The organism is Blautia sp. HCP28S3_G10 (genome assembly GCF_052065235.1).
In the GTDB taxonomy this organism is placed as follows: Bacteria; Bacillota; Clostridia; order Lachnospirales; family Lachnospiraceae; genus Blautia_A.
In genome coordinates this window covers 57672-115342 of record NZ_JBQHUL010000001.1, presented here as the reverse complement: position 1 = coordinate 115342, position 57671 = coordinate 57672, and the positions used below count along the sequence as shown (strand labels likewise).

At 40.2% G+C, this 57671-nt stretch carries 63 protein-coding genes and 1 pseudogene (2 of these 64 cut by a window edge); 32 read left to right on the top strand and 32 right to left on the bottom strand.

The features are described 5' to 3' along the window. From ACTNB8_RS00565 to ACTNB8_RS00540, 6 genes are all read left to right on the top strand, one after another. Positions 1–1003: the 3' portion of a peptidoglycan D,D-transpeptidase FtsI family protein gene (locus ACTNB8_RS00565; protein ID WP_441051349.1), read on the top strand. The gene continues 491 nt to the left of window position 1, outside the view; 1003 of the gene's 1494 nt are visible here — the last part of the coding sequence; its start codon lies beyond the left edge, outside the window; it ends in the stop codon at positions 1001–1003. A 103-nt stretch (positions 1004–1106) separates the two neighbouring features. Continuing rightward, positions 1107–1562 carry an NUDIX hydrolase gene (locus ACTNB8_RS00560; protein WP_441051346.1) on the top strand — a complete coding sequence of 152 codons (456 nt, stop codon included), beginning with the start codon at positions 1107–1109 and terminating at the stop codon, positions 1560–1562. Positions 1563–1681: 119 nt separating this feature from the next. Beyond that, entirely contained in the window at positions 1682–1993 is a 312-nt protein-coding gene (locus tag ACTNB8_RS00555; protein WP_441051344.1) for a hypothetical protein, read from the top strand. Positions 1994–1997: 4 nt separating this feature from the next. Beyond that, positions 1998–2966 (top strand): DUF2953 domain-containing protein, encoded by a 969-nt coding sequence (locus ACTNB8_RS00550; protein WP_441051341.1) that lies wholly within the window; start codon positions 1998–2000, stop codon positions 2964–2966. Positions 2967–2968: 2 nt separating this feature from the next. Then, positions 2969–3340 carry a GerW family sporulation protein gene (locus ACTNB8_RS00545; RefSeq protein WP_296155791.1) on the top strand — a complete coding sequence of 124 codons (372 nt, stop codon included), beginning with the start codon at positions 2969–2971 and terminating at the stop codon, positions 3338–3340. Between the two features lie 60 nt (positions 3341–3400). Beyond that, a complete protein-coding gene (locus ACTNB8_RS00540; RefSeq protein ID WP_296155792.1) occupies positions 3401–3538 on the top strand; it encodes a hypothetical protein in 138 nt (45 codons plus the stop codon). Between the two features lie 82 nt (positions 3539–3620). On the opposite strand, the gene rpmB is transcribed toward ACTNB8_RS00540, so the two are convergent. Beyond that, positions 3621–3809, bottom strand: coding sequence for a 50S ribosomal protein L28 (gene rpmB / locus ACTNB8_RS00535; protein WP_178416783.1), 189 nt, complete (start codon positions 3807–3809; stop codon positions 3621–3623). A 155-nt stretch (positions 3810–3964) separates the two neighbouring features. Here rpmB and ACTNB8_RS00530 point away from each other — a divergent pair, with 155 nt between their 5' ends. From ACTNB8_RS00530 to ACTNB8_RS00510, 5 genes are all read left to right on the top strand, one after another. Continuing rightward, a complete protein-coding gene (locus ACTNB8_RS00530; protein WP_296157372.1) occupies positions 3965–4324 on the top strand; it encodes an Asp23/Gls24 family envelope stress response protein in 360 nt (119 codons plus the stop codon). Between the two features lie 22 nt (positions 4325–4346). Further along, positions 4347–6011: a DAK2 domain-containing protein gene (locus ACTNB8_RS00525; RefSeq protein WP_441051585.1), complete on the top strand. Its 1665-nt coding sequence runs from the start codon at positions 4347–4349 to the stop codon at positions 6009–6011. Positions 6012–6016: 5 nt separating this feature from the next. Beyond that, entirely contained in the window at positions 6017–8068 is a 2052-nt protein-coding gene (gene recG, locus ACTNB8_RS00520) for an ATP-dependent DNA helicase RecG (protein WP_441051337.1), read from the top strand. 140 nt (positions 8069–8208) lie between these two features. Further along, positions 8209–8682, top strand: coding sequence for a DUF6465 family protein (locus ACTNB8_RS00515; protein WP_441051334.1), 474 nt, complete (start codon positions 8209–8211; stop codon positions 8680–8682). Between the two features lie 213 nt (positions 8683–8895). Beyond that, positions 8896–10293, top strand: a complete 1398-nt coding sequence (locus ACTNB8_RS00510; protein ID WP_441051332.1) for an alanine/glycine:cation symporter family protein — start codon at positions 8896–8898, stop codon at positions 10291–10293. 87 nt (positions 10294–10380) lie between these two features. Here ACTNB8_RS00510 and ACTNB8_RS00505 read toward each other — a convergent pair whose 3' ends face one another. Continuing rightward, complete coding sequence (locus ACTNB8_RS00505) at positions 10381–10611, bottom strand: alpha/beta-type small acid-soluble spore protein (protein WP_296157366.1); 231 nt, start codon at positions 10609–10611, stop codon at positions 10381–10383. 238 nt (positions 10612–10849) lie between these two features. Here ACTNB8_RS00505 and ACTNB8_RS00500 point away from each other — a divergent pair, with 238 nt between their 5' ends. Genes ACTNB8_RS00500 through ACTNB8_RS00485 form a run of 4 tightly spaced genes read left to right on the top strand, consistent with a single transcriptional unit; the run spans position 10850 to position 12938 of the window. After that, positions 10850–11245 carry a methylglyoxal synthase gene (locus ACTNB8_RS00500; RefSeq protein WP_296157364.1) on the top strand — a complete coding sequence of 132 codons (396 nt, stop codon included), beginning with the start codon at positions 10850–10852 and terminating at the stop codon, positions 11243–11245. After that, positions 11242–11796: a 16S rRNA (guanine(966)-N(2))-methyltransferase RsmD gene (gene rsmD / locus ACTNB8_RS00495; RefSeq protein ID WP_441051330.1), complete on the top strand. Its 555-nt coding sequence runs from the start codon at positions 11242–11244 to the stop codon at positions 11794–11796. Before ACTNB8_RS00500 ends, rsmD begins: the two co-directional genes overlap by 4 nt. 8 nt (positions 11797–11804) lie before the next feature. After that, entirely contained in the window at positions 11805–12299 is a 495-nt protein-coding gene (coaD, locus tag ACTNB8_RS00490) for a pantetheine-phosphate adenylyltransferase (protein WP_296157361.1), read from the top strand. A gap of 12 nt (positions 12300–12311) precedes the next feature. Beyond that, entirely contained in the window at positions 12312–12938 is a 627-nt protein-coding gene (locus tag ACTNB8_RS00485) for an ATPase (RefSeq protein WP_441051327.1), read from the top strand. On the opposite strand, the gene ACTNB8_RS00480 is transcribed toward ACTNB8_RS00485, so the two are convergent. Then, positions 12915–13844: a hypothetical protein gene (locus ACTNB8_RS00480; protein ID WP_441051325.1), complete on the bottom strand. Its 930-nt coding sequence runs from the start codon at positions 13842–13844 to the stop codon at positions 12915–12917. The genes ACTNB8_RS00485 and ACTNB8_RS00480 overlap by 24 nt on opposite strands. A gap of 91 nt (positions 13845–13935) precedes the next feature. On the opposite strand from ACTNB8_RS00480, the gene ACTNB8_RS00475 reads away from it, so the two are divergent. The 15 genes and pseudogenes from ACTNB8_RS00475 to mgtE all read left to right on the top strand — a co-directional run bounded on the left by ACTNB8_RS00475 (position 13936) and on the right by mgtE (position 29862). Then, positions 13936–15387, top strand: a complete 1452-nt coding sequence (locus tag ACTNB8_RS00475) for an aminoacyl-histidine dipeptidase (protein ID WP_441051323.1) — start codon at positions 13936–13938, stop codon at positions 15385–15387. Between the two features lie 94 nt (positions 15388–15481). After that, positions 15482–16303, top strand: a complete 822-nt coding sequence (locus ACTNB8_RS00470; protein WP_441051322.1) for a M23 family metallopeptidase — start codon at positions 15482–15484, stop codon at positions 16301–16303. Positions 16304–16387: 84 nt separating this feature from the next. Next, positions 16388–17194, top strand: a complete 807-nt coding sequence (locus ACTNB8_RS00465) for a GTP pyrophosphokinase (protein WP_441051321.1) — start codon at positions 16388–16390, stop codon at positions 17192–17194. 12 nt (positions 17195–17206) lie between these two features. Continuing rightward, complete coding sequence (locus ACTNB8_RS00460) at positions 17207–19093, top strand: YgiQ family radical SAM protein (RefSeq protein WP_441051318.1); 1887 nt, start codon at positions 17207–17209, stop codon at positions 19091–19093. Between the two features lie 11 nt (positions 19094–19104). Continuing rightward, entirely contained in the window at positions 19105–19722 is a 618-nt protein-coding gene (locus tag ACTNB8_RS00455) for a hypothetical protein (protein WP_441051315.1), read from the top strand. Positions 19723–19729: 7 nt separating this feature from the next. Beyond that, on the top strand, positions 19730–20722 hold the full coding sequence (locus ACTNB8_RS00450) for an RluA family pseudouridine synthase (protein ID WP_441051312.1): 993 nt from the start codon (positions 19730–19732) through the stop codon (positions 20720–20722). Further along, complete coding sequence (gene lepB, locus ACTNB8_RS00445) at positions 20706–21263, top strand: signal peptidase I (RefSeq protein ID WP_441051310.1); 558 nt, start codon at positions 20706–20708, stop codon at positions 21261–21263. The genes ACTNB8_RS00450 and lepB overlap by 17 nt, the downstream gene beginning before the upstream one ends. 11 nt (positions 21264–21274) lie before the next feature. Continuing rightward, entirely contained in the window at positions 21275–21808 is a 534-nt protein-coding gene (locus ACTNB8_RS00440; RefSeq protein WP_441051307.1) for a Holliday junction resolvase RecU, read from the top strand. Positions 21809–21897: 89 nt separating this feature from the next. Next, positions 21898–23016: an ATP phosphoribosyltransferase regulatory subunit gene (gene hisZ / locus ACTNB8_RS00435; RefSeq protein ID WP_441051305.1), complete on the top strand. Its 1119-nt coding sequence runs from the start codon at positions 21898–21900 to the stop codon at positions 23014–23016. A gap of 1 nt (position 23017) precedes the next feature. After that, positions 23018–23656, top strand: coding sequence for an ATP phosphoribosyltransferase (hisG, locus tag ACTNB8_RS00430; RefSeq protein WP_296157349.1), 639 nt, complete (start codon positions 23018–23020; stop codon positions 23654–23656). 78 nt (positions 23657–23734) lie between these two features. Beyond that, positions 23735–25036 (top strand): histidinol dehydrogenase, encoded by a 1302-nt coding sequence (gene hisD, locus ACTNB8_RS00425; protein WP_441051303.1) that lies wholly within the window; start codon positions 23735–23737, stop codon positions 25034–25036. Between the two features lie 8 nt (positions 25037–25044). Continuing rightward, a complete protein-coding gene (hisB, locus tag ACTNB8_RS00420; RefSeq protein ID WP_441051301.1) occupies positions 25045–25635 on the top strand; it encodes an imidazoleglycerol-phosphate dehydratase HisB in 591 nt (196 codons plus the stop codon). A 6-nt stretch (positions 25636–25641) separates the two neighbouring features. Next, a pseudogene (gene hisI / locus ACTNB8_RS00415) lies at positions 25642–26001 on the top strand (phosphoribosyl-AMP cyclohydrolase); the annotation flags it as partial. A gap of 98 nt (positions 26002–26099) precedes the next feature. Continuing rightward, positions 26100–27983, top strand: coding sequence for an outer membrane protein assembly factor BamB family protein (locus tag ACTNB8_RS00410; protein WP_441051299.1), 1884 nt, complete (start codon positions 26100–26102; stop codon positions 27981–27983). A 484-nt stretch (positions 27984–28467) separates the two neighbouring features. Next, positions 28468–29862: a magnesium transporter gene (gene mgtE / locus ACTNB8_RS00405; protein ID WP_441051297.1), complete on the top strand. Its 1395-nt coding sequence runs from the start codon at positions 28468–28470 to the stop codon at positions 29860–29862. An 80-nt stretch (positions 29863–29942) separates the two neighbouring features. Here mgtE and ACTNB8_RS00400 read toward each other — a convergent pair whose 3' ends face one another. The 11 genes from ACTNB8_RS00400 to ACTNB8_RS00350 all read right to left on the bottom strand — a co-directional run bounded on the left by ACTNB8_RS00400 (position 29943) and on the right by ACTNB8_RS00350 (position 39920). Then, positions 29943–31001 carry a tyrosine-type recombinase/integrase gene (locus ACTNB8_RS00400; RefSeq protein ID WP_441051295.1) on the bottom strand — a complete coding sequence of 353 codons (1059 nt, stop codon included), beginning with the start codon at positions 30999–31001 and terminating at the stop codon, positions 29943–29945. 121 nt (positions 31002–31122) lie between these two features. Continuing rightward, positions 31123–32523, bottom strand: a complete 1401-nt coding sequence (locus ACTNB8_RS00395; protein ID WP_441051293.1) for a peptidoglycan DD-metalloendopeptidase family protein — start codon at positions 32521–32523, stop codon at positions 31123–31125. Positions 32524–32551: 28 nt separating this feature from the next. Then, the gene (gene dtd, locus ACTNB8_RS00390; protein WP_441051290.1) at positions 32552–33007 is read right to left on the bottom strand and encodes a D-aminoacyl-tRNA deacylase; all 456 of its coding nucleotides are present in this window, start codon (positions 33005–33007) and stop codon (positions 32552–32554) included. A gap of 93 nt (positions 33008–33100) precedes the next feature. After that, on the bottom strand, positions 33101–33736 hold the full coding sequence (locus ACTNB8_RS00385) for an AAA family ATPase (RefSeq protein ID WP_441051289.1): 636 nt from the start codon (positions 33734–33736) through the stop codon (positions 33101–33103). A gap of 67 nt (positions 33737–33803) precedes the next feature. Beyond that, positions 33804–34718: an RluA family pseudouridine synthase gene (locus ACTNB8_RS00380; protein ID WP_441051287.1), complete on the bottom strand. Its 915-nt coding sequence runs from the start codon at positions 34716–34718 to the stop codon at positions 33804–33806. Between the two features lie 3 nt (positions 34719–34721). Then, a complete protein-coding gene (lspA, locus tag ACTNB8_RS00375) occupies positions 34722–35261 on the bottom strand; it encodes a signal peptidase II (protein ID WP_441051285.1) in 540 nt (179 codons plus the stop codon). Beyond that, the gene (gene aroB / locus ACTNB8_RS00370) at positions 35258–36349 is read right to left on the bottom strand and encodes a 3-dehydroquinate synthase (RefSeq protein WP_441051283.1); all 1092 of its coding nucleotides are present in this window, start codon (positions 36347–36349) and stop codon (positions 35258–35260) included. The genes lspA and aroB overlap by 4 nt, the downstream gene beginning before the upstream one ends. A 14-nt stretch (positions 36350–36363) precedes the next feature. Then, entirely contained in the window at positions 36364–37116 is a 753-nt protein-coding gene (locus tag ACTNB8_RS00365; RefSeq protein WP_441051280.1) for an RNA-binding protein, read from the bottom strand. Positions 37117–37119: 3 nt separating this feature from the next. Continuing rightward, entirely contained in the window at positions 37120–37746 is a 627-nt protein-coding gene (locus tag ACTNB8_RS00360; RefSeq protein ID WP_441051278.1) for a cell division protein SepF, read from the bottom strand. Between the two features lie 29 nt (positions 37747–37775). Beyond that, complete coding sequence (locus ACTNB8_RS00355; RefSeq protein ID WP_441051276.1) at positions 37776–38468, bottom strand: YggS family pyridoxal phosphate-dependent enzyme; 693 nt, start codon at positions 38466–38468, stop codon at positions 37776–37778. Between the two features lie 15 nt (positions 38469–38483). After that, positions 38484–39920 (bottom strand): HlyD family efflux transporter periplasmic adaptor subunit, encoded by a 1437-nt coding sequence (locus ACTNB8_RS00350; protein WP_441051275.1) that lies wholly within the window; start codon positions 39918–39920, stop codon positions 38484–38486. Between the two features lie 205 nt (positions 39921–40125). On the opposite strand from ACTNB8_RS00350, the gene lexA reads away from it, so the two are divergent. Next, positions 40126–40746 (top strand): transcriptional repressor LexA, encoded by a 621-nt coding sequence (lexA, locus tag ACTNB8_RS00345; protein ID WP_441051272.1) that lies wholly within the window; start codon positions 40126–40128, stop codon positions 40744–40746. A 106-nt stretch (positions 40747–40852) separates the two neighbouring features. Here lexA and rsfS read toward each other — a convergent pair whose 3' ends face one another. The 12 genes from rsfS to fliB form a co-directional block, all read right to left on the bottom strand. Next, positions 40853–41209 carry a ribosome silencing factor gene (gene rsfS / locus ACTNB8_RS00340; RefSeq protein ID WP_441051269.1) on the bottom strand — a complete coding sequence of 119 codons (357 nt, stop codon included), beginning with the start codon at positions 41207–41209 and terminating at the stop codon, positions 40853–40855. 4 nt (positions 41210–41213) lie between these two features. After that, complete coding sequence (yqeK, locus tag ACTNB8_RS00335; protein ID WP_441051266.1) at positions 41214–41819, bottom strand: bis(5'-nucleosyl)-tetraphosphatase (symmetrical) YqeK; 606 nt, start codon at positions 41817–41819, stop codon at positions 41214–41216. Next, positions 41812–42459: a nicotinate-nucleotide adenylyltransferase gene (gene nadD / locus ACTNB8_RS00330; RefSeq protein ID WP_441051264.1), complete on the bottom strand. Its 648-nt coding sequence runs from the start codon at positions 42457–42459 to the stop codon at positions 41812–41814. The genes yqeK and nadD overlap by 8 nt, the downstream gene beginning before the upstream one ends. 19 nt (positions 42460–42478) lie before the next feature. After that, positions 42479–42769 (bottom strand): ribosome assembly RNA-binding protein YhbY, encoded by a 291-nt coding sequence (yhbY, locus tag ACTNB8_RS00325; protein ID WP_441051261.1) that lies wholly within the window; start codon positions 42767–42769, stop codon positions 42479–42481. A gap of 13 nt (positions 42770–42782) precedes the next feature. Next, complete coding sequence (gene obgE / locus ACTNB8_RS00320; RefSeq protein ID WP_441051258.1) at positions 42783–44072, bottom strand: GTPase ObgE; 1290 nt, start codon at positions 44070–44072, stop codon at positions 42783–42785. A 73-nt stretch (positions 44073–44145) separates the two neighbouring features. Beyond that, positions 44146–44433 carry a 50S ribosomal protein L27 gene (gene rpmA / locus ACTNB8_RS00315; protein ID WP_022067452.1) on the bottom strand — a complete coding sequence of 96 codons (288 nt, stop codon included), beginning with the start codon at positions 44431–44433 and terminating at the stop codon, positions 44146–44148. Between the two features lie 4 nt (positions 44434–44437). Further along, positions 44438–44758 (bottom strand): ribosomal-processing cysteine protease Prp, encoded by a 321-nt coding sequence (locus ACTNB8_RS00310; protein ID WP_441051255.1) that lies wholly within the window; start codon positions 44756–44758, stop codon positions 44438–44440. 12 nt (positions 44759–44770) lie between these two features. After that, the gene (rplU, locus tag ACTNB8_RS00305) at positions 44771–45076 is read right to left on the bottom strand and encodes a 50S ribosomal protein L21 (RefSeq protein WP_441051253.1); all 306 of its coding nucleotides are present in this window, start codon (positions 45074–45076) and stop codon (positions 44771–44773) included. 175 nt (positions 45077–45251) lie between these two features. Next, positions 45252–46472, bottom strand: a complete 1221-nt coding sequence (locus tag ACTNB8_RS00300; protein WP_441051250.1) for a ribonuclease E/G — start codon at positions 46470–46472, stop codon at positions 45252–45254. Next, positions 46456–47166 carry a TIGR03936 family radical SAM-associated protein gene (locus ACTNB8_RS00295; protein WP_441051248.1) on the bottom strand — a complete coding sequence of 237 codons (711 nt, stop codon included), beginning with the start codon at positions 47164–47166 and terminating at the stop codon, positions 46456–46458. Before ACTNB8_RS00295 ends, ACTNB8_RS00300 begins: the two co-directional genes overlap by 17 nt. Beyond that, a complete protein-coding gene (locus ACTNB8_RS00290; protein WP_441051245.1) occupies positions 47150–49021 on the bottom strand; it encodes a TIGR03960 family B12-binding radical SAM protein in 1872 nt (623 codons plus the stop codon). Before ACTNB8_RS00290 ends, ACTNB8_RS00295 begins: the two co-directional genes overlap by 17 nt. A gap of 163 nt (positions 49022–49184) precedes the next feature. Further along, entirely contained in the window at positions 49185–50369 is a 1185-nt protein-coding gene (gene fliB, locus ACTNB8_RS00285; protein ID WP_441051242.1) for a flagellin lysine-N-methylase, read from the bottom strand. 312 nt (positions 50370–50681) lie between these two features. On the opposite strand from fliB, the gene ACTNB8_RS00280 reads away from it, so the two are divergent. Continuing rightward, positions 50682–51101, top strand: a complete 420-nt coding sequence (locus ACTNB8_RS00280; protein ID WP_441051239.1) for a twitching motility protein PilT — start codon at positions 50682–50684, stop codon at positions 51099–51101. Between the two features lie 106 nt (positions 51102–51207). Here ACTNB8_RS00280 and ACTNB8_RS00275 read toward each other — a convergent pair whose 3' ends face one another. The 6 genes from ACTNB8_RS00275 to ACTNB8_RS00250 all read right to left on the bottom strand — a co-directional run. Further along, a complete protein-coding gene (locus ACTNB8_RS00275; RefSeq protein WP_441051237.1) occupies positions 51208–52149 on the bottom strand; it encodes an SGNH/GDSL hydrolase family protein in 942 nt (313 codons plus the stop codon). 59 nt (positions 52150–52208) lie between these two features. Beyond that, complete coding sequence (locus ACTNB8_RS00270; protein ID WP_441051234.1) at positions 52209–53273, bottom strand: D-alanyl-D-alanine carboxypeptidase family protein; 1065 nt, start codon at positions 53271–53273, stop codon at positions 52209–52211. Next, the gene (locus ACTNB8_RS00265) at positions 53270–54430 is read right to left on the bottom strand and encodes an FtsW/RodA/SpoVE family cell cycle protein (RefSeq protein ID WP_441051231.1); all 1161 of its coding nucleotides are present in this window, start codon (positions 54428–54430) and stop codon (positions 53270–53272) included. Before ACTNB8_RS00265 ends, ACTNB8_RS00270 begins: the two co-directional genes overlap by 4 nt. Beyond that, positions 54423–54677 (bottom strand): cell division topological specificity factor MinE, encoded by a 255-nt coding sequence (gene minE, locus ACTNB8_RS00260; protein WP_296157300.1) that lies wholly within the window; start codon positions 54675–54677, stop codon positions 54423–54425. The genes ACTNB8_RS00265 and minE overlap by 8 nt, the downstream gene beginning before the upstream one ends. A gap of 30 nt (positions 54678–54707) precedes the next feature. Continuing rightward, a complete protein-coding gene (minD, locus tag ACTNB8_RS00255) occupies positions 54708–55496 on the bottom strand; it encodes a septum site-determining protein MinD (protein ID WP_441051228.1) in 789 nt (262 codons plus the stop codon). 92 nt (positions 55497–55588) lie between these two features. Next, on the bottom strand, positions 55589–57671 hold the 3' portion of the coding sequence (locus ACTNB8_RS00250) for a penicillin-binding transpeptidase domain-containing protein (protein WP_441051225.1). Its footprint extends 824 nt past the window's final position; only the last 2083 of its 2907 coding nucleotides appear in the window; its start codon lies beyond the right edge, outside the window — the gene reads right to left on this strand; its stop codon occupies positions 55589–55591.

The following is a 57671-nucleotide window of genomic DNA, read 5'->3' as shown; positions in this document are numbered from 1 at the left end:
TGTTATATCCACTTTGCGTGAGGATCTTCAGACAACTGCGTACCAGTCTCTTGGAGACAGGAAAGGCGCTGTTGTGGCGCTGGAACCATCTACCGGAAAAATTCTTGCAATGGTCAGCAAACCTGATTTTGATCCAAACAGTATTTCTTCTGAATGGGAAACACTTGTAAATGATGAAACAAACAGCAGTCTGCTGAACAGGGCAACCATGGGACAGTACCCTCCGGGTTCCACGTTCAAAATTGTTACCGCACTTGATTATTTCCGCACAAAGGGAAGTTTTAACGGCTTCTCATATAACTGTCAGGGAACGGTTACTCTTGATGGACATACTATTCACTGCTACAACAGCACTGTTCACGGACAGGAAGATTTTTACACTGCTTTTGCCAACTCCTGTAACTGTGCTTTCGCAGAGATAGGTACAGAACTGGGCGGCGAGTCTCTTCTGAGAACCAGTGAAGATCTCCTTTTTAATAAGAAACTTCCTCTGTCATCCTATCGTAAAAGCTCTTTTACTCTGAACGGCAAATCGGGAATACCGCTGACAATGCAGACTGCCATCGGACAGGGAAACACTCTTGTTTCTCCTATGCACATGGCTCTTATTACCAGCGCAATTGCTAATGGTGGTGTGCTTATGAAACCGTATCTTATCGACAAAGTTCAAAATGCCAGTGGTGATCTTATCAGCACAACTGATCCGGATGCCTATACCAGACTGATGACAGACAATGAAGCTTCTCTGCTTGCGAAGCTGATGCAGGGCGTTGTAGAAAAAGGTACTGCAAGTGCCCTGAATGGAAGAGGCTATACCGTTGCCGGCAAAACAGGTTCTGCTGAATATGATGAAAACGGATCCAGCCATTCCTGGTTTATCGGTTATTCCAACATAGATGATCCAGACCTTGTTGTAGCAGTTATTGTGGAAGGTGGTGGCACAGGAAGTGAAGCAGCAGTGCCTATTGCGGCCGATCTTTTTGATGCGTATCACTTTGACTGACAGTATTCCTGATAACTTATAGTTGTCAGGGCACAAAAAAAGAGGTATACTATATGCAGTTCAGGATATGAAACTCACACGCATTACAGGAGGAAATTGCAATATGATAGAAGCAACGAGCTGTGGCGGTGTGGTAATTTATCGTGGTAAGATACTGGCACTGTATAAGTCTTATAAGAACCGTTATGAAGGCTGGGTACTGCCAAAAGGAACTGTAGAAGAAGGCGAAACACATATACAGACTGCACTCAGGGAGGTGCAGGAAGAAGCAGGTGTAAAAGCCACCGTTGTAAAATATATTGGCAAAAGTCATTATAATTTTTCAGTTCCTGAAGACGTTGTTACAAAAGAAGTACACTGGTATCTGATGACGGCAGATAATTATCATAGCAGACCTCAGAGAGAAGAATTTTTTATCGATTCAGGTTACTATAAATTCCATGAAGTTTATCATCTTCTTCGTTTTTCCAACGAAAAGCAGATTGTTGAACGTGCTTATCAGGAATATCTGAATCTGAGAAGTCAGGGACTCTGGGGAAAACAGCGACGAAGTGAATAACTTACGTCCAGAATAAGACATCAATAGGGACTGTGTTTTTACGCAGTCCTGTTTAGATTAAAAATATCTGGGGAAACTGTAACTGTAAGCTTTCCCGGCCAAAGGAGCAGCAAACTGCCATGTTGAAATGGAACAGGAATCTATTAATTGGAGAGAATATCAAAAATATCCAAAAAATTCAGAAAAAGCTAGATTCCGGCAGACCATTACCAGGAATCTATCTGGTGACCCTGTCAGATAATCCCTCCGTCCTGCTGGAAATTCTCCCTGCCCTGACATTAATGCAGGAAGCTGCAGCGGATATATGTCCTGAAATCATAGGCATAACCAAGGGCAAAGACGTTGCCTTTGATATGGTTTCAGATATTATCCATGAAGTATATCACGAGACCGGTGAGTTCCGGATCAAAGAATATTGGAAAAACAGGTGAATCTATGCTACATGTTCTGTGGTTACTTGCAAAAATCATACTAATCATTGTCGGATGTATACTCGGACTTATTTTATTGATTCTTCTGCTGATTCTTTTTTGTCCGGTTCGCTACAGGGGAACACTTTCAAAAGAAACAAACTTCTTCAGAGAACTGACTGCCGGAGGAAAGGTCAGCTGGCTTTTCGGGCTGATTGCATTGAAATGTAGATTCTGGAATGGACAGTTCACAAAGGAAATCTATATTTTAGGAATTCCACTCCTGAGACTCCTGAAGTTTTTGCGCAGTCGGAATTCTCAGCCTTTATTGGATTCTTCTCCAGCCAGCAGCAAATCTTTCTCTGATTTGACGGAAACAGAAGATGAAATCCCGATACATCACATAAAACAACCGGAAATATTTTCCTCTGAATCAGATTCTGATACAGAAAATGATGAATCTGAAGAATTTTATCAGGAAATAAAAGAAACCGGTGAAAATTTTTTCTTCAGACTCGGGAATAGATTACGTGCGTTTTGGGAGAAAATAAAAAAAATATATTATAAAATCAGAGGAATTCCTCTGACTGTACAGAAATTTTCATCAACAATCCAAAGTACCTGCACCAAAATAGACTGGTGGAAAAAATTTCTTGGACATCCCAGAACAAAAGCAGCTCTTTCACAGGCCAGAGCTTCTGCTTTCCGTCTGTTGAAACATGTTTTTCCAACCAGGGCAACTGGTCATATAACATTCGGCAGCAGTGATCCGTCAATTACAGGTACTGTACTTGCTGTTCTGGGAATGACTATCCCACTGCATCAAAATTGTATTCAGGTTACACCTGTATTTGAAAACCAAAATTTTATACAGGGTAATATTAATCTGAAAGGCAGAGTTTATGGAATTGTTTTTCTGCAAACTGCAATCAGATTATATTTTAACAAAAATATCAAATATGTGATCCACAGATGGAAACACAGGGAGGGCTGAATATGTCAGGCGAAAATAATTTTAAAGATACTGTTAATTCACTTTTTAAGGGTATGGATGCCTTTATCTCTGCCAAAACAGTAGTCGGAGATGCCATTCATGTAGGAGATACCATTATTCTTCCTCTTGTTGATGTATCTTTCGGTGTAGGTGCTGGTGCTTTTGAAGGTGATAAAAAAAGCAATGGTGGTGGCGGTATGACCGGGAAACTTACTCCAAGTGCCGTACTGGTAATCCAGAATGGTACAACCAAGCTTGTTAATGTCAAAAATCAGGATGGACTTACCAAAGTTCTTGATATGGTTCCTGATTTTGTTGATCGTTTTGCTTCAGGATTCGGGAAATCAGATTCTGATGAAACAACAGAAGATTAAGGAGTATACAGAAAGTTTTTCCGCATAGAATAGTATAAGCCCAACAGATGAGGTTCGGAGATGGGAAGATTTTTTGGATTTATGTTATTCTGCATCGGAATCGGAATGGTGATCGGTATGCTGATAAAAGAAAGCGCTGTTATCATAATTTCCGCCGGGCTTTGCCTGTTGTGCGGATATCATATGTTTTGCAGATAAGCAGGTTCCATACAGGTTCCTGCTTTTTCTGTTCTTTTACAAAAAAAAGGCCCCCGCAATTCTGCGGGGGTAGCCAGGAAATTTATGCTCTTTCCACTTTTCCGGATCTCAGACAAGAAGTACATACATACATCTTCTTTGCACCGCCGGTAGCGGTTTTAACTTTTACGGACTTCACATTTGATTTCCACATTTTATTGGATCTTCTATGGGAATGACTTACATTATTTCCGAAATAAGCACCTTTTTCACAAACTGCGCATTTAGCCATGATAGCACCTCCTTGACGCTTTTTTTCAACAGGTTTTATTTTAACAGATGAATTTCCCTTTTGCAAGCAAAAAAAGGAAAAATATAAAAATAATATTCCTTTTTCTACAAAAAGAGGTTATAATACTTTCATAATATTAAATTGGAGGTACCTATATGAATGGACGTATAGATTCCGGATTGGGACAGATCGTCATTGATACGGATGTTATTGCAACCTACGCAGGCAGTGTTGCAGTTGAATGTTTTGGTATTGTTGGTATGGCTGCAGTCAGCATGAAAGACGGTCTTGTAAAGCTTCTTCGCAAGGACAGCCTGAAGCACGGCATCAGTGTCAAGATCACCGAAGATAATAAAATCTGCCTGAATTTCCATGTCATTGTCGCATATGGTGTTAACATCAGTACAATTGCTGATAATCTGGTCAGTAGTGTCAAATATAAAGTAGAAGAATTCACAGGCATGGAAATAGAAAAAATCAACATCTATGTGGAAGGCGTTCGCGCAATAGATTAAGTATTTAGAGGAGGAACTTGTGGTGATTATTAAAACCATAGATGCCAAAGTACTTTCCAGAATGTTCCTGGCAGGAGCCAAGAATCTGGAAGCCAAAAAAGAATGGATCAATGAATTAAACGTATTCCCTGTACCAGATGGGGATACCGGTACAAATATGACAATGACGATCATGTCTGCAGCAGGAGAAGTAAGCGCACTGGATAACCCTGATATGGAGACACTTGCAAAGGCAATTTCGTCTGGTTCACTTCGTGGAGCCCGCGGAAACTCCGGTGTTATCCTTTCCCAGCTTCTGAGAGGATTCACAAGAAGTGTACACAAATCCAAGGAACTTGATGCTCTCGCAATTGCAGCTGCTATGGATAAAGCGGTAGAAACTGCATATAAAGCAGTTATGAAACCAAAAGAGGGAACAATTCTTACCGTGGCTCGTGAAGCAGCATTGAAAGCAGCTGAAATAGCACCTGCTGCCGAAGACCTTCAACCATATTTCGAAGAAATTTTTGCTCATGCGGAAGCAACACTTGCACGTACACCAGAAATGCTTCCTGTTCTTAAAGAAGCAGGTGTTGTAGATTCCGGTGGGCAGGGACTTCTCGAAGTACTCCGTGGTGCGATGGATGGTTTCCTTGGCAAAGAAGTAGATTACAATGATTTCCAGAAAACCGGAAGTACTCCTGTAACCAAAATTTCTCCTCAGGCAGAGGCTGATATCAAGTTTGGTTACTGTACAGAATTTATTATCCTTCTTGATAAAGAAATGCCGATTGAAGAGGAACATTCTTTCAAAGAATTTCTTACATCCATCGGTGATTCAATTGTACTTGTTGCTGACGATGAAATTGTTAAAGTACATGTGCACACCAATCATCCCGGTCAGGCAATTGAACGTGCCCTGACATATGGAGCTCTTTCCCGTATGAAAATTGACAATATGCGTGAAGAGCATCAGGAAAAACTCATAAAAGATGCCGAAAACCTCGCCCGCCAGCAGGCAGAAGAAGAAAAGGAACTGACTCCGCCTAAAGAAACTGGTTTTATTGCCGTATCTGCCGGCGAGGGACTTTCTGATATCTTTAAAGAACTTGGAACCGATTACCTTATTGAAGGCGGTCAGACAATGAATCCAAGTACAGAAGATATGTTAAACGCTATCGAAAAAGTTAATGCGAAAAATATATTTATTTTCCCGAACAACAAAAATATCGTTCTCGCTGCCAATCAGGCACGTGATCTGACAGAAGATAAAAATATTATTGTTGTTCCCACAAAAACAGTTCCGCAGGGAATCACAGCAATGATCAGCTTTGTCCCTGAAAAAACGCCCGAAGAAAATGAACAGGAAATGCTGGAAGCAATCTCAAAAGTCAGAACCGGACAGATTACTTACGCAGTACGTGACACAAGAATTGACGATAAAGAAATTCATGAAGGTGACATCATGGGAATCGGTGACAACGGCATCCTTGCAGTCGGTTCAAGTAAAGAAGATGTGGCAAAACGCACTGTAGATGCAATGATGTCAGATGAAGCAGAAGTAATCAGTATCTATTATGGCGCAGATACTTCTGAAGAAGATGCCGAAACTCTTGCTTCAACTCTTGAAGAAGCTTATCCTGACTGCGAAGTAGAAATCAACAAGGGCGACCAGCCTATTTACTACTATATACTTTCTGTAGAGTAACTGCCATGGGAGAAAGTTTAAGAACCTTAAAAGGTGTAGGAGAAAAAACAGAAAAACTTTTTCAGAAAATCGGAATTTTTGACACTGAGGATCTTATCCGTTATTATCCCAGAAATTATGATACTTATGAAACGCCGGCCAATATCGCAGACCTTAATGAGGGGACAGTCAAATCTGTCTCCGCTGCGGTATGTACCGGCGTTTATGTAAGTTCAGGACGAGGAAAACAGATCATTACAACAACTGTTGCTGATTCCAGCGGAAAGCTTTCTGTTATCTGGTTTAATATGCCATATCTTCGCACCCAGCTCAAGAAAGGCAGTTCCTTCGTTTTTCGTGGAAAGATTACCCGAAAACAAAATCGTCTTCAGATGGAACAGCCGGAAATTTTTACACCTGCGGCCTATGAAGAAATTCTTCACAGTCTGCAGCCTGTTTATAGCCTGACAGCCGGACTTTCAAATAAAACTATTACCAAAATGGTACAGCAGCTTCTCGGAAAATTTACTATGCATTCCGAATATCTTCCACAGGAAATAAGAGAGCATTATGAGCTTGCAGACATTAATTACTGTCTCAGAACAATACATTTTCCCAGAAATATGGAGGAACTGCTTGTTTCCCGAAAAAGACTTGTTTTTGATGAGTTTCTTTTTTTCATTCTTTCAGTCCAGATGCTGAAAGAACAGACAGAAAAAGCCCACAACACTTTTCCAATGCACGAAACATGGACAACAGAACAGATTATAGAAAATCTCCCATATAGGCTGACAGGCGCACAGTTGAATACCTGGCATGAAATAGAGTGTGATCTGTCCGGCCAGACCCTTATGTCGCGCCTTGTACAGGGCGATGTAGGAAGCGGCAAAACGATTATTGCATTTCTTGCAATGGTACTTGCGGCGGAAAATGGCTGTCAGGCAGCTCTGATGGCTCCTACCGAGGTTCTTGCCCGTCAGCATTATGAAGGATTTATGGAACTGAAGGCCAACAATGACCTGTCTTTTGAAACTGTACTTCTTACCGGAAGCACAACTGCACGGGAAAAACGGGAAATTTATGCAAAAATTGCTTCAGGAGAAGCTGTTATCATCATTGGAACTCATGCGCTTATTCAAGATAAAGTCATCTATCATAAACTTGGCCTCGTTATCACTGATGAACAACACCGTTTCGGTGTCAAACAGAGAGAGGCTCTTTCTACAAGAGGTAATCCTCCTAATATCCTTGTTATGAGTGCTACACCCATTCCCAGAACTCTTGCTATAATTCTCTACGGCGATCTGGATATTTCTGTCATTGACGAACTGCCGGCAAGACGGCTCCCAATTAAAAACTGTGTTGTAAATACAGGATACAGACCCAAAGCTTATTCTTTTATAGAAAAACAGATCCGTGAAGGGAGACAGGCATATATCATCTGTCCAATGGTAGAAGAGAGTGATGGGCTTGATGCTGAAAATGTACTCGACTATACGCAGCAGATTCAGAAAATCTTTCCTTCTGATATCAATATACAGTATCTGCACGGCAAAATGAAAGCAAAAGAAAAGAACAGTATTATGGAAGCTTTTGCATCGGGCGAAATTCAGATTCTTGTTTCTACAACAGTAGTAGAAGTAGGCGTAAATGTTCCAAATGCCACTGTAATGATGGTTGAAAATGCAGAGAGATTCGGCCTGGCTCAGTTGCATCAGCTTCGAGGACGTGTCGGACGTGGAGAGTATCAGTCTTATTGTATCTTTATTCAGGGTAATAATGAAGAAACCACTTCCAAACGTCTCGAGATTCTGAATAAATCGAATGACGGTTTTTATATCGCAGGTGAAGATCTGAAACTGCGAGGACCTGGTGATCTCTTTGGCATACGTCAGAGCGGAACCATGGAATTCCGTATCGGAGATATTTATAATGACTCCGCCATTCTTAAATCTGCCAGCGAAGCCGCAGCAGAAATTCTTGCCCTGGATCCGGATCTTTCACTTGAGCAGCATCAGAAACTCAAGGAGCAGTTAACATCTCTCCAGAAAGATTCTCTTGACAATCTTGGCCTGTAAATTACCTTTTCAGCAGCATGTAAAAGGCAGCTGAACAGTAGTTCTGACTGTTCTTATCTTAAATAAAATCTTGCAAATTTCAGGGAAACGTAGTATCCTAAAACGGTAATTTAATCAATACACCTTGTAAGGAGGCTATTATGGCTACAAAAACAACTACAAAAAAAGCAGAAACCAAGACAACTACTGCAAATACAGCTATCGAAAAAGAGGCTCCTGCAAAACTTGCTGCAAAACCTACCAAAACAGAACCTGCCAAAACAACAGTAACTGATACAGCTGCTGAAAAACCTGTTAAAAAGGCTCCTGTTAAAAAAATCACAGAAGCAAAGACAGAAAAAAAAGCTCCTGCAAAGAAAACTGCTGCAAAAAAACCTGCTGCAAGAAAAACTACTGCAAAGAAAACAGTTACTGTTAACACCGAAGTATATGTTCAGTGGCTCGGAAAAGAAGTAGATTCCAAAACCATCGTAGACAGCATCAAAAAAATCTGGACAGAAGAAATGGGCAAAAAGGAATCTGAACTGGTAGATTTAAAAGTATACATCAAACCGGAAGACAATGGCGCACATTATGTTATCAATGGCGATATCACCGGTTTCATTGGCTTATAATCCTATACAGGTGCAGTAAACATACCCCGGACAACAACTGTTGTCCGGGGTTTTTCTTATGCATACATATATAAAGCATCTTTTCTTTTGAATCTGCACTATACATTTTTCTTAAAACGTGGTAAAATACCACCAGTTTTATTTTACTTTAAAACGATAAAATTGAAAACTCGTTACTTCTCGCAGTAACAAGAATACCAGAAGGGGGAACCTATGTTATCAACCATTGAGGCTGTAAATTCAGCTGTAAACAATTTTATTTGGGGTGTTCCGGCAATGATTTGCATTATCGGTGTCGGTCTTTACCTCAGCATTCGTACCAATTTTCTCCAGATTCGAAAATTTCCCTATGCAATAAGAACTACTTTAGGACGTATGCTCCGCAAGAGAGAAGCTTCCGATGGGAGCATGACACCTTTTCAGGCAGTCTGTACAGCTCTTGCCGCAACAGTCGGTACCGGAAATATTGCCGGTGTAGCCGGTGCAATTGCCATAGGAGGCCCAGGTGCTGTATTCTGGATGTGGATTTCAGCTATCCTTGGAATGTGTACAAAATTTTCAGAGGTAACACTTGCCGTACACTTTCGTGAAACAAACGATCTCGGTGAATTCGTTGGAGGTCCCATGTACTACATAAAAAACGGTCTAAAAAAGCACTGGCACTGGCTCGCATATCTTTTTGCAGCTTTTGGTGTACTGACTGTATTTGGAACCGGAAATGCCACTCAGGTCAACACAATCACCACTGCCATTGACTCTGCTCTGTTAAACTACAATGTTATATCTCTGGGCAGTGTCTCTAACGTAAATCTTGCACTTGGTATTTTTCTTGCGATTCTTGTAGGTCTTGTTCTCCTTGGCGGAATCAAACGTATCGGACATGTTGCAGAAAAACTTGTTCCTTTTATGGCTCTTTTCTATATCATTCTTTCACTTGGTGTGGTTTTATTAAACATCAATCATGTTCCGGCTGTTTTTGCTTCTATTATCAAAGGTGCTTTTACACCGGCATCTGTCACAGGCGGAGCAGTAGGAAGTTTCTTTATGAGTATGAAAAAGGGCGTATCCAGAGGTATTTTTTCCAACGAAGCCGGACTTGGTACAGGTTCCATTGCACATGCATGTGCAGATACACATAAGCCTGTTAAACAGGGATTGTTTGGTATTTTCGAAGTTTTTACAGATACCATCGTAATTTGTACACTCACTGCGCTTGTAATTCTCTGCAGCGGAGTTCCGGTTTCCTATGGTGAAGCAGCAGGAGCTGAACTTACAATTCTCGGCTTTACTTCCACATATGGAAACTGGGTATCCATTTTCACTGCAGTTGCAATGTGCTGTTTTGCATTTTCAACTATTATTGGCTGGGGACTTTACGGTGCACGATGCATTGAATTTTTATTTACCTCAAAAATAATCAAACCTTTTATGGTTGCATATTCCCTGGTAGCTATTCTCGGTGCCACCGTTGACCTTGGCCTTCTTTGGAATATTGCTGAAACATTTAACGGACTCATGGCAATTCCCAACCTGATTGCAGTATTCCTGCTTTCCGGAGTTGTTGTGAAGCTTTTAAAAGAGTATTTTGAAGGAGAGGCCAAAAACGCCTGAAACCGTGTCACTCTGCAGCCGAATATCGGTCACAGAACAACACGGTTCCGGATATTTCAGTTTCCTGACTGATCAGTTATATGGTTTTTAATACTGACCGTTCTGAGAACCGCCGGACATCTGGCGTTCCTGAGCTTCGATCATTCTTTTTACCATATAGCCTCCGACAGATCCGTTCTGTTTGGAAGTCAGGTTTCCGTTGTAACCATCAGAAAGAGGTACACCAAGTTCATTTGCCACTTCAAATTTAAAGCGGTTAAGTGCTCCTTTTGCTTCAGGTACAACTGCTTTGTTAGAAGAAGTATTTTTGTTAGACATATTGATTTCCTCCTTGGTTTTGGATTTTGATGTTACAATGCTAGTATATGTTTCTTCAAAAAAAATACACTGGTATTTCCTGTATAAAATACCAGATTTTCAAAATATTAATATTCTATGAACTTTGTATGTTTTTCAAGATTTAATTGCACTTTTTTTAGTAATTTGTTATAATTATAGAGAATTGGAGTGTATAAAAAAAACCAGTAATGTATTGGTGAAAATGGAGAGATGAACGATGAATTTAGGAATCATTGCACACAACAGTAAAAAAGTACTTATCGAAGATTTCTGTATCGCCTATAAGAATATTCTCGCCAAACACGAGGTTTATGCGACAGGAACCACCGGAAGAAGAATTGAAGAAGTTACCAACCTTCATGTACACAAATTTCTCGCCGGTAGTATTGGTGGCGATAAACAGTTTATGGAAATGGTTGAACGTCAGGATCTTGATATGGTAATTTTGTTTTACAATCCGGTCATGATTGATCCCAAAGAACCGGACATCGCATCTATTGTTATGAGATGCGATCAGTATAATATACCGGTGGCCACAAACATTGCCACAGCCGAACTCCTTATCCTCGGTCTGGCACGTGGTGACCTTGATTGGAGATTAAATCTGAAATGAGAGTAATTGCAGGAAAAGCCAGGCGTCTTCCATTAAAGACTGTACCTGGAACAGATACAAGACCGACAACTGACCGAATTAAAGAAACGCTGTTCAACATTCTGCAGCCCGAAATAGCAGACTGCCGTTTTCTGGATCTTTTCAGCGGAAGCGGGGGAATCGGCATAGAAGCACTGAGCAGAGGGGCCGATTCTGCAGTTTTTGTTGAAAAAAATCCCAAAGCATGTAAATGTATCAGAGAAAATCTTTCATTTACAAAACTTGCTGAACATGGTAAACTTCTGAACATGGATATTTTACAGGCGCTCCGTACTCTGGAAGGGGAAGAGGCGTTTGACTGTATTTTTATGGATCCGCCATACAATCATGACCTTGAAAAACAGGTACTGGAATATCTCAGCAAAAGTTCACTTGCAGATGAATCTACGCTGATCATCATAGAAGCTGACCTTTCCACTGAGTTTTCCTATCTCGAAGATCTGGGGTTTGAACTGGCCAGATCCAAAGAATACAAAACAAATAAGCATGTTTTTGTGCATAAAAGAAAGTGAGAATACACATGGTAACAGCAGTATATCCTGGCAGCTTCGATCCGGCCACATACGGACATCTGGACGTAATCAGACGTGCCAGTGTTTCTTTTGACCGTGTAATCGTGGGTGTTTTGCATAATTCTGCAAAAAGTCCGTTGTTTTCTGTAACGGAACGTGTTAATATATTAGAAAAGGCTACAGAAGATATACCAAATGTGATCATAAAACCATTTAATGGTCTTTCTGTAAATTTTGCCAGAGAAAACCAGGCCCAGGTCATAGTACGTGGGCTTCGTGCGGTTACAGATTTTGAATACGAGCTTCAGATGGCTCAGACAAACCGTGTTCTGGCTCCTGATGTGGATACTATATTTCTGACTACAAGCCTGGAATATGCCTATGTAAGTTCCACAATTATGAAAGAAGTGGCACGTTTCGGCGGTGATCTGACAAAGTTCGCTCCACCGGAGATTATCGACGCTTTACGCAGAAAACTGCAGGACGAAAAAGAGAAAATATAAGGAGAATGTACTATGAGCAGCAGAATTGAACAGATTATTGATGAAATTGATGAATTTATAGAGAGCTGTAAATTTCAGCCTTTATCTGCAACTAAAATTATTGTAAATAAAGAAGAAATCGAAGAACTTCTGAGAGAACTTCGTCTTAAAACGCCTGATGAGATCAAACGTTATCAGAAAATCATCAGCAATAAAGACGCTATCCTCGAGGATGCTCAGTCCAAAGCAGATGCTCTGATCGCAGATGCTCAGGCAAAAGCACAGGAACTTGTTACACAGCATGAGATCATGCAGAAGGCATATGCTCAGGCAAACGAAACTATCAATGCAGCCAACAAGCAGGCACAGGAAATCCTTGATTCCGCAACACAGGATGCCAACAGCATTCGTCTCAGTGCTATCACATATACAGACGATATGATGGCAAATATTGGGTCTGTACTTAATCAGACACTTGAAGATGCCGGCGGTAAATACAAAGGATTTATTGAATCACTCCAGAACTGCCTTGATGTAGTAAACCACAACCGTCAGGAACTTGCACCTCAGACAGCTCAGGCAGCAGCAATCACTGGTTCCTATCATGAAGACGAAAAGGACTCTGATGATGATCTTTTAGATGATCTTGGCGAAAATTAAAATCAGTATAACTGAAACAGTTGCACTGAAGATTTTGGCTGAATAGTACAGGTGGAGTGACAGTTTCCTGCTGACAATACTTCGTGTTTGTGCAGCAACACACAATCCTCCCATGACAGTTACTGGAACAATACAGAGATATTTAATTTCTGTTGGAAATGGTATAATGCTCAATGCCCGTATTCCGGTAGTCATTTCCATGAATCCGAGCAGTATACAGCAGGAAAGTTCCCCTTTATTCCAATATTCCTTAACTGCAGCGGCTAAAATCGAAAACAAAAGTATATATCCTCCTAAACGGGTGATTGTTTCAAAGCCATTCATAATGGAGACATCCAGAAGGGCTCCTGGAGAGCTTGATATGGAAGTCTCTATTTTTGTCTGTTTAGAATCAGTAACATCTTTACTGATATACAGATATCGAAAAAAGATCATTGTAATAAACGCTGACAGATATATAATTAAAAATGTTTTTCCAACAGAAACCTGTTTTTTCATACATATATTTACCACATATGTATTTATAAATGCCGGGCTGGGTTGATTTACAAATGTAAGAAGATATTCAGCTTCCGATCGGCTAATCTTCCCGACTTCATACAGATCAGAAGTAACTTTCGCTCCCATCGGATAACCACAGAGCCATCCTGTAAGCAGAGCATACGAACCGGACGGAGAAATTCCCCAGACATTTTTCCAGAAATATTTCATCGGATTCAGCATCTTTTCAATCATTCCTGTACCAGTCAGAATATTCGTCAGAATTACAAATGGCAAAAACGTAGGAATCAATGTATTTAACCACAGATTTAATCCTTCTCTTGCAGCTTCCAGAGCCTGCAAAGGACAAAATAGTAAATAGAGCAGTAATACCAGTATACCTGCAAAAAGTAATAATTTTTTCATTTACATATATGTTTTTTTCTTAATATATGGTACATATCTGACAGATATGTCAGCAAAATATAAGTAAGAGTTCATAATGGAGGAAATCGATATGAGAGCATTAGAAAACTGTGAACCCAAAAGAGTATTTTATTACTTTGAGGAAATCTGTAAAATTCCTCACGGATCAGGCAACACAAAGCAGATCAGTGATTACCTTGTAAGTTTTGCCAAAGACCATGACTTTGACTATGTTCAGGATGCAGCCAATAATATTGTCATTTATAAACCTGCCACAGCAGGATATGAAAATGCACCCACTGTAATCCTTCAGGGACATATGGATATGGTCTGTGAAAAACGTCCGGATGTAAACCATGATTTTACAAAAGATCCTTTAAATATTTCTGTAAAAGACGGATATATTACAGCTAATGGAACCACACTTGGCGGCGATGACGGAATTGCAGTTGCCTATGGTCTCGCTCTTCTTGACAGCACAGATATTCCTCATCCGGCACTGGAATTACTTATTACAGTAGACGAAGAAATCGGCCTTCTCGGTGCTGTAGACTTTGATTGCAGTGTTCTGAAGGGAAAACGCATGATCAATATGGATTCTGAAGCAGAAGGAAGTCTTTGGATCAGCTGCGCAGGCGGTCTTTCAGCTGTAAGTCATATTCCTGTACAGAGGGTAGAAGCACAGGGCGAAAAACTTGAAATCAAAATCTGCGGTCTTAACGGTGGACATTCTGGATCTGAAATTGACAAAAAACGCGCAAATGCCAATATTTTAATGGGACGATTTCTCTATTCTCTGAAGGCTCATGCTGATTATGAAATTATTTCCATGACAGGCGGTCAGAAAAACAATGCAATTACCCGCGAGGCAGTATGTGAAATTCTGACAGGAGAAGAGGATTTTGAAGAAATCAATGCATGTGCACACAAAATTCAGGCAAATCTTCGTGCGGAATATGCCGAAAGTGATGACGAAATCACAGTTCAGATTAAGGAATGCGGTCTTTCTTCAGCACAGGTTCTTCACCCTTCCAGCAGAGAAAGAGTTATCTTTTATCTGATGCAGGTTCCTTTTGGCATTCAGAAAATGAGTGGAAGCATTGATGGTCTTGTAGAAACCTCCACTAATATCGGAATTGTCAAACTTGATGAAAAAGAATTTTACGCTAATTCAGGAGTACGTAGTTCTGTAGAATCTGCAAGAGATGCCTTATCTTGCAAAATCCAGTATCTGACAGAATTCCTTGGTGGAGAATATGAAACTGAGGGAGCATATCCTGCCTGGGAATACCGCAAGGAATCACCTCTCCGTGACAAAATGGTTTCTGTATATGAATCCATGTATGGCGAAAAGCCTAATGTTGTTGCTATTCATGCAGGACTTGAATGTGGTCTGTTTTACAAAAAAATCGAAGGACTGGATTGTATTTCACTCGGACCTGATATAAAAGACATCCATACCTCAGAAGAAGTTCTTGATATTGCATCAACTGAACGTGTATGGAATTATCTCGTAAAAGTTCTTGCTGCATTAAAAGACTGATTTTTCCTAAAGCTCCGGTGTATGCCGGAGCTTTTTCAGTCATTAGTATCTGTGGTTCCTGCATAAAATGAATAAAAATCCCTGGTAACAGCCTATGCCCAGACGCATTTTCTTTGTATCTCTGTTTCTTTTTTTCATAATTTATTTTACAGCTTTTATATCACAGTTAAGCATAGAACGTAGTTATACGTCTGTTCTTACTTTTCATACCTGTTCTACAGAGGCATTCCGCAGACAGGAACTCCGTCCATATCTCTATACATCTCTTATTGAAGAAACAGACTCAAAAGACGACTGGATCAACCGGCTTACTTCACTGATGCTGGACTCCGATTTCCGCCCTGATAGTTCTTTCCATATTATCCAGAGAAACAGCTTCTGTCAAAAATTCAAACCACGTGAATATCAGTTTCTGAAAAACTGTTATCAGGCAATCTGGAAGGATCTGATCTTTTTTCCTGTATCTTCAGACAAAATATTTTTTTCAAATGACTGGCTAAAAGAATCCGGGTGTAATGGAAATTCCTCACATCAGGGGACGGACCTCTGGGGATATTTACATTATCCGGGATATTTTCCTGTCATCAGCTGTTCTGATGGAACAGTAATTCAGTCTGGCTGGACAGCCGATGACGGATATCAGCTTCTTATACAGAGTCCTTCCGGTGGTTTTTTTTATTATTCCATGCTTTCTTCTTTTGAAAGAAACTGGAGCCGTGGAAATTCTGTCTCCGCAGGGGATATTCTCGGATATATGGGAAATTCAAGACATATTTTTTCTCACGCATTTAAAAATGAACTTTCCTGCCTGCATTTTGGAATATTTATAAATGATATTCAAAAACAGAAAGTCAGTGTGAACCCTTACTGGATTCTCAGAGTGATCCATAAAAAAATAAGAAACTATACATATTGATAACATATCTCATTCGAAATATGCTATAATGTAATGAAAGTTCGTTTAGGACTTCACAGCAACAAGTTTTCAAGGAGCGATTTTATGGAAATACAATTATGGAGAAGTATTTTATGTCCATATGAACTTGCAGTCCGTGAACTGGTAGTCAAGTTTGAACATATTATAGAAGAACACAGACAGAATGATCTTTATCCCCCTATTGAACAGGTAAGCGGAAGAGTCAAAAGTGTATCCAGCATTCTGGAAAAAATGCAGCGTAAACATATCCCCATGGAGCGCATGGAAGAAGAAATAGAAGATATTGCCGGTGTTCGCATTATCTGTCAGTTTGAGGAAGATATTGATACAGTTGCCGCCCTGATACAGAAGCGCAGCGACATGGTGATCAAAAGCGAAAAGAATTATCTCAAGCATATCAAGCAAAGTGGGTACCGCAGTTATCATCTTATCATTTATTATACAGTTAATACCATCAACGGTCCCAAAAGACTTCAGGCTGAAATCCAGATTCGTACAATGGCAATGAATTTCTGGGCTACCATCGAACATTCTCTCCAATATAAATATAAGGGAGAAATGCCGCCTCACGTTGCGGACCGCTTAAGCAAGGCGGCAGATGCCATTATTGCACTGGATCAGGAAATGTCTTCTGTCCGTGATGAGATCATGGATGCACAGAATTCCTCTCAGACTCAGTCCAATCTGGTCAAAGACATTCTGCTTAGCATCGAAAACTTATATAAAATATCCAACAAACGGGAAGTCAGCAAAATACAGGACGAATTCCTGCGGGTTTTCCGTACAAAAGACCTTCAGCAGCTTGCACGTTTTCACAGACAGCTTGATATTATCGCTGAAGGATACCGCGCCCAGAGCGTATCATTTTAGGAGTATAGATACATGCAGGATTTTTTACCGGTAACAAAAAAAGAAATGATTGAAAGAGGATGGGATGAGGTAGATTTTGTTTATCTTACCGGAGATGCCTATGTAGACCATCCTTCTTTTGGTGCGGCCATTATCAGCCGCCTTCTGGAAAGCAGAGGCTACCGTGTTGGCATCATTCCACAGCCTGACTGGCGAAAGAAAGAGAGCATTCAGATATTTGGCGAACCCCGCCTTGGTTTTCTTGTAACAGCCGGAAATATGGACTCTATGGTCAACCATTACACGGTCTCCAAAAAGCACCGCCAGAAAGATGCCTATTCACCTGGAGGACAGATGGATCTTCGTCCTGATATGCCAACTGTCGTATACAGCAATCTGATACGTCAGACATACAAAAAAACGCCAATCATACTCGGTGGAATCGAAGCAAGTCTCCGCCGCCTTTCTCATTATGACTACTGGGAGAACCGGATCAGACACAGTGTACTTCTTGATTCAGGCGCAGACCTTATCTCTTATGGAATGGGTGAACATTCTATTATTCAGATTGCAGAAGCTCTCCAGAGTGGAATCCCTGTAAATGAGATCACATATGTCCCCGGAACCGTATATAAAGCCGGAGATCTTTCACGGGCTTATGATCCCATAGAACTTCCTTCCTATGACGAAGTATCCAAAAGCAAAACTTCTTATGCAGCAAGTTTTGCCATACAATATAGAAATACAGATCCTTTTACAGCCAAACCTCTTGCCGAAAATTATGGTTCCAGAGGCTATATCATCCAAAATCCACCGGCATTTCCTCTGACACAGCAGGAAATGGACGATGTTTATGATCTGCCTTATACCGGAACTTATCATCCTATGTACGAAAAGCAGGGGGGGATCCCTGCACTGGAGGAGATCCGCTTCAGCCTTACAAGCAACCGTGGGTGCTTTGGAGGCTGTAATTTCTGTGCCCTGACCTTTCATCAGGGAAGAATTCTTCAGACACGAAGTCATGCATCTATTCTGAAAGAAGCAGAATCTATAACAAGGGATCCTGACTTTAAAGGATATATTCACGATGTGGGCGGTCCAACGGCAGATTTCAGACAGCCTTCCTGTCAGAAACAGCTCACAAAGGGTGTCTGTCAGAACAGACAGTGCCTTTTTCCTGAACCTTGCCCAAATCTGACGGTAGATCATTCAGATTATGTATCATTACTCCGTAAACTTCGTAACGTACCGGGTGTCAAAAAAGTATTTGTCCGGTCAGGAGTACGTTTTGATTATGTTATGGCTGATAAAAATCCTGTTTTCCTACAGGAACTTGTAGAACATCATGTAAGCGGACAGCTTCGTGTTGCACCTGAACATGTTTCAGATCATGTACTTCACTATATGGGAAAACCCTCCCACCAGATTTATCAGAGATTTTTAAGCGCTTACGAAAAAGCCAATGCCCAAACCGGCAAAAAACAGTACGCAGTACCTTATTTTATGTCTTCTCATCCGGGTTGTACCATGAAAGAGGCAGTAAAACTGGCTGAATATGTTCGGGATCTGGGATTTACTCCTGAACAGGTTCAGGATTTTTATCCCACACCGTCAACGCTTTCAACATGCATGTACTATACTGGAATCCATCCACTTACAGGTGAAAAAGTTTATGTTCCAAAGGATCCTCATGAAAAGGCGATTCAGCGGGCTCTTATGCAGTACAAAAACCCGGCAAACCGCAGACTTGTAATGGAAGGTCTTAAAATCGCCGGCCGTATGGATCTTGTCGGATTCGGTCCCAAATGTCTGATCCGCCCGGAAAAAGCAAGAGGAGAGAAGCAGTCATCTGCATCTTCCTCCAGTCGCAAAAACCGTCATAAAACTATTCGCAATACCCATAAAAAGAAACAAAAATAAGGAGTTTATTAATGAGCAAAACAAAACAGATTGTCCCTAAAGGCGATTTCGGTTACCTGCAGGCTGAAAAGAAACGCCGGATCATAATTACTGTCCTTCTGTTTGCAGCACCACTGATTATTTTTTTTACTGCCCTGATATATTTTAAAACACGGCTGACCGTATGGACTGTCATTGCAGTAGTCGGATGTCTTCCGGCATGCAAATCCCTGGTCAGTCTTATCATGATCTTTCGGTGCAAACCTGTAGAACCGGAAATTTACCGACAGATAAATGCACATTCCGGCAATCTGACCATGGCATATGAAATGTTTATGACATTCTATGAAAAAAGTGCCTCAATAGACGCTTTTGCCATTTGTGGAAATGTCGTAGTAGGATTCAGCAGTGATCCGAAAATCGACACTGCTTTCATGGAACAGGAATGTCAAAAAATACTTCGTGGAAATGGCTTCAAGGCTACGGTCAAGATTTTTACCCGCCTGAATGCATTTCTTGAACGTCTGGATTCCATGAACGAACACAGAGAATCTCTGGAAGAGGGCATTAAATTCCGTCCTGATGAAAAATATCCGGAACTTTCCAGAAACGAACTGATCAAACACACAATCCTTGCCCTCTGTCTGTAGGTGACATATGAAAGAATTTCTTATAAATGAAAATGAAGCAGGCCAGCGTTTTGACAAATATCTCACCAAGCTTATGAAAGAAGCACCCAAAAGTTTTTTTTACAAAATGCTGCGCAAAAAAAATATCACACTGAACGGTAAAAAAGCCACCGGCAATGAAAAGCTTCAGACAGGCGATACTGTACGGCTGTTTCTGAGCGATGAAACTTTTTATAAATTCAGCCCACATGAAACTTTTTCCTATCCGGTCATTCCTCTGGATATTATCTATGAAGATGATGATATCCTGCTGATCAATAAACCGGCCGGAATGTTATCGCAGCCTGATGACAGCCATGAACCGTCTCTGGTTGAGTATACTATTGGCCATCTGTTAAATATCGGTGCGCTGGAAGAAAAAGATCTTCATACTTTCCGGCCTTCTGTCTGCAACCGTCTGGATAAAAACACCAGCGGAATCATTGCAGCAGGCAGATCTCTCGCCGGCCTTCAGGAGTTGTCCGTACTTTTTCATGACAGAATTTTGCACAAAGATTACCTGTGTATCGTTAAAGGTGTTATTTCTGAGAAAAAACATATTCATGGATATCTGCATAAAGATCATGCAAATAACAAAGTTACTGTTTACAAAACAGAGCAGCCGGGAACCCAGCCCGTGGACACCCTGTATACCCCTCTGGGAAACAACGGAAGAGTAACACTTCTGAAGGTAAGACTCATCACAGGACGAACACATCAGATACGTGCACACCTGGCTTCCGTCGGGCATCCGCTCATGGGAGATACCAAATATGGAAACAACAATTTTAACCGGGACTGTCAGAGCCGTTACCACCTGAAACATCAACTCCTGCATGCATGGCAGCTGACCTTTCCCGAAATGAACGGAAAACTTGCCCGACTGTCCAACAGAAGATTTCAGGCGGCTTTGCCGACACAGTTTCAGCATATATTAAAAGAAGAACAATTAGAGGAGAGTTATCATGAAAATTTGGAATGAAATCTGGGATTATGTAAAAATGATCATTATTGTGGTGATCGTAGTTCTTATTGTAAATAATGTTATTCTTATCAATGCCAAAATCCCATCTGAATCTATGGAACAGACTATCATGACAGGCGACCGTATCTTTGGATTCCGTATGGCATATGGAATTAATTTCGACTTTTTTGGAAAACATATTTCCAAAAAAATGAAAGATCCGGAACGTTATGATATCATCATTTTCAAATTTCCCGATGATGAAAGCCAGCTTTTTATCAAACGACTGATTGGTCTTCCAGGAGAAACTGTAGAAATCAAAGACGGAAAAGTTTATATTGACGGAGAATACCGTCCTGAAGCCAATGACTACTGCCCGGAAACACCTACCGGAAATTACGGACCATATACAGTTCCGGAAAACAGTTATTTCATGATGGGAGACAATCGTGAATATTCCAGAGACTCCAGATTCTGGAACAATACTTTTGTATCATTTGATGAAATTGTAGGTAAGGCGGTTATCCGTTATTATCCTTCTATTACATTACTGAAATAGGGATATATTTTATGGCAACATGGAATAGCCGTGGACTCCGTGGTTCTACCCTGGAAGAACTTGTCAACCGCACCAATGAACAATACGCAGAAAAAGGACTTGCTCTTATCCAGAAAATTCCTACACCAATCACTCCTGTAAAGATGGATAAAAACAGCCGTCACATCACACTTGCATATTTTGAGCAGAAAAGTACCATCGACTATATCGGTGCCGTGCAGGGTTTACCTGTGTGTTTTGATGCAAAAGAATGTTCAATTGATACATTTCCCCTCAGTAATATCCATCCTCATCAGGTTGATTTCATGAATGCCTTTGAAAAACAGGGTGGAATTTCCTTTTTTCTGATCTTTTACAGTAGCAGAAATCTATTTTATTATCTGCGTCTCAGAGATCTCATGAAATTCTGGAATCGCATGAATGAGGGCGGTCGTAAAAGTTTTCGCAGGGAAGAACTTGATGAGGGGTTTTATCTGAAAAAGCAAAGTGGTTTTCTGGTTCCTTATCTGGAGGGAATCCAAAAAGATTTGAATTTGCGGGATTGACAAAAAATAGATATTCTACTATAATTTTGTGTGTTTCATATAGTAACATGGTAGCATGTTAAAGTGCTTCCTGTGAGGAGGAAATTATTATGCAGCGAATTTTTCATACACCAGAAGGTGTAAGGGATATTTATAATGAAGAATGCAGCCAGAAACATCATCTGGAGCAGGAAATCCACCAGGTGTTTGACAGTTACGGATATTCAGAAATTGAAACACCTACTTTTGAGTTTTTTGAAGTTTTCAGCAGGGAGGTAGGCACTGTACCTTCCCGTAATCTCTATAAATTTTTTGACCGTGAGGGAAACACCCTTGTTTTACGCCCTGACTTTACCCCTTCCGTTTCCAGAGCGTGTGCTACATATTTTAATCCTGATCAGGAAGTCGTAACTCTTTCCTATACAGGACAGGCATTTATTAACAGTTCCAGCTATCAGGGACGTCTGAAAGAGACAACACAGATGGGTGTGGAACGTATCGGTGACAATTCTCCAGAAGCTGATGCTGAACTTCTGGCCATGACTGTTGAATGTCTTTTGCGTTCCGGCCTTAAAGAATTTCAGGTCAGTGTAGGACAGGTTGATTATTACAAGTCTCTTCTTACAGAAGCAGACCTTGATGAAGATGCAGAAGAAAGACTCCGTTCCCTGATTTCCCAGAAAAATTATTTCGGTGTGGAAGACCTTACTGATGAACAGAATATGAAACCGGAACTTGCAAAAGCCTTTCAGTCTCTTCCACATTTATTCGGTTCTTATGACGTACTTGAAAAAGCCCGCAATCTTACCTCCAACATTAAGGCAATTGAAGCAGTAGAACGACTTGAAGAAATCTACGAAATTCTCAAAATCTACGGTTATGAGAAATATATCAGTTTTGATTTCGGTATGGTAAGTAAAATCCAGTATTATACAGGTATCATTTTCCAGGCATATACTTATGGTACAGGTGAACCACTTGTCAAAGGCGGTCGTTACAACGATCTTCTGAAACATTTTGGCAAACCTGCTGCCTCCATTGGTTTTGTTATCATGGTAGACAGTCTTCTTACTGTTCTCTGCAGACAGAAAATACACGTAGAGTCAACTCCGGCGCCAGTTGTTATCACATACAACAATTCCACCAGGAAAAATGCCATCATTGAAGCACAGAAACTCCGCCGTCAGGGAACTTCTGTTGCACTACGCCGTGAAAAGGAGGATTGCTGATATGCGATATCTTACAATAGCACTGACAAAAGGAAGACTTGCACAGAAGACTCTTGATATGTTTGAACAGATTGGAATTACCTGTGAGGAAATGAGAGACAAAAATTCACGTAAACTTATTTTTGTAAATGAAGACCTCAAACTGAAATTTTTCCTTGCAAAAGGTCCTGATGTTCCAACTTACGTAGAATATGGTGCTGCTGATATTGGTGTTACGGGAAAAGATACCATTCTCGAAGAGGGACGCAAATTATATGAAGTTATGGATCTTGGATTTGGCAAATGCCGTATGTGTGTCTGTGGTCCCGAAAGCGCCAGAGAACTTCTCCACAACAATCAGCTGATCCGCGTAGCTACCAAATACCCTAACATTGCAAAAGACTATTTCTATAACATCAAACATCAGACTGTGGAAATCATCAAACTGAATGGTTCCATTGAACTCGCCCCTATCGTAGGACTGTCAGAAGTAATCGTTGATATTGTAGAAACCGGAAGTACACTTCGTGAAAACGGCCTGAAAGTTCTCGAAGAAGTATGCCCGCTTTCTGCCCGTATGGTAGTAAACCAGGTGAGTATGAAAATGGAAGATGAACGTATCCGAAAACTTATTCAGGATCTCAGAAATGTGGTTCGCTGACAGTTGCTTCGAACAGAACGAAGCTTAACTGATACTATAACAACAATGTCCTTAAACCGGACAGAAGGGATGATAAAAATGCGTATTATTTCTCTTACAAAAGAAAGTACAAAAGATATTCTGGACAATCTGCTGAAAAGGAGTCCCAATAACTACGGAAAATTTGAATCCGCAGTAGCAGACATCCTTGAACATGTAAAAAACGAGGGAGACAAAGCTCTTTTTTCTTACACAAAAGAATTTGACAAAACGGAGATTTCTGCTGAAACTATCCGTGTCACAGATGAAGAAATTCAGGAAGCCTATCAGCTGGTTGAACCGGCTCTTATCGATGTTATTCGTAAGGCACTTGTCAACATCAGAAGTTATCACGAAAAGCAGTGTCAGAACAGCTGGTTTACTTCTGAAACAAATGGAACTATGCTTGGACAGAAAATTACCGCTCTGGAACGGGTAGGTGTATATGTTCCTGGTGGAAAAGCTGTTTATCCTTCTTCCGTTCTTATGAATATTGTACCTGCCAAAGTAGCCGGAGTTGATCAGATTGTTATGACAACACCGCCTGGAAAAGATGGAAAAGTTAATCCTTCTACTCTTGTAGCCGCAAAAGAAGCCGGTGCTGACGAAATATATAAAGTCGGTGGCGCACAGGCAATAGGGGCGCTTGCATACGGTACAGAAAGTATTCCCAAAGTTGACAAAATTGTAGGACCAGGTAATATTTTCGTTGCACTTGCCAAAAAGGCAGTTTATGGTTATGTAAGCATTGACTCTATCGCAGGTCCAAGTGAAATTCTTGTTCTTGCTGATGAAACAGCCAACCCGAGATATGTGGCTGCTGACCTTCTTTCACAGGCAGAACATGATGAACTCGCATCTGCAATCCTTATCACAACCAGCAGGAAATTTGCCGAAAAAGTAAGTGAAGAAGTAGATGGCTTTGTTCAGATTCTTTCCCGAAAGGAAATCATTCAGAAATCCCTTGATAATTTCGGTTATATTCTTATTGCAGAAGATATGGATGAAGCAATTGAAGCAGCAAATGCCATAGCATCTGAGCATATGGAAATCGTAACTGCCAATCCATTTGAAGTTATGATGAAAGTCCGCAACGCCGGAGCTATCTTTATTGGCGAAAACAGTTCCGAACCTCTGGGCGATTATTTTGCGGGTCCTAACCATGTTCTTCCTACAAACGGCACTGCTAAATTCTTCTCAGCTCTGTCTGTAGATGATTTTGTAAAGAAATCCAGTATTGTATATTATTCCAAAGATGCTCTCCGCAAAATCCACAAAGATATCGAACAGTTTGCAACTTCCGAACAGTTAACTGCCCATGCCAATTCAATAGCTGTACGATTTGAAGACGAAGAGAAGTAGGAGGAAACATGTCAAGAAAAGCTTCTATTGAACGAAATACCAAAGAAACAGAAATCAAACTGAATCTGAATCTGGATGGCACCGGATATTCTGATATTGAAACAGGTGTCGGATTCTTTAATCATATGCTGGATGGCTTTACAAGACACGGTCTTTTTGATCTTTCTGTTCGTGTTCATGGCGATCTGGAAGTAGATGACCACCATACGATCGAAGATACCGGAATCGTTCTTGGCACTGCCATAAAAGAAACTGTCGGAGACAAAAAAGGTATCCGGCGTTACGGAAGCTGTATTCTTCCCATGGATGAAGCACTTGTTCTCTGTGCGGTAGACCTTTCCGGCCGTCCTTATTTTTCCTGGGATGCTGAATTTACTTCCGAAAAAATCGGAGATATGTCCACAGAAATGATAAAAGAATTTTTCTACGCAATTTCCTATACCAGTGGAATGAACCTTCATATCAAAGTACTGACAGGCGGAAACAGCCACCACGTTGCAGAGGCCATGTTTAAAAGTTTTGCAAAAGCACTTGACCAGGCCGTATCTTTTGACCCACGTATTACAGACGTTCTTTCAACCAAAGGCAGCCTGGCATAGGAGGACATTATGAACAATACTTATGAAAGTAAGATTAAGTGGGATGATTTCAAACTTAACAGTGATGGACTGATTCCTGTTGTTGTCCAGGACTACCAGAATAATCAGGTACTTATGGTTGCATATATGAATGAAGAGTCTTTTACCCTCACGGTACAGACAGGAAAAATGACCTACTGGAGTCGAAGCCGCCGTGAACTCTGGATAAAAGGACTCACTTCAGGGCATTTTCAATATGTAAAATCTCTGTATCTGGACTGCGACAATGACACAATTCTTGCAAAAGTTGAGCAGATCGGTGCTGCCTGCCATACTGGAAGCCGCAGTTGTTTTTTTAAACCATTACTTGAAAAGTCAGACAATGAGCGTTAAAATATATATAAGAAACGACTACACCTCCCGGGGAAAGTTTAATTTCCCCGGGACTTTGTGTATTCATAACATTTTGATCAGAAGGAGCATGTATGAATTCTAAAAAGCATTCCCACGTAAGAAAAAGCAGATACACTGCACCGGCTGCCGCACGATCTTCCAGCCACCAAAAATCAGCCAGACCACAGCATATTTCAGATTCACTGATTCAGCATAATACCAGAGCCTCTGTCAAACCCACCCATAGCTCTGACAGCAGGAAACGAAACATTCCTTTTAAATTATTCGTTGGTATCTTTTTCTGCCTTGTAATCCTGTCTATAGTTATTTTTGCTGTAAAATCCGGTATTTCCCGTTTTCATTCCTCTTCCGGAGATATCACGGTTTCTGCAAAAATTACTGACACACCAGACGAGATGCTTGAAATGGAAAAACTTAAGGATATCAATTTCCAGCCTCACTGTACAGATTCCACAAAACCTGAAAATCTTATCAGTTATACAGACATCGAAGTAAATGATACTGTTCTGGATAATGTATCCGATTACAAAGCTGACTCTGATATTGAATTCGCATATGGAGACAGCTATACCGATGTCAAAGGCATAGTAACTTTCCGCGGAAATAACTTTCGTGATACCGCTGCCTATGGCTATTCAACAATGAAAGATTTTAAGCTGAATCCCAAATGGTCTCATGATACAGGTTCTTTAAGTTCCGGTGATACTGCCTGGACAGGAAGCGGATGGACCGGCCAGCCACTGATGATGAAATGGCCAAAAGACATCAAACAGCATATGAACATGTACGACAATGCCAAAGCTGATGATGACCTGGTAGAAGTAATTTATGCCTGTATGGACGGTTATGTATATTTTCTTGATCTGAAGACGGGTGAACCGACAAGAGATCCTCTGTATCTTGGCTTTACTTTTAAAGGGGCTGGTGCGCTTGATCCAAGAGGCTACCCCATCATGTATGTAGGTGCAGGATATAACAGTAATGAAGGAACTGCACGGGTATTTGTAATTAATCTCCTTGACTGCAGTATTATGTACACTTTTGGCGATAATGATGAGTTTTCTCTTCGCGGTTCTTTAAGCTTCTTTGACGGATCTGCTCTGGTTGATGCAGAAACAGATACACTTATTTACCCCGGTGAAAACGGTATCCTATATCTGATCCATCTAAATACACAGTATGATCAGGCAGCTGGAACACTTTCCATTTCTCCTGACAAAACCGTTAAATGGCATTATTACGGAACCCGATCCAGTACAGAATCTTTCTGGGTAGGAATGGAAGACAGTGCTGCAATCTACAAAGGCTATTTGTTTATTGCTGATAATGGTGGAAATTTTATGTGCCTGAATCTTAACACACTGGAACTGGTATGGGTTCAGGATGTCCTGGATGATTCTAATTCAACGCCTGTTCTTTCTGTTGAAAACAATCACCTCTACGTATATATAAGTACTTCATTCCGCCTGGGTTGGAGAAGCTACGACACAGCTACCATTCCTATATGGAAAATAGATGCGGAAACGGGTGAGATCCTGTGGCATACAGATTATGAGTGCACAACAGATGACGGTGTATCCGGCGGTGTGCAGTCCACCATTGCCAGCGGCCGAAACAGTCTGGCTGACTATATTTATGTCACAGTATCAAAAACCAGTGATAATGCCTCTGGTGTCCTTGTCTGCCTTAACAAAAATACAGGTGAAAAGGTATGGGAACATAATTCTTCATATGCATGGTCTTCCCCTGTATGTGTTTATACAAAAGACGGAACAGGTAAGATTCTCTACTGCACAAGTGCGGGAGATATGCATCTCCTCGACGGAAAAACAGGCACTGTTCATGATACCATTTCTATCAGTGACGGTGTAATTGAAGCTTCACCTGCTGTATATGGAAGCTATGCTATAGTTGGAACACGTGACTGTAAAATCTGGGGAATTAAACTGCAGTAAAAACGTAAAAATACAAAAATATTTTCGAGAAATAAATGGTTCTATTCACAAAAATCCTGGTTTATAAGTTTATGCCAGGGTTTTTGTTGTTTTTGTTGTTTTTGTTGTTTTTGTTGACATTAATGGCCGTAACGTTTATAATGTGACCGTCGAAAGAATTTATTAAATAAGTAAAGGCAGGTGAACAGAATGGATAATTGTGATTCTCACGGGCGAAGTAGATGCACAGGATGGAAGAGCGAAACAGTCTGTGAAGTAAATTATCGCATTCTGTTTTTTAAATAATGATATATTTATATCTTTTCAATTCTTATTACTCTTTTTATCCTGTATATCCCCGGAACACAATTTGATCAAACCAAAGAAACAAACATGTTTTATTCAGAAACATGCTTTTTTGCGTGCCATTCATTCTATGATTTTTATGAAGAATGGTTTTAATGTGCTGTTCTGATAGAATATGTAAAGAAAAAAGGAGGATAAGATGGAAAAAAGAGTACAGGATTATAAAAACGACATCCTCAAAATTGTCAGAGGAACTTTCTCTCCTGCAATGATGTCCAGACAGCTGCAGGATTTCCACGAAAATGACATCGCAGATGTCATGTCTGAACTTACAGTCGGAGAAAGATGTAAACTGTATCGTATTCTGGATATGGACACTTTATCTGATATTCTGGAATATCTGGATGAAGAAGAAGCAGTTACTTATCTTGAAGAAATGAATATAAAAAAAGCTGCTGCAATTCTTTCAAAAATCGAAACAAACGTTCTGTCAGATATTCTGCAGAAATTTGACAAGGATAAGCGCCGTATATTAATAGAACTTCTGGATGACAATGTCCGTCATGATATCGAAATGATCAATTCATTTGATGACGAGGAAATCGGCAGCAGGATGACAACAAACTGCATTATCATTCATGAAAATATTACTGTTAAAGAAGCTATGAACGAACTGGTTTCACAGGCAGCTCAAAACGATAATATTTCCACGATTTTTGTTGTAAATTCAAACCAGGAATTTTTTGGTGCTATTGATCTTAAGGATCTGATCATTGCCAGACGTGATCATCCTTTAAATGAACTTATTGTAACTTCATATCCATATGTATACGGTACATCTCTGATTGATGAATGTATTGAAGACCTCAAAGATTATTCAGAAGATTCCATACCTGTTCTGGATAATGAAAACCGGCTTCTGGGTGTTATAACTTCTGCCAGCATTGTTGATCTGGTTGATGATGAGATGGGAGATGATTATGCGAAACTGGCCGGTCTTACTGCTGAAGAGGATCTGAAAGAACCCCTGAAAGAAAGTATGAAAAAACGTCTGCCCTGGCTGATTATTTTACTTGGTCTCGGTATGATTGTTTCATCTGTTGTCGGTGTTTTCGAAAAAGTAGTTACTCAACTGCCAATCATCATGTGTTTTCAGTCGCTGATTCTTGATATGGCAGGTAATGTAGGTACACAGTCACTGGCTGTCACAATCCGTGTCCTGATGGATGAATCTCTGACAGGTAAACAGAAATTTGAACTGGTACTCAAAGAAATGCATATAGGTTTATGTAATGGCGGACTACTTGGAATTTTATCCTTTGTGTTAATAGGTCTGTATATCTTTATTTTCAAGGGAAAAACTCTTATATTTGCCTATGCTGTTTCAGGCTGCATCGGTCTGTCTCTGATGGTTGCAATGCTGATCTCAAGTGCTGTAGGTACCTGTATACCTTTGTTTTTCAAAAAGATACATATAGACCCTGCCGTAGCATCCGGCCCGCTTATTACAACAATCAACGACCTGGTTGCAGTTATTTCCTATTATGGATTAAGCTGGATTTTCCTCATAGAAATAATGCATATGGCCGGATAGTAATATTCTGAAATTCAGAGAACCTGCCACTGGCAGCTTCTCCCGCATACTTTGGCATCAAAAAGGGAGGCTGATCAATATCAGTCCTCCCTTAATTTTACTGCAGTAGCTGCCTGGCGCCGTCTGGCATCGTCCAGAGCAGCATAATGTTTCTTAGTAGTATTAACATCTTTATGTCCCAGAACATCAGCTACAAGGTAAATATCGCCTGTTTCCTGGTATAATGCAGTGCCATATGTACTGCGCAGTTTATGCGGAGTTATTTTCTTTGTTGTAGTGATTTCCCGGGCATATTTTTTTACCATATTTTCCACTGCCTGTATACCCATTCTTTTACGTTGGGAAGAGTAGAAGAGAGCATGTTCATGACCTGCCACAGGAGTAATTCCCTCACGGATCTCAAGATAACGACGAAGTGCTTTTTCAACCTCAGATCCAAAATAAACAACCATTTCATTTCCACCTTTTCGGGTGACTTTTATTCCATTATTTTTGAAATCAACATCTTCAATATCAAGACCTACACATTCAGAAACCCTGATTCCGGTTCCAAGAAGAAGCGTAACGATTGCGAGATCACGTTCTTTTGTTTTTTCATAATAGACACGTTTCTGACCACTGAGATTTTCTCCTCCATGTTCAATATAATCCAGAAGAAGTGCAACTTCATCAGTATCAAGGCGAATAATACTTTTATCATGTATTTTAGGAATGTCAACAAGGACTGTCGGATTTGACTGAATCATTTCACGTTTATAATAATATGCATAAAAACTGCGCAAAGCAGATATTTTACGTTTAAGTCCACGTTCACCGTTTGTTTCAAGTTTTCCGCCATTTTGATAAACTTTTAGATATTCCTGATATTCTTCGATATCAACAGCTTTGACCTGATCCAGAACATCAACAGTAAAATCAGTCATTTTGAAATTTCTGAAAGCCGGATTCTGATCAAGCAGAAACTGGAAAAAAATTCTGATATCATATGCATAGGAAATTCTGGTTTTTGTTGTAGTGGTCGCATCAATTGCCCGGAAATAATCCCTGCAAAAATCTGGAAGTGTATTCAGCACCTGCCGTAACTTCAGTGTATTTTCGATATCTGTATGTTCACGGTAAGTTGTTTTGTTATTGTTCATTATAATAATCCCTCCATGAATTTATTTCAACCTGTCAGCTGAAAAGAGCACTGATATAGATCTATACGACAAACCCGAGTTTTTCAAATAGATCTATATTTAAAGACAATTCCAGGTCTTTTCAGCCTGGAATGTCTACATAATTCAATGGATTCTTGTTCTTATCATTTACAAAAATGCCAAAATGCAAATGTGCGCCATAAGAATTTCCTGTATTTCCAACATATCCGATCAACTGACCTTTTTTTACGGTCTGTCCGACTTTTAGCTTTGCAAAACGCGATTGATGCATATATTCAGTTACCATACCATTATCATGAAGAATCTGTGTATAATTCCCTGCGCCGCCGCTTTTGGCAGTTGGAAGCATCAGATGAACCACTCCATCTGCCGCAGCATAAATCGGATCTCCCTTATTTGCCTTGATATCAATCCCCTTATGATTTGTAGATGCATTTGCACCCGGAGGCGTTCTTTTCCCAAAATGACTTGTAATAATATTATTTTTTGCATCAAGAGGCCACCGGAAATATTTATCCTTATAATCAGGAATCCAGGCGCCGTCTGCACCAACATAGTGTGTGCCGTCTATCCACTGATTTCGGGTCAAAACAGCTGTAGAACTGCTCAGGTAATAGTTTTTACCATCCACACTGATCCAGCCCATCTGTCGCTCTCCAGCGCTGTTAAAATAGTATGTATTACCGGATTCCGTATACCATCCGGTCAGAAGTTCTCCGTTTTTTCCGGCATAATAAGTTTTTCCATTGACAGTTACCCAGCCATTCTTAAAAAGTTTCCCGTTGCTGTCAAAACTGAACAGTCTGTGCTTATAGACGATTGTACAATTATCATAACGCTTTCCGGTTATAGGATCAAAAAAATAACGTGATTTATTGAGCGTTTGCCAGCCTTTTAACATTTTACCATCCGTTTTTCGAAAATAACGGTATGCATCATCCGGCTTATAAAATCCCTTCACAAAATGATATTTCGGTCCGGCAAAATATGTAGTTCCCTTCCTGGTCGTATACCAGCCATTTCGGATCTGAATTCCTGTAACAGGATCAAATGCATACCACTTTTTGCCTATTTTTACACGTCCACCGCAACGAACACCATTTTTATTAAAATAATAACGTTTCCCATTTATAAGAGCAAGCTTTTTACAGTACATTCGGCCATTTTTGCCAAAATAATATACTTTTCCCCTGACTTTACGCCAACCACGCATCATTTTACCGTTTTTTGTAAAAAAATATTTATGTCCGTCAACTGTTACAATTCCAGGCTTTGCCGCACCTGTGACGGTATTAAAATAATAACGTCCTCCATTTCGTCTGCGTACCCAGCCCTTTGCAGATACACCGTTTCTGTAATAATAATATACTCCCTTTCTAACTACAAAACGATTTCTTGCTGCAGCTTCAACTGATGTCGGTTCTTTCGAAATCATTCCACAGGCAAACACACAAAAAAAAGCTATAGCAAGTATAACAGGAAAAAATTTTTTCTTTTTCAATATAAATACTCCTTTGTAATTCAATCGATTATGAATTTGCTAAAATACGTTCATCAAGAATAATGGTAAAAGGGCCGTCATTAACCAGCGAAACCTTCATATCTGCGCCAAAAATCCCATTCTGGACAACAGGTACTACCTTCCGTGCTTCAGAAATCATATATTCATAAAGTTCTTCTGCCATAGCCGGTTCACCAGCTTCTACAAAACTCGGCCGATTACCTTTTCTGCAATTTGCATATAAAGTAAACTGTGATACCAGTAAAAGTTCGCCTCCGACATCTTTCAACGAAAGATTTGTTTTTCCATTTTCATCTTCAAAAATACGAAGTCCCAGAAGTTTTTTGAGATATTTGTCTGCAATTTCTTTTGTGTCATTATGTCCCGCACCAACAAAAACCAGAAAACCTCTGTTAATTTTTCCCACAGTTGTTCCCTCTACTTCTACTTCTGCATGGAGAACACGCTGGATAACGAGTCGCATAAACTTTCCCTCCTGTTAGTCAATATTCTTCTGTGCTTTACAAAACCCTGAAATAACATACAGAGATGATATCTCAGGGTTTCGATGATGGTTTTATTTGTGAATAGAATCAAAAATCTTGATTGCTTCAACGATTGTTTCAACAGAATGATCAATTCCAAGTTTGCTGCTGTCTATACAGAGATTATAACTCTTTGCCGCACCCCACTTTTTATTGGTGTAATAATTATAATAACTTGCACGGCTCTTATCAGTCTTTGTAATCATATCTTTGACTTCTTTCGGAGTCTTGTGATGTTTTGCTGACAGACGGTTAATTCTCCAGTCAAAATCAGCATGAACAAATACACTAAACATATTGTCCCAGTCTGCAAGTGCATAGTCTGCACAACGGCCAACCATTACGCATGGTCCCTCTCCGGCCAGTTTTTTGATCGCATCAAACTGTGCAAGAAAAATCTTGTGGTTCATAGGCATATCATTGAAGCCTGCTGATGAATAGCCAAAAGAATATGTATCCATTACAAGGGAATACAGAAAACTGTTTGTTGGTTTTTCATCATGATTCTCAAACAGTTCTTTACAGATACCGCTGTCATTGGCAGCATGCTCGAGAAGCTCTTTATCATAACATTTAATGCCAAAATAACTGGCGATTTCCTGTCCTATCTGACGTCCGCCGCTTCCATATTCTCTTCCGATCGTGATAATTGAATTAGTGCTGTTCATATGCTGTACACTCCCTTCAGTTTAAACTCAATAAACTTATTATATCGTATTTCAGAGAAAAAACCAACTATTTTCTCAGTTTATCAAGAAGTTTCAGAAAATAATCCGGGAGTGGCGCTTCAAATTCCATATATTCACCGGTCACTGGATGGACAAAACCAAGAATCATTGCATGAAGTGCCTGTCCCTGCAAATGATAGGGATTTTTTGATGAGCCATAAACTGTATCTCCAAGAAGAGGATGTCCAAGACTCGCCATATGGACACGTATCTGATGTGTACGTCCTGTCTCAAGGCGGCATTCGATATAAGTTGCCTGCCCAAAACGTTCCAGCACTTTATAATGTGTAACCGCATTTTTACCGTTTTTATGATTTACAGCCATTTTTTTACGATCTGTAGGATGACGCCCAACAGGTGCATCCACCGTACCCTCATCTTCTTTCAGATTTCCCTGAACAATGGCCCTGTAACGTCTTTTTATACTGTGTTCCTTTAACTGCTCAGCAAGATTTCTGTGCACAGTATCTTCTTTGCAGATAAGAAGTGCCCCTGTAGTATCTTTGTCAATTCTGTGTACAATTCCCGGCCTGAGGACACCATTGATACCCGAAAGGTTTTCTCCGCAATGCGCCATTATCGCATTTACAAGGGTACCTTCCAGATGGCCGGCACTTGGATGTACAACCATATCTTTCGGCTTGTTTACAACCATCAGCCACTGATCTTCATACAGAATATCCAGTGGAATATTTTCAGGACGTATATCAGGCTCCTGGGGATCCGGAATTGCCATAGAAATCTGATCCGCAGTCTGTACTTTATAATTGGCCTTGACAACAGTATTATTTACGCATACAGCCCCTTCCTTTAAAAGTTTCTGTATATAAGACCGTGAAAAATCCGGGCACTGCTCTGCCAGATATCGATCTATCCGACAGGCTCTGTCTTTTTCTTCCGGAATGAAATTCAAAGTTTCCATAAACTATCCTTTTTTATTTATATGTTTTGGTAAAATAAATTCAAAATCCTCATCTTTGTATCGAAAGAGCACCACAAGAACCAGTGCAATTCCGCCACAGACAACGAAAATATCAGCCAGGTTAAATACAGGAAAATCAATCAGACTGAAATAAATAAAATCAATAACATATCCATGTGAAAGCCTGTCAATAAAGTTTCCAAGGGCGCCGGCAGCAAGAAATGCCCCTATCACCATCAACGGACGATAATAAGGTGTTTTTGGAATTCTGATCAAAAGGTAAAAAAGGAAAATACAAAATGCAATACTCAGGATAAGAAAAAGTATCTGCTTTCCCTGGAGCATGCCAAATGCCATTCCTTTGTTTTCCAGATAGTTTAGTTCCAGCACATCTGGAATAATGGAAATACCAGACTGATTTTTCAGATTTACAACTGCAAGTTTTTTGGTAACCTGATCGGCAATAATAAGAAGCATGGTACTTATCAGCCAGAAACATGTAGCTCTTATGGAATAAATAGTCAGAGTCTGTTTTTCATTCATGAAAGAATCTCCCTGATACCTTCCAGCATTTCCAGATCTGACACAGTTTTATCTATAAAACTATGTCCTATTCCATCCATAAGAATAAATTTAATCTGTCCCTGCTCCATTTTTTTGTCTTTTTTGGTAGCAGCCAGAACTGCTTCCGCAGTAAGCCCCTCCACATGTTGCGGAAGCCCGTATATTTTACAGCCATTTGAAATCTGCTGAAATTCTTCCTCAGTCAGTAATCCGCGGTTCAGAGAAATTTTCGCTGCAGCAATCAGTCCCACAGCTACACACTGTCCATGAAGCAACTGAAAATCCATGAGCTTTTCTACTGCATGTCCAACAGTATGACCAAGATTAAGAAGTGCACGTTCGCCCTGTTCTTTAGGATCCCTTTCTACAACACCTGCCTTGATCTCGCAGCACCTTCTTATCATCTGAGCCAGTAATTCCGTATCCAGCTCCTGGATTTTCTTCTCATTTTTGCAGACAAAATCATAGAAATCCCTGTCACAGATAAGCCCTGTTTTCAGAACTTCACCCATACCACAGGCAAACTGTACCCCCGGAAGAGATTTCAATGTATTCATATTCATATAAACAAGTCTGGGCTGGTGAAAAGCACCCACCATATTCTTATACTGATCAAAATCCACACCTGTTTTGCCACCTACACTACTGTCAACCTGCGAAAGTAATGTTGTAGGAACCTGAATAAATTCAATTCCTCTCAGATATGTGGCAGCTCCAAAACCGGAGAGATCCCCGACAACACCACCGCCAAGTGCAACGACAATGCTTTTACGGTCGGCTTTGTTTTCAATAAGAAATCTATAAAGAGACTGGACTGTATTAAGATTTTTATTTTTTTCTCCTGCTTCAAATGTAAAAACAGAAATTCTGGAAGAAATTCCGGAAAGAACAGATTTTACCTTTTCAGCGTAAAGAGGTCCGACATTTGTATCAGTTACAATACAGAAATGTCGATTTTCAAGTCCCTGTTCCATAATAGCATCTGCAAGTTTATCAAACCCATCCTCAAAATGAATCGGATAATAAAAATCTCCGGTTCTTTTTACATTAAGCACATCTGTTTTCATAATAACCTCCTCTGTTACTGATACCGAAGCAGTTTCACACTGTTTCTGCCCTTTTTTGTCTGTCTGGTAACACCTTCATAACGAAAACGGCCTTTTTTACGGACCGAAATAATATCGCCCTCTTTAGGCTCATATCCATTCGAAGTAATCAGTTTTCCATTTACAAAAACCTGACCTCCCTCAATAAAAGATACCATGCTGCTTCTGGAAGTTTGAAAAGCAAGTGCGATCAACGCATCCAGTCTTACAGAAGAACAGGTTCCGGTAATCAGCTGAAAAGAAGGTTCCGGTATATGTTCTGGATTATCTACTTTTTCGATCAAAACCGACGTATGACGTATTTTATCCAGATTATCTATTATATAATCCGCAATTTTATTATGGCAGAACATCCAGGCAATTTTATCCTGAATAAGAATATCTCCTATTACAGAACGCTCAATTCCAAGATTAAGAACTGCTCCCAGATAATCTCTGTGTGTCAGTTCTTCTGAAAATCGGACTGCTTTGGGCTGGATTTTCAGACAGGTGATCGGATATTCCCATGGAAAAGCAAGAGCATCAGAATGAAATGCCATCATCTGACGCTCTGCTTGTGAGTAACCGCCAAAGCATTCTATCTCTACGCCAGGTATCTGATTTTTGCGGTCATTTACAATATTCTGTTCATTTAAATTAAGAAAATCCGAAAAGGTGACAATATCTCTCTGATAAGAGAGATTTGCCAGTTCCCGGATTCTCTTTATAAAGAATTCGTCTTTTTCCATTTATCAGTATCCTGCGCGTACAGAAGGAACCGGAGTACTTCCAAGGATATTCTGAAGGTCACCGGTAATGTCAACGTTATAAGGTCCCAATACAAAAATATAACTGGATACCTTCTGAAGACTTCCACCAAGTGAATAACATGCACCGGAAGTAAAATCAATAATTCTCTGGGCAAGTTCCATATCAAGACCTTCAAGATTCAGAATAACTGTAGAATTATCTACAAGTGTATCCGCTATTTCACGTGTATCTTCCATAGAAGTCGGTTTTATCACACATACTTCCATATTAGATGCCTGAGCTCCCTTTCTGCTGCTACGCATAGGTGTAATCTTGGATGAAGTTCGTACAGGCTTGTCCTGTTTAACAGATATCTTGGCAGATGCAACAGGTTTTGCAGCAGATTTGGAGGTCAGCTGTTCCGGTTCATCATCGGCATCATCATAATCATCAAAATCTTCTTCATCTTTCTTTTTTCCAAATTTCTGGAAGAATTTTTTGACAGGTTTTTCTTCGTCATCAAGGAAATCGTCATCTTCATCATCCAGAAGATCATCATCCAGAAATTCATCATCATCGTAATCATCATTCAGTTTCACAGCATCAAGAAGTTTATCTAAAACACCCATTATTAATCTCCAATCTTATTGTCTTGTAGTTATCGCAAATAGTTTCTTTCTCCAAAGATACCAGTTCCGACACGTACCATTGTAGAGCCTTCTTCGATGGCAACCTGATAATCACCGGTCATACCCATACTCAAAACACTCATATTAACATTATTAATGTTTTTTGCGTCAATGTCAACACTTAATTTCTTTAATTGACGGAATACCGCGCGGTTTTCCTCGGGATTTTCTACGTATGGAGCTATTGTCATAAGTCCCATTATTTTTATATGAAGAAACTTTGCAATTGATTCCACAAGCGGCAGAACCTCTGAAATTTTCAGTCCAAATTTACTCTCTTCCTGTGCCACATTGACCTCAAGAAGAATCGGTACAGTCACCTGATGTTTTGCAGCTTCCTGCTCAATTGTTTCAGCCAGACGTAAAGAATCCACCGAATGGATCATTGCAACCTTATCAACAATATATTTAACCTTATTACGCTGAAGATGCCCGATCATATGCCAGTTAATATCAGCCGGCAGCTGAGGATACTTGTCCATGATCTCCTGCACTTTATTTTCTCCAAAACAGCGTTCACCTGAATCATAGGCGTCCTGAAGCATAGATACAGGTTTTGTTTTACTGACAGCAATAAGAGTAACCTCTTTTGGATCCCGTCCAACTGCCCTGCAGGCTGCTTCTATGTTACTGTGTACTGTTTTTAAATTTTCAGTTATCATTTTTATGCCTCCTGATCAATACAAAATTTCTTCTTCATTTACCTTATCTGCATTTCTGACAATATGGTCATAACGTGACAGTCCATAATCCGTATTTCTGGATACAATAGCATATTCCTCATTCTGATCCAGAATTTCAATTCTGCGGAAGACTGCATACCCCTGGTTGATACAGTACACACCTTCCAGAACTCCCACGTCACTGACTGTATAATGACTCTGATCCTTCTGACTCACAATCACATCGCCCTCGTTGAAATCCTTCTTGTCCACATAATACAAAGTACTTGTCGATTCTTCCTCTGTCTGCCCTCCTGAACCGTCATCTTCTTTGCTGGCATATATGGTAGTGTGTACAAAGGTATCAACATCTTTTCCGTTTTTATCTCTGCTCTGGACGATAAAACCTGTTTCCTGACTGTCCTGATTTGTTGTGGCATACTTTGACGGAATAACATAAAACTCCTTTGTCACAATAGAAGATAACGGAACTTTCAGACCTGTAACAGTATTTGTTACAAGCTCTATTTCAAGGAAACGGTCAGATGCATATCGAATCAGTCCCTTATTAAAATCAATCCGCCCATACTTCGAACCATCAATCTCAATAATACTGAAATCACCGCTTTGTGTCATGGAATCTTTCTGGAATTTGACACGTACAACCGTTCTGTCAGCAAGTTTCGAAGCCTGCTTTTCAGTCAGTGGAATGACCAGACTCCATTTTTCATCTGTGATCAGTGTATAAACGCTGTCACCCGTCTTTATGGAATTCTGTGTTTTAAGATCTGTTTCATGATATGCATTCTGATCAAAATCTGAAGCTGTCAGTGATTCTACGCTTTTTCCCTCATAACCATCTTTGGAATAAAGGACAATCCCGTCATTGGCCGCTTTACTGATCGTCTGATTACCATAAGTAACAACAGAAGTTGTGCCATCTTCAGAGGTACTTACTGAATTCCCTGTCACTCCGGCATATTGAAGTATATTTCCCTCCAGTTCATATTTAAAACTGTAGGTTGTATTAAATTTGCTACCGTTAAATCCCTTTGAAAAACTGAGCATCTGATTTCGGATAGATGCCAGATTTTCGCTGCTCAGTTCTGTACTGGATTCTGTCTTTTGGGAACTGCTGATTCCATATACAGCACCATCTGCATTAATCTTTGATCCCTCCCGGGCATAATATGTAATATAACCGGAGGTATCTGCCTTCTGCACAGATTCTTCCCTTATCGCAAGGCCTGTATAAGTTTCATTTCTGGATAACGGTCCTGATATAACCTGATAAGATTCAATATTTGTAGAAGTCAGATAAAGTACTGCACTGAACAGCATATATATAAAAAGCATACCAAAAAGCATGGTTCCTATATTCATGCTGAATATCTTTCTGATTTTTTTTAAAATGCCGGAAGGCTGCACGGCGTTCTTCTGAATATTAGGCAAAAAAATGCCTCCTTTATATAATTCATAAAATCAAATACTAAAACATTGTACCATTTTCTTTCCGACATGACAAGAAAAAACCGGCTATTGTTGCCGGCGATAACCATTATTGCGAACATACTTTCCGAATATCCGTTTGCTTTTCCTGAAGTAATATGATATACTACCTGTAATAAGGTTAGATTCGTTAATTGGAGGTATCATTATGGCATACGGCAGAATCAGTAAAAAACAACAGGAAATCCTGGATTATATTAAAAATGAAATTCTCAACAGAGGTTTTCCTCCTGCTGTCAGAGAAATCTGTGAGGCAGTTAATCTGAAATCCACTTCCTCTGTACATTCTCATCTTGAAGCTCTTGAAAAAAACGGTTATATTCGACGTGACGCAACAAAACCACGTGCAATTGAAATTATAGATGATAATTTTAATCTCACTCGCAGGGAAATGGTAAATGTTCCTCTTGTCGGCACTGTTGCTGCCGGACAGCCAATACTGGCAGTTGAAAATATTGAAGCTTACTTTCCTGTACCAGCAGAATATATGCCCAATGAACAGAGTTTTATGTTAAAAGTCAAAGGGGAAAGTATGATAAATGCCGGTATCTTTGACGGAGATCAGGTTCTTGTAAAGCAACAGAGTTCTGCTTCCAATGGTGACATTGTAGTTGCTCTTATCGAAGATGCAGCAACAGTTAAAACCTTTTATAGAGAAAATGGATATATCCGCCTCCAGCCTGAGAACGACTCCATGGATCCGATTCTTGTAGAGGGAGATGTTCAGATCCTGGGCAAAGTATTCGGAGTTTTTCGATTTTATAATTAAACAGTTCAGACAAAAGTGAGGTATTGCAATAATGATCATGTCGATCTAAATTGCAATATCTCTTTTTTTGCGCTGTTAGTTTACATAATTTTATTATTGTGAACTATTACTGTAAATACTCTTCTGTGTCCAGAACTTTTCCATCGCCCCATATTCTTTCCAGATCATAAAAAAGTCTGTTTTCCTCGTCAAAAATGTGAATGATCATGTCACCATAGTCCATCAGAATCCAGTTGGAGTTTCTGGTTCCCTCAATCTGTTTTGGTTCATAGCCTGCTTTTGCAAGTGTTTCTTCAGCATTGTCTGCCATTGCCTGTACCTGATTCTGGTTTGTTCCACTGGCAATAACAAAATAATCTGCAATAACAGATACTTCATGAATATCAATTATCTTGATATCCTTTGCTTTTTTGTCATCCATGGCTTTGCAGGCAAGGCGTACCATTTCCTGTTCTCTTGTCATAGAATTAACTCCTTTTCTGTTCGATCTCTCTTCTGTCATGTAGGTCACTGTAAAAAGTAAACGCTTCCTTGGTAGCGCCATCAACATCACCCGGATTTTCATCAAGATAGGCAAGTGTATCATGCAGGATCTTGTACATACATTCATCCAGATCCTGAAATGCCAGTTTGCGGATTTCAGTAAGATTTGACGCTTTGTTTCGTGCAGGTTCAATATAATCTGCGATATATACGATTTTTTCCAGGAGAGTCATATCCGGTTTTCCTGTTGTGTGCCAGGTAATAGCAGAAAGGACTTCCGGATCTGTAACACCGTATTTCTTTTCTGCAATATATGCGCCTAATTTTGCATGAAGTAAAAACGGATGATCTTTTTCAAAGTCCGAAACCGGAATTTTATTCTGTTCACATATCTTCAATTTCTTTTTGTTTGAAATACATTTTGCACTGTCATGAAGGAGACCTGCTATCTGCGCAGTTTTCAGATCACAGTCATAGACCATCGCCAGTGCTGCACATGTATACATAACACCAAGAGTATGGGCAAATCTGGCTTCATCCAGATATTTTGCGAGTTTTTTCTGAATTTTGATGAAATCATAATCAGCCATTATATTTATTTTCTCCTTTTGTTGAAAGATAAATATTATTCTCTCTGATATAATCAATCACTGCATCAGGTACATAATAACGAAGACTTCTTCCTTCCTGATGCCACTGACGTATCAGCTGACTGGAGATATCAATATTCAATGTGTTCAGTCTCAGAAAGTGACCGTCATATTGATGAGAAAGATATTTCATTTCATCTTCCAGTTCTTTTGATGGAACATGATCCCTTGTTGCAACTACAATGGTACATGCCCTGCATATTCGGGCAGGTTCACGCCATGTTGTAAAATCATACAGAGAATCAGCACCTATGATAAAATAGTAATCAGTATCTGGATTCTGTCTGTTCATAGCTTCCAGTGTACGATAAGAATAGGAAAACCCTTCTGCATTCATTTCGATCAGTGATAATTCAAAATGAGGATTACCAGAAATAGCTTTTTCGACCATAGCAACCCGCTGCTTATCTGTTGCACGTCCCTCACGATGCTGTTTATGAGGTGGATTTCCGGCAGGCATAAACAGCACTTTGTCCAGCCCAAGCTGTTCGTATGCCCTTTCACCGAGGATGAGATGTCCTACATGGATAGGATCAAATGTTCCACCCATAATTCCTATTTTTTTTCGTCTGATATTCATATCTTATCCTTTCCGGAAATTATGGAAGAATTATTTTTTTCTTTTCTTTTTTGCCTTCTCTGTACAGAACAATTTTTCTTCCGATTACCTGCACAATCTGAGAACGAGTTCTTTCCGCAAGAACCTCTGCCATCTGACGCGGATCATCCAGACAGTTCTGAAGGACACTGATCTTAATGAGCTCACGAGCTGCCAGAGCTTCATCAACTGCAGCCGTATTTTCAGGAGTCACACTGCCCTTTCCAAGCTGCATGATCGGTTCCATTTTCATTGCAAGGCTTTTTAAATAAGCTCTCTGTTTACTTGTCATGTTTCTGACCTTTCTATTTATAATAATCAAAATCAAATCCGTACATACGGACTGTATCGCCTTCCTGAATGCCTGCTTCTTCCAGTTCCTCCAGTATTCCACTTTCTTTGAGGAAACGCTGGAAAAATGCAAATCCTTTTTCGGAATCAAGATTAGTATATCCAAGCATCTTTTCAATCTTTGGTCCTTCAACTACAAAGACAGAACGATCTTCTTCGTCAACGGAAATCGTATATGGAAGATTTTCTGTAACAAGAGCATCCTCCGGAAAGAATTCCTGCTCAAATACAATTCTTTCAGCAGGTACTTCATTCAGAAGAGCTTTGATACCATATAGAAGCTCTTTCAACCCCTGACCTGTAACTGCAGATATCGGATATACTTTAATTCCCTGCGGTTCAAATTCTTTTTTCAAACGTTCAACAGGATTGTCATTTTCGTCAAAAATACAGTCAATTTTGTTAGCTGCAATTATCTGAGGTCTGGAAGCAATCTCAGGATTATAGGCTTCCAGTTCATGATTGATCTTTCTGATGTCATCCACAGGATCGCGGCCCTCTGTAGATGCAGCATCCACAATGTGTACCAGCACACGGGTACGTTCAATATGGCGGAGAAATTCATGCCCAAGCCCAACACCTTCTGAAGCACCTTCGATCAGACCTGGAATATCAGCAATAACAAATCCGCCGTTTTCGGTATCCACAACACCAAGATTCGGACTTAATGTTGTAAAATGATAATTGGCGATCTTCGGCTGTGCATTGGTAACTCTGGAAAGAAATGTAGATTTTCCAACATTCGGGAATCCTACAAGACCTACATCTGCAATAACTTTAAGTTCCAAGAGAACTTCAAGTTCCTGTGCAGGCTGTCCAGGCTGTGCATATTTTGGAACCTGCATTGTTGCTGTAGCATAATGCTGATTTCCCTTTCCGCCTCTTCCACCTTTTAATACGATCTGTCTCCGGTTTTCTCCGGACATATCTGCAATTACCTTACGGGACTGTGCTTCCATTATAACGGTTCCTTCCGGAACTTTAAGGACAATATCAGATCCGTCGGCACCATGGCAGCGCTTTTTGCCGCCTTCCTGCCCATCCTGGGCCTTGAATTTACGTTTGTGCCGGTATTCTCCCAGAGTATTCTGACCTTCATCTACTTCAAAGATCACATCTCCGCCTCTTCCGCCGTCCCCGCCGTCCGGACCGCCATTAGGTACGTACAACTCTCTGCGGAAGCTTACATGTCCGTCTCCGCCTTTTCCTGAACGGATGATGATTTTTGCTCTGTCTGCAAACATATGTCGCTCCTTACTTTTATATCTAAAGAAAGGCTCCAAACCTGAACGATTTGAAGCCTCACGCTGAACTTGATTATTCTGCCTCTACCGGAACGATAGAAACCTGTTTCTTATCGCGTCCTTTTCTGGTGAATCTAACTACACCATCTGTCAGTGCAAATAATGTATAGTCTTTACCACAGCCTACGTTCACGCCTGGGTGAATCTTAGTTCCACGCTGTCTGTAAAGGATGTTACCAGCTTTTACAAACTGTCCGTCTGCTCTTTTGGCACCTAATCTCTTAGATTCGGAGTCACGGCCGTTCTTTGTAGAACCAACACCTTTTTTATGTGCGAATAACTGAAGGTTCATTTTCATCATGTCGTTACACCTCCCTGACTTTTACTTTTAGATAACGATTTGAATAACTATGTTGAATTTCTGTCAGCCCGAGAATCAGAGAATCCATCAAAAGCGTCCCGCCTTCTGAAACCGGCTCGGTAAATGTAAAAGATACGAAACCATCGTCTTCTTTCACTTCGATATGGTCTCCTGTCAGTCGTTCCAGTGAATTAACCGTATTAATAACAAGAACAGAAACTGCAGCACATATAATGTCCTGTCCCTCTTCTGCATAACCGGCATGCCCTCTGGAAGTAAAACTGATATAGGAATTCTGTTTCCTGCTGACTGTCACTGTAATCATGCAAACACCAGATTATGCGTTGATCTTTTCAATTTTAACTTTTGTAAACTGCTGTCTGTGACCGTTTTTCTTGTGATATCCAGTTTTTCTTTTGTATTTGTAAACGATAACTTTTTTAGCTTTTCCGTTTTCAACTACAGAAGCGGTAACACTGGCATTTTCAACATCTGCTCCAACCTTTAATCCGTCATTGCTGACTGCAAGTACATTGTCAAATGTAACGGTTTCACCAGCTTCAACACCGAGCTTTTCAACTCTGATTACGTCGCCCTCGGCAACTTTGTACTGTTTACCACCTGTTGCAATAATTGCGTACATCTGTGGCACCTCCTATAATCTTTACTCGCCAAATATGGTGGTATGAGTAATTTTACTGTAAAAACTCACACTCTTAAACCTCTTTGTGCGGCATCTGTTGTATCTTAGCATCCATTTCATGATTCGTCAAGAGGTTTTATTTGCTTTTTTAATATAATTTTCATTTTCGCAGACGTCATTCACAAATCATACGTATGTCTTCGATTACAGGCCTGTTGACTTTTTGCCTTGTCATTTCAAGAATATGAAGAGGCGTAATATCTACAGCCCTGGTTTTTACCGGATCTCTGCGAAGATATTTCTGCAGAACATGAAACAGTTCATCCTGATGATCCGGATTTTTCATATTGATAAAATCCACCAGTATAATTCCTGAGAGATTACGAAGACGAATCTGCCTTGCGATCTCTTCGGCGGCCTCCAGATTTATTTTACGGTAAGTCTCTTCTGCCTTTTTCTTTCCGGTATATTTTCCACTGTTTACATCTATGGAAACAAAAGCCTCTGTCTGCTGAATCACAAGAAATCCACCACTTTTCAGCCAGACTTTTTCATGACATATTTCATCGAAAGCTCCCTCCAGATTATACAGCTTATATAATGGAAGAAGTTTATCCTGATACAGATGAAGCAGCTGTATCTCATCAGAATCCTGTTGCTCCAGAGATTCTTTTATTCTGTCATAAAATTCCGGAATGTCCGTAACAATCTCTTCCAGTTCTTTTGTATAGGTATTTCTTACTGCTGTCAGATAAAAAGGTTCTGATTCATATAAAAGGCTGAAGCAGGTCCGGCTGCGTCCGAAAACAACTGTTTTTTCATACTGTTTTTTCAGCATATCCAGTTCGCGAAAGAATTCTTCTTTAGATGCCTCCGCACTGTTCGTCCGGACAATGATACCATAAGTGCGATTCTCGTCATTTCGTTCTTCTTCCAGCCAGTTATTAAGGATTCTACATTCTTCTTTTGAAAGCTTATTTGAAAAACCAATTTTCTGATTTCCCGAAGTAAGTACCAGATACTTACCTGAAAAATTCAGATTTGACGTAAGCGCAGGAAGTTTTCCTTTCATGGCCTCCCTGCTGATCTGCACAAGTATCTCATCTCCCGGACGAAGTGCGGACTCCTTTTTTCGTCCATCTGTATATATAACCTGCTCGGCCTGATTCAACGGCAGATAACCATTAAAGTCCTGGCCCAGGCGGACAAAAGCAGCCTGAATATTCGCAGCAATTTTTTCAACCTGGCCTACATAAATGTTATTTAATGCAGTAGTAACCCCAACAGGTTTCAGGTGTATTTCAACAACCTTCTGATCATGTATATGTGCACATACAGTACATGACTTACCATTTATCTGCATTTTCGTGATTATGAGTTTACTCAACCTTATCACCTAACGCTTCCAGTGAAACAAACCTCGGAGATTCTTCGTTTCCCTTATTTGCATACACTTCCCTGCGCTCGATCATATACGCGAAAGCTTTCGGTTCTTCTCCCAGCCACTTCAGAAAAGTATCAAGAACAAGTTCAGGTTTCGTATAATTGGAACTTGCAGATGCAAGCTGCATAAACACCCCATTGTCCACAGCATGCATCTTATAAATAAATGGACGGATGTCTATTATTTTTTCGCTGCGTTTTGTTTTCTTTGTGACTGTTATCTCACTCTGTTCAAGAAATTCAGGAATATGCTTCTGCCAGTCATAATCTGACGGCTCTTTTCCCTCACGGAAACATACAAAATAATCTGCTGCTGCAACAAGAGCCATAGCTGTACTGGCTTTTCCATCTTCTACCTGTCTGGCAGAACATACAGTAACGCCAGACACCATCGCATCATTAAGACGCTGTTCTATAATATCTGTAGGAACTGTCTCTGTAAGTTCCATATCAAAATATTCTCCCTGGCTTGTAGTCCCAACACCTAAAGGCGCTGCAAACGACATTATCATGTGCGGACTGTAGCCGCCCGAAAAAGCAACCGGAAGATTTGCCCGGCGAATAGCCTTCTGAAAATAGCGCATAGTATCCAGATGACCAACAAATTTCATATGTCCGGTCTTGGTAAATTTAATTCTTACCTTCACAGCATACACCTCCTTTATATTTGCGGACTCCACAGCCAGAACATCTCTGGCGGCAGTTAGGAGTAACTGTTTCTGCCTTTGCCTGATTCCATTCACGAATCAGGAATTCTTTTGTAACACCGGCATCAATAAAATCCCACGGAAGTATTTCATCTGTACTGCGTTCACGAAGTGTATAAAACTCTATATCAACGCCGGTTCCTCTGAAGGCTTCTTTCCAGATATCATAGTTAAAACTTTCAGACCAGGCATCATACAGGGCCCCTTTCCTGTATGCGCTGAGAATGACATCTGAACATCTGCGGTCTCCTCTTGCAAGGAAGCCCTCCAGTACTGTTACATCCGGCTCATGCCAGCTGTAACGGATACTTCTCTGGTTCAACTGGGAGCGTATCTCATTTTTGACAATTTTAGCCTTCTCGATAAAATCTTCTTCCCTGAACATAGGTGCCCACTGAAACGGAGTAAAAGGTTTCGGAACAAAAAAAGACGTACTCACATTAATCTGGACTTTTCCTTTACGCTGTTCCTTGGGTACTGTCTCATAGTAAGTCTCGGCAATCCTCTGTGCAAGATGGGCAATACCCTTCATATCATCTTCAGTTTCTGTAGGAAGTCCAAGCATAAAATACAATTTAACCTGATTCCATCCGCCTTTGAATGCCTCTCCGGCACCATGAAGGATATCTTCCTCTGTGAGGCCTTTGTTAATAACATTGCGAAGTCTCTGAGAACCGGCTTCAGGAGCAAAAGTAAGACTGCTCTTTTTTACATCCTGAACTTTGCTCATTACATCAAGGGCAAAAGCATCAATACGAAGAGACGGCAGAGAAATATTAACTGCCTCTTCGCGAAATTCATCAATCAGGAAGTTTACAATTTCTTTCAGATGACTATAATCACTGGAACTTAACGAACTTAATGAAATCTCCTCATGTCCGGTATTCTGAATCATAATTCTTGCAGACTCTTTTAATTTGTTGACATCACGTTCTCTGGTAGGCCGGTAGATCATGCCCGCCTGACAGAAACGACATCCACGGATACAGCCTCGCTGGATTTCCAGAGTAACTCGATCCTGGGTTGCCTTTATATGAGGTACCACAGGTGCTTCCAGATTGTTATAATCACGATCCATATCGATCACCAGCTGTTTTTCGACAGTTGCAGGTACATTATCATGATTTGGCACAAACGAAGCAATCGTACCATCTTCATTATATGAAACATCATAGAGAGACGGTACGTAAATTCCCGGAATCTGTGCTGCTCTTAAAAGGAAATCCTGTCTGCTGCCGCCAAGTTTTCTGTTTGCTTTATATGCCTCAAAAAGTGCATCATATACGACCTCTCCCTCTCCAATATAAAAAAGATCAAAAAACTCTGCCAGAGGTTCCGGATTATAAGCACATGCGCCACCACCGATCACGATCGGATCATTTTCCTCACGATCTTTTGCAAGCAAGGAAATTCCGCTGAGATCCAGAAGCTGAAGTACGTTTGTATAACACATCTCGTACCCAAGGGTAATTCCAAGAAAGTCAAATTCCTTTACCGGATCCTGTGATTCCAGAGTAAAAAGTGGAATTTTCTGCTCACGCATGATCTTATCAAGATCTGTCCATGGTGAAAACAGTCTTTCACACCATACGTCATTTCTTTTATTAAACATGTCATAAAGGATCATCATCCCAAGGTTAGACATTCCTATTTCATAGACATCCGGAAATGCCATCGCAAATCGGATATCTACCTCATTTTTATTCTTCATAACAGAGTTGACCTCGCCGCCAATATAGCGGGCAGCTTTGTCAATCTGCAGAAGTATTTCATCGCACAATGCTAATTTTCTCATAGTTTTCCTTTCGAAGGTTCATATATAACAGGTTACATGAAGAGATATTTCTTCACAGTATTCCTATTATATATGGTTTATACGGGGAATTCAAGCAAAAAAGAAATATCATATAAACACCAATTATTATTGTAAAAATTAATGATCCAAGAGGAATTTTTTATCATTCATCGCATGTTTTCTCCAATATACAGCCCTCCGGTGCATAATTTTCAAACAGCCAGTCTTCCAGTGCATTTAAATTATTATCCGAATGTTCAATCTCTCTTGCATAACGCCAGGTAATTTCTTCTACGTCCTGCATTGAAAGTGTTTTCCCGTTTTCCAGCCACCGTACGATCAGGAATTCCTGAATCCACCGTACAGAAAATAATGCAAGTTCCATTTTTGAACATACCATATCATCATAGACAGCTCCACAGAAATATGTATAAACAAAAGACATCAGAAGCTGCTCTCCCAGATTTTCCCATTCTGCTTTGTGGCTGCTCAATGCTCCATACATTCGATGAAATCCTTCACAAACATGCTGGTATTTTTCCCGCCCTTCCTGATACAGCCATTTTTCAGCACCATCAAGTATCTGATTCCACTCCGGCCGCAGTCGTTCCAGGCCGCGGAGTACCTGCAGTTCTTTTTTCTGCTGTTCCCATTGATGAAGTGATGCCGCATTCACCCCTTTTCCAGAAAGACATTTCGATACAAAAACATGTAAAGTATTCTCTTTCTGATGACTCCGGCAGCACCTGAGAAGGTCATCTATATCAAATTCCCGTTGTTCTTCCATACAAATCTGAAACTGTTCTGCAAGCTGTTCAGCCACTGCCATACGGAGAGTTAACGAAAGAGAACGATCCTGCAAAACAGCAAAAAGAATATCACGGGTGTCTTCCAGCCTGGAAAACATCATAAAATCAAATTCCTCGAAATCATCTTCCTCGTCAGTTTCCTCTTCCAGAAACCGAATCGGCTCTTTGCAGGATAAAATGATCTTTGTCGCCTCCGGACAGGAAAAGGACAGAGACAGTTCCCTGAGGCCTTCATATTCTTCCGTGTGTCTCGGATACAAACGACAGGTATCACAAAGTGCATCTGCCCCAAGTACCCTGTAAATATCACACAGATTCTCATTATTCAAAAACGCACATCGGTGGTCATTCTGATAAAAGCACTCCTCTTCCCAGTCAATTGAATTACGCAGGATTTTCCCAAACTCGCCAGGTTCATTTCCATATCTGTCCAATGAGTCTTCATCAATCATAATCTGCCAGTCCGCACAGCAGGTATCCGGACAAGATCCTCCCGTACAAACAAAACTGTCATAAAAATAAGGTTTTAAATATCGCATCTTTTTTCCCTTTCTTTATTAATAATTAATTATAAGCCTTTGTACAAATGTGTGTCAAATTATCACGAATATCCAAATTCTTCAAGATTCATACTAAAATACGGAAACTTATACCCCAAATATATAAATTTATCATCATACAAACAATTTGATTACTGCTCATGGTGATTTTATGAGAAACAATTCAGAAAAATTGACAGATTTTTTTAAATTCCTCTTGTATTTTAAGCTAATATGCACTATAATTAGAACATATTAATTCATCTTTTTGTTTAAAATTAATATTATATTGTGTCTAAGGAGGAAGACAGGATGGTTGAACTGATCGTAGGAAAGAAAGGCAAAGGCAAAACAAAAGTACTGTTAGACAAAGTGAACGGCGCAATTAAAGAAGCCAATGGCAGCATTGTTTACTTAGACAAAAGCACGAAACACATGTATGAACTGAATAACAAGGTTCGTCTGATCGACGTATCTGTCTATCCAATCAAGAATGCTGATGAATTTGTTGGATTTGTATGCGGTATTATTTCTCAGGATCACGATCTTGAGCAGGTTTATCTGGACAGTTTTCTTACAACAGCCAAATTGGAAGGCAAGGATGTCACCAGTGCACTTGATCAGCTGACTGCTATCGGAGAAAAATTTAAAGTAAAATTTATTATCAGTATGTCTCTTGATAAAGAAGAAGTTCCTGAAGCATATCAGGATAAGATTATTACAGCTTTATAATTCAATATCGGGATAGTCTTTTTTGGTTATTTATTAAATTACATAAGATGGGGAAAAAAGGAACTCTGCATGGGGGCAGGGTTCCTTTTCTTTTCATTTGCCGGTGTCAGCCAATACATCTGATACAATAATCATATATTCTTTTATAAGTCTCATCTGAATAATGTACACCATCATTTTTGTTATTGCTTATCCAGCCATATCTGCGCAGATAATTATTTGTATCTACATATGTGTAACATTTGTTACTTCCTGAACAAAGCTTATTATAAATCATTTTATTAATATTTCGAATCTGTTTTTCTGTACGAGCATAATAACCTCTGTAATTTCTTATCATTGCACTGTTTACAGGATTCACAGACATATAATACATATCACAGCCATACGAAGTCAGAACCTCAGAAACTTTCTTCATATAATTCGGATATTCACTGTAATTATTCAGGTCATTCACTCCAAGATTGATGACTACCGCCATTCTTGATTCAGCAGGCATTTCTTTCACCTGTTCCAGTAATTTATCAAATCCCGTCCGTCTGAACCATCCAAGTCCTTTTCCACCTTTACAGATAATACTAACATTTGAGGGGATAGTTTTTCTGAACGCATGCTTCATTCCCAGAAATCTGGAATCCCCCACAAACCATACATTGTCATAGTTTGATGATTGTCGGATTTTTGCAGGGGCTTTGTCCTGGTTCTTTCTGAATGTCACCATATAGTATACCGCATTTTTACGAGGTATGATATCATCTGCATAATAAGACGGTTTTTTTGTTTTTTTCTTTGACCGTGACCACCCAAGAAACATGTTACCATCTCTGGTATCTGCTGATGGAAATTTCTTTTTTCCTGAAAAATTTATCTTTTTCCATATTTTACCATCTGGCTTACATAACGTTACTGTATATTTTTTAACTGAATTCTTTTTAACTGCCGCTGAAACTAACTGTGTTCCCGCAAAAGTCAATACCACCATCAGGCAAAACACAGCAAGTCCAAGTACAGCTCCTGTCAGTAATTTCTTTAAATTTTCCCTTTTCATCACTATACTATTCTCCCACTAAACAACGCCATGTTAGTATATATAAAAGTTACAAAATCCTACGCAGCATTAACATTCTCAAGAAGGGAATTCATCTGCTGATAAAGCAGTTCTTTTGTAGATGCCCCCATTACAATAGAAACATACGGTGCACCATATGAATTCTGGCACAACAGTGCCAGACAATTTCCTGCAATACTTGTAGTTCCTGTTTTTCCTCCAAGAACTGTAATTCCCTTCGGAGCTGATGCCTCTCCTGTGAGATAATGGTCTGTTGCTGTAAGTGCCGTACTTACTTCCGAACCGTCACTATGCTTATAAGTTACGGTATAAGAAGGCAGCTGAGTAATCTCCGTAAACTCAGGATAATTCAGTGCTTCTTTTAGCATCAGGTAAATATCATATGGTGTCGTATAATGATTTTCATCCTGAAGTCCATGTGGATTGGTAAAATGTGTGCCTGTGCAGCCCAGCTGTGCTGCATATTCATTCATCATTGCAACAAAATTTTCTGTAGATCCGCCTATATGTGTTGCGATCGCTGAAGCAGCATCATTACCTGAATACACAAGCAGACAATGTACAAGCTGGTCCAGGGTAACCTGATCTCCTGCCTGAAAGCCCACTACCTGAGATCCCTCTTCGAGAGTAACGTTTTCTTCTGTAATAGTCACTGTATCATTCATATTTCCGTTTTTGAATGCAAGAAGCGCCGTGATAATCTTCGTAATACTGGCAGGGTATACTTTTTCATATGCTCCTTTTGCGTACAGAACAGATTTGTCATTCAAATCAAGCAGAAGACCTTCCTGGCTGTCTTCCAGTGATACCTGATCCAGCACCTGATCTCCGTTAACCACACAAAGGTCCTCCGCAAATGCAGCAGCACGCTGTTTTGTTTTTGCCGTATTCTGATACTGAAAATCATCAATAATATTGTAAGCCACTGCCGGAGTCGAAAGCGATCCGCCTTTCATAAGATAAAACAATACTCCCGCACCTGCAGCCATAAGCACCAGAAGAAGAACAAGTACAACTCTCTGAAATGCTTTTTTTCTCCGCCTTTTGCGGGCACGGATTATTGCACTGCGCCGCTGGTTCGGTTTTGATACATTATTTTTCATAAGTATTCCTCTTTCTGATCAATGGTTTTTTTCTGAATTTCTTTATTATAGGCGCTGCTCTGCAAACCTACATTCAATACAAGTCCCATTCCGATATACAGACTTACCAGTGAAGTAAGACCGTAACTTACAAACGGAAGCGGTGTTCCTGTATTTGGCGCCAGACCTGTTGCAACACATATATTCAGAAAGCTCTGCAAGGAAACCACACTGGCCATTCCACAGCATATGATCTTACCTGACAGATCTTTCGCCCTGAGGCTCATACGAATACATTCTATAGATATCGCAAGTAACAAAAAGACAATGGTTGTACAGCCTATAAATCCATATTCTTCTCCTGCAACAGCAAAAATAAAGTCTGTCTGGTTCTCAGATACAAAGTTACCATCATTAACAGAAGTAACATCTGTACTTCCAGATAATTTTTTTCCCATCAGTTCTCCCGACGCTATTGCTGTTTTGGAGTTATTCTGCTGTTCAATATCATCACTGTATTCCTCATTTTCCGGATACAGAAATGCCATAATACGTTTTCTCTGATAATCTTTGATCAGACTCTGATCCGGCTGCACAACAATGGCCAGAAAGATCACTACAAGTGGAATCATGATAAGGAATACTCCACCGATAACTTTATAGCTTAATCCTGCCACATAAATCAGTATGCAGAACACTCCAAGGATCATGATCGTATTTTTCATATCTGGCTGTTCATAGATCAGGAACAGCGGAATAGCAAGCAGTACAACTGCCTTTGCAAGCGTCCTCAATGTATTCAAATCTTCCTCATGATCCATAAAAAACCTGGCAAAAAACAGGATGATAATAATTTTCGACAGCTCTGTCGGCTGAAAACGGATAAAACCAAAGTCGATCCATCTGGCTGCACCGTTGGCTGAATCACCAAACAGACGTACAACAAGAAGGAGGACAATATTAAGACCATACATAATCCACTGAAAGTTAGATATCCAGGAATAATCCATCAGTGAAAGGATTACCATAATGATCAGGCCGAGGATAACACCTACTAGCTGTTTACTCTTCAGATCCTCCCTGGCAGTTCCTACAAGAACGATTCCAATCACACTGATTGCCAGAAGGAATAACACCAGTCTGAAATTATAAAAACGCAATTTATACTGTTTAATCATCTTTATCTTTATCCTTTTTCTGACATAACGGTATTTCCGCATGAAGAACTACCGGATTCTGTGAAATTCCGATACGTACCTGTTCTTCCTCTATTTTGACATATCGTTTTACCGTATGTATCAGATCGTTTCTTAACATTTTTATCATTTGCGGAGAGCAGTCGATCCGTTCAGAAACAAGAAGCATTTTCATTCTGTCCCTTGCATACCCTGCGGAACGGCCTTTTGCCTGAAAAAAAGTTCTCAAAAAACTCCCTCCCTGCTGATAAGCCTGCATTTACTTGTGAAAAATCGCACTCAGTCTCTGAAACATACCTTTTTTCTGTTGAAGTTCCATAAACGGTACTTCTTCTCCGAGCAGTCTTCTGCATATGTTTCTGTATTCTTCCTCAGCCTGTGATTTCTGTCCCGACAGAGGTTCTCCCTGGTTGGTAGAAACCACAATCTGTTCATCATCAAGAATCGTACCAATAAGATCTACTGCAAGAATTTCAGTAACGTCATCTACAGACATCATATCCCCTCGCGCGATCATATCCGGTCTGAGGCGGTTAATGATAAGATGAATGTCTCTGAGTCCACCAGCCTCCAGAAGACCGATAATGCGATCAGCATCTCTTATCGCCGATACTTCAGGAGTAGTTACAACTATAGCTTTTTCTGCTCCTGCAACAGCATTTCGAAATCCCTGCTCTATTCCTGCCGGGCAATCCAGGAGTACATAATCAAATTCCTCTGCCAGTTCTTCTGTCAGTTTGATCATCTGCTCCGGTGAAACTGCTGATTTGTCTTTTGTCTGCGCAGACGGCAGAAGATATAGATCCGGATGACGCTTGTCCCTGATCAGAGCCTGTTTAAGCCTGCAGTTCCCGTTTACAACATCTACCAGATTATAAACAATACGATTCTCAAGGCCAAGTACCACATCCAGATTGCGAAGGCCTATATCTGTATCTACTACTACTGTTTTTTTGTTCAGCATCGCAAGGCCTGTCCCAAGATTGGCAACTGTTGTTGTCTTACCAACTCCGCCTTTTCCGGATGTTATTACAATAACTTCTCCCATATTTTCAATTCCTCCTAAAAGATATGTTCCAGACCTCTGGTATTCTCTTCTGTACCCCATATACAGTACAGTGAATACTAAATTTCACTGTACTAGTCGTTGGAAGTATTACTGGTATCACTGGAGGCATAACCTGTCAGAATGGTATCTTCATCTGCAAGATTATAAATGTATTTCAGAATATCATTTGCAGTCAGACATGCATTACCTGAAGAATAACCATTGGTGATTCTTACAGCAAGTGCATACTCCGGCTGAGAGTCAGAGTCTGTAGTATATCCGATAAAAAGTCCATGGTTCGGATGATACACATCGATTTCCGCCGTACCTGTTTTACCGGAAAGAGTGACACCAAGGCCATTAAACTGTTCATGTGTTTCAACCACTCGTCTCATACCATCATGAATATCAGCCCAGACATTATCCGGGACATCACTCATGGTATTTTCAACGGAAGATCCATACTCTTTCAGAGTTTTCCCCTGTGAATCTGTAACTTTATTCAGCAGTGACAGGTCATAAACCGTACCCGAAGTTGCAAGCGCTGTGGCATATCTTGCAAGCTGACTTGTTGTAAAAAGGTGATTACCCTGTCCGATGTAGGATGGTACTGCTTTACTGTCAGATACATGAGGAGATGCCTCTGGAATTTCAATGCCTGTTTTCTGATCCAGACCAAATTCTGCCGCATATTTCTGCAGTTTTTCCAGACTGAGATTCTCTGAAAAATCTCCGTTTGAATTTTTTCCTGCCTGGAAACCAACCATATTAAAGAAATAGTTACATGACTGTTCAATAGCTGTTCTTACCTCCAATGCACCATGTCCCTGTCTGTTCCAGCACCAGATAGACGGTGTAACCAGATCAAATTCTCCCGTACACTCTATATATGTGTCGTCATCAATGATACCTTCCATCATACCAGTCACAGTTGACAAAAGTTTAAGTGTGGAACCAGGTGCCGTAGTCTGCTGTGTTGCTTTGTTAAAAAACGGGCTTGACTGATCCAGTGCGAGCTTTGCATAATAATCTGTATCCATATCATTGCTAAGGCGGTTATTGTCATATCCCGGATAAGATACACAGGCAAGTACTTTACCTGTTTTTACATCTGTAATAACAGCGGAGGCTGAACATGGAGCAAGTGCAAGCTGTGCAGGTTCTATTTCAAGATTTGAAATCTTATTGATCATAAAATCATATGCAGACATCGCACCGGAAGCAAGACTTTCATAACTGGAATCATCTTTTGAAAGAATTCCCTGTTCATACAGTACCAGGCATACTTCCTGTCCGGAAATCTGATCATTCATGATCAGATATTTATACAGAAGTTTTGAAAATCCTGCGTCTGTTTTAAGATAATCTGTAATATAGGCAGTCAGTGCCTGATAGATTTCTGCTGAATCCAGATATTCTCCTTTTGGTGAAATTGCAGAAATATCGATCCAGTTCTGACTGGCAGCATAATTCAGATAATCTTTCAGACTGATGGACTGATCATTTGCCCACGCCTGATAAGTGGCATCTGAAGTATCCACGGAATCTTTCTGTATCACGCCAAGCGTATCCCTCAATACTGTATTACAGATATAGGATAGATACTCCTGCACTTCTTCAGATTCATCTTTGAATGCCGGCGGATTATCTGTTGTTAATCTGTTAGTTATTGTATCAAAAACTTCCTGCTGCTTTTGTTGAAATCTGGCATATAAATTTTTTTCTGTATCCGACGCATTTTCGTCACTGAATTTGCTGATGTCTATCACACTGTTTGATATGAGTGCATTATAAACATCATATATCGGCACAACAATATGGCTGGCATCATTTTCACCCTTGTAATCATAGGTTTTAACTGCTGCTATCTTGTTTACAAGAATACCGGCAACCCTCTGTTTCAGGATCTGATATACAGCACTCTGCCAGTCCGCATCTACAGACATATAAACATCATTGCCTGCAACAGGTTCCACTGTTGTATTATCGTCAATTTTCAGCACCTTTCCAAGGTTATCGACAGTAACTGTCTCCTGGCCGTCTGTTCCCTGTAGATCCAGTTCCATATACTGCTCAATTCCTGCTTTTCCGATAATAGCATCATTAGAATAGTTGGAATTTTCTTTACGAAGCTGTTCCAGTTCATCTGAAGAAGCACGTCCTGTATATCCCAGA

Excerpts from the sequence above, each read along its gene's own strand:
- dtd (WP_441051290.1), bottom strand. The coding sequence starts at position 33,007 with ATGCGACTCGTTATCCAGCGTGTTCTCCATGCAGAAGTAGAAGTAGAG.
- hisZ (WP_441051305.1), top strand. The coding sequence starts at position 21,898 with ATGCAGCGAATTTTTCATACACCAGAAGGTGTAAGGGATATTTATAAT.
- lexA (WP_441051272.1), top strand. The coding sequence starts at position 40,126 with ATGGCATACGGCAGAATCAGTAAAAAACAACAGGAAATCCTGGATTAT.
- ACTNB8_RS00465 (WP_441051321.1), top strand. The coding sequence starts at position 16,388 with ATGGAAATACAATTATGGAGAAGTATTTTATGTCCATATGAACTTGCA.
- ACTNB8_RS00540 (WP_296155792.1), top strand. The coding sequence starts at position 3,401 with ATGGGAAGATTTTTTGGATTTATGTTATTCTGCATCGGAATCGGAATG.
- ACTNB8_RS00270 (WP_441051234.1), bottom strand. The coding sequence starts at position 53,273 with ATGAAAAATAATGTATCAAAACCGAACCAGCGGCGCAGTGCAATAATC.
- rplU (WP_441051253.1), bottom strand. The coding sequence starts at position 45,076 with ATGTACGCAATTATTGCAACAGGTGGTAAACAGTACAAAGTTGCCGAG.
- ACTNB8_RS00480 (WP_441051325.1), bottom strand. The coding sequence starts at position 13,844 with ATGAAAAAATTATTACTTTTTGCAGGTATACTGGTATTACTGCTCTAT.
- rpmA (WP_022067452.1), bottom strand. The coding sequence starts at position 44,433 with ATGATGAAAATGAACCTTCAGTTATTCGCACATAAAAAAGGTGTTGGT.
- ACTNB8_RS00400 (WP_441051295.1), bottom strand. The coding sequence starts at position 31,001 with ATGAACAATAACAAAACAACTTACCGTGAACATACAGATATCGAAAAT.
- nadD (WP_441051264.1), bottom strand. The coding sequence starts at position 42,459 with ATGAATATCAGACGAAAAAAAATAGGAATTATGGGTGGAACATTTGAT.
- ACTNB8_RS00455 (WP_441051315.1), top strand. The coding sequence starts at position 19,105 with ATGAGCAAAACAAAACAGATTGTCCCTAAAGGCGATTTCGGTTACCTG.
- ACTNB8_RS00555 (WP_441051344.1), top strand. The coding sequence starts at position 1,682 with ATGTTGAAATGGAACAGGAATCTATTAATTGGAGAGAATATCAAAAAT.
- ACTNB8_RS00460 (WP_441051318.1), top strand. The coding sequence starts at position 17,207 with ATGCAGGATTTTTTACCGGTAACAAAAAAAGAAATGATTGAAAGAGGA.
- ACTNB8_RS00265 (WP_441051231.1), bottom strand. The coding sequence starts at position 54,430 with ATGATTAAACAGTATAAATTGCGTTTTTATAATTTCAGACTGGTGTTA.
- ACTNB8_RS00470 (WP_441051322.1), top strand. The coding sequence starts at position 15,482 with ATGCCCAGACGCATTTTCTTTGTATCTCTGTTTCTTTTTTTCATAATT.
- rsfS (WP_441051269.1), bottom strand. The coding sequence starts at position 41,209 with ATGACAAGAGAACAGGAAATGGTACGCCTTGCCTGCAAAGCCATGGAT.
- ACTNB8_RS00475 (WP_441051323.1), top strand. The coding sequence starts at position 13,936 with ATGAGAGCATTAGAAAACTGTGAACCCAAAAGAGTATTTTATTACTTT.
- yqeK (WP_441051266.1), bottom strand. The coding sequence starts at position 41,819 with ATGGCTGATTATGATTTCATCAAAATTCAGAAAAAACTCGCAAAATAT.
- ACTNB8_RS00310 (WP_441051255.1), bottom strand. The coding sequence starts at position 44,758 with ATGATTACAGTGACAGTCAGCAGGAAACAGAATTCCTATATCAGTTTT.
- ACTNB8_RS00500 (WP_296157364.1), top strand. The coding sequence starts at position 10,850 with ATGAATTTAGGAATCATTGCACACAACAGTAAAAAAGTACTTATCGAA.
- minD (WP_441051228.1), bottom strand. The coding sequence starts at position 55,496 with ATGGGAGAAGTTATTGTAATAACATCCGGAAAAGGCGGAGTTGGTAAG.
- ACTNB8_RS00510 (WP_441051332.1), top strand. The coding sequence starts at position 8,896 with ATGTTATCAACCATTGAGGCTGTAAATTCAGCTGTAAACAATTTTATT.
- mgtE (WP_441051297.1), top strand. The coding sequence starts at position 28,468 with ATGGAAAAAAGAGTACAGGATTATAAAAACGACATCCTCAAAATTGTC.
- aroB (WP_441051283.1), bottom strand. The coding sequence starts at position 36,349 with ATGAAAACAGATGTGCTTAATGTAAAAAGAACCGGAGATTTTTATTAT.
- ACTNB8_RS00365 (WP_441051280.1), bottom strand. The coding sequence starts at position 37,116 with ATGGAAAAAGACGAATTCTTTATAAAGAGAATCCGGGAACTGGCAAAT.
- ACTNB8_RS00560 (WP_441051346.1), top strand. The coding sequence starts at position 1,107 with ATGATAGAAGCAACGAGCTGTGGCGGTGTGGTAATTTATCGTGGTAAG.
- hisG (WP_296157349.1), top strand. The coding sequence starts at position 23,018 with ATGCGATATCTTACAATAGCACTGACAAAAGGAAGACTTGCACAGAAG.
- lepB (WP_441051310.1), top strand. The coding sequence starts at position 20,706 with ATGAAAATTTGGAATGAAATCTGGGATTATGTAAAAATGATCATTATT.
- ACTNB8_RS00485 (WP_441051327.1), top strand. The coding sequence starts at position 12,312 with ATGAGCAGCAGAATTGAACAGATTATTGATGAAATTGATGAATTTATA.
- ACTNB8_RS00550 (WP_441051341.1), top strand. The coding sequence starts at position 1,998 with ATGCTACATGTTCTGTGGTTACTTGCAAAAATCATACTAATCATTGTC.
- hisB (WP_441051301.1), top strand. The coding sequence starts at position 25,045 with ATGTCAAGAAAAGCTTCTATTGAACGAAATACCAAAGAAACAGAAATC.
- yhbY (WP_441051261.1), bottom strand. The coding sequence starts at position 42,769 with ATGACAAGTAAACAGAGAGCTTATTTAAAAAGCCTTGCAATGAAAATG.
- ACTNB8_RS00280 (WP_441051239.1), top strand. The coding sequence starts at position 50,682 with ATGGTTGAACTGATCGTAGGAAAGAAAGGCAAAGGCAAAACAAAAGTA.
- hisD (WP_441051303.1), top strand. The coding sequence starts at position 23,735 with ATGCGTATTATTTCTCTTACAAAAGAAAGTACAAAAGATATTCTGGAC.
- coaD (WP_296157361.1), top strand. The coding sequence starts at position 11,805 with ATGGTAACAGCAGTATATCCTGGCAGCTTCGATCCGGCCACATACGGA.
- ACTNB8_RS00545 (WP_296155791.1), top strand. The coding sequence starts at position 2,969 with ATGTCAGGCGAAAATAATTTTAAAGATACTGTTAATTCACTTTTTAAG.
- ACTNB8_RS00385 (WP_441051289.1), bottom strand. The coding sequence starts at position 33,736 with ATGAACAGCACTAATTCAATTATCACGATCGGAAGAGAATATGGAAGC.
- fliB (WP_441051242.1), bottom strand. The coding sequence starts at position 50,369 with ATGCGATATTTAAAACCTTATTTTTATGACAGTTTTGTTTGTACGGGA.
- ACTNB8_RS00290 (WP_441051245.1), bottom strand. The coding sequence starts at position 49,021 with ATGAGAAAATTAGCATTGTGCGATGAAATACTTCTGCAGATTGACAAA.
- ACTNB8_RS00440 (WP_441051307.1), top strand. The coding sequence starts at position 21,275 with ATGGCAACATGGAATAGCCGTGGACTCCGTGGTTCTACCCTGGAAGAA.
- ACTNB8_RS00515 (WP_441051334.1), top strand. The coding sequence starts at position 8,209 with ATGGCTACAAAAACAACTACAAAAAAAGCAGAAACCAAGACAACTACT.
- ACTNB8_RS00410 (WP_441051299.1), top strand. The coding sequence starts at position 26,100 with ATGAATTCTAAAAAGCATTCCCACGTAAGAAAAAGCAGATACACTGCA.
- rpmB (WP_178416783.1), bottom strand. The coding sequence starts at position 3,809 with ATGGCTAAATGCGCAGTTTGTGAAAAAGGTGCTTATTTCGGAAATAAT.
- recG (WP_441051337.1), top strand. The coding sequence starts at position 6,017 with ATGGGAGAAAGTTTAAGAACCTTAAAAGGTGTAGGAGAAAAAACAGAA.
- lspA (WP_441051285.1), bottom strand. The coding sequence starts at position 35,261 with ATGAATGAAAAACAGACTCTGACTATTTATTCCATAAGAGCTACATGT.
- ACTNB8_RS00505 (WP_296157366.1), bottom strand. The coding sequence starts at position 10,611 with ATGTCTAACAAAAATACTTCTTCTAACAAAGCAGTTGTACCTGAAGCA.
- ACTNB8_RS00355 (WP_441051276.1), bottom strand. The coding sequence starts at position 38,468 with ATGATAACTGAAAATTTAAAAACAGTACACAGTAACATAGAAGCAGCC.
- ACTNB8_RS00380 (WP_441051287.1), bottom strand. The coding sequence starts at position 34,718 with ATGGAAACTTTGAATTTCATTCCGGAAGAAAAAGACAGAGCCTGTCGG.
- rsmD (WP_441051330.1), top strand. The coding sequence starts at position 11,242 with ATGAGAGTAATTGCAGGAAAAGCCAGGCGTCTTCCATTAAAGACTGTA.
- ACTNB8_RS00275 (WP_441051237.1), bottom strand. The coding sequence starts at position 52,149 with ATGAAAAGGGAAAATTTAAAGAAATTACTGACAGGAGCTGTACTTGGA.
- ACTNB8_RS00360 (WP_441051278.1), bottom strand. The coding sequence starts at position 37,746 with ATGGGTGTTTTAGATAAACTTCTTGATGCTGTGAAACTGAATGATGAT.
- ACTNB8_RS00450 (WP_441051312.1), top strand. The coding sequence starts at position 19,730 with ATGAAAGAATTTCTTATAAATGAAAATGAAGCAGGCCAGCGTTTTGAC.
- obgE (WP_441051258.1), bottom strand. The coding sequence starts at position 44,072 with ATGTTTGCAGACAGAGCAAAAATCATCATCCGTTCAGGAAAAGGCGGA.
- ACTNB8_RS00530 (WP_296157372.1), top strand. The coding sequence starts at position 3,965 with ATGAATGGACGTATAGATTCCGGATTGGGACAGATCGTCATTGATACG.